The following is a 53755-nucleotide window of genomic DNA, read 5'->3' as shown; positions in this document are numbered from 1 at the left end:
TCGGCAGCCCGGCGAACCCGGGGACGATCGAACCGGGCGAGACCGTCGAGATCACCTACGAGGGCGTCGGGACGCTGCGGAATGGTATTAAAATATGACATAAGGGATGTGATATAACTTTGGCCACAAATGGAGAGCTGACTAGCAGAGCTCAAATAGATCCAGTTATTATAGTACTGAATCACATGCTTCTTCTGGAGAATAGACCTCAACCTGAAGATTGTCTTCTATCCAATTCTTATATTCTTCATCTAAGAGGGACTCAGAGTCAGTTGAGACGATAGCTCCAGATTCTGTATTTGGGGCAGTCCTCACGAAGATGAGATCATTCTCATGAAACCCTTTCTGAGAAAGTTCTTCAATTTTGCCCTCATGAATGGGAATTCGGACACGAAATATCTCTGATTCCGTTCTCCCATATGCCTGTTTTTTGATTAGTTCTTCAAATAATTCAGTATGATTGCTCCGTTTATCTGATAGGTTTTTCTTATACTCCTCCAATATCTTATACTCCGCATCAATAGCAAACTTATAATTATCTTCTTGTAAAACAGTAAAGAAAATTCGCGCACAAGCAGGTGTCCTTACAGAGTCATGCCCTTCTGTTGCAAATAAAATGACGTTAGTGTCAATTGTGATATCGACCGTCATTGTAGGTCGTTGAGATCAGTCGACTCTTTTAACATCTCAATAGCATCAGTCAGATCGTCCTGGAAAAACCCTTCTGGCCATTCATCGAATCTTCCCCTTTCATCCATTTCTATATGTTCTACAGTAGATCCGGCTTCATCTTTTGAAACAAAATATACTGAAACACGATCTTTGTCATCTATGGTCCCGTCTGCAATCCTACGTTGGATTCGATTTAGCAGATGTTCTGAATGTGTCTCAAGCATTAATCCTGTTTTTTCTTCATTTATATTAATGAAGAAGTCAGCCATTGCTGATTCAATCTTAGGATTAAGATGGATTTCTGGTTCCTCTATAATAGTCAAATACTGATTTTCAACAGCCTGAGGATCGAAAACAGCTCTCGGTGAATTTGTGGGGCTTTCCTCACGTAGACCCATATATATACACTCAACCAGAATCGGCAGGGCTTGAGAGAGTCCAAAACCCGAGTCAGCTAAATTAACGGATAGACCATCCTCAATTACTTTTAACTGATAGATATCCCCGATTTCTACACTCTCAATATCTAATTTGCAGTCAAATCCTGTCTGTTTCAACCATTGGTTTGTCTTTTCTAAGATCGGTGAGTTCCCCATCTCAGCTTTTCTGAGGATTTTTTCTTCAATATTTACACCTTGCGAGTGCGAATCCCTGGAATCTGCTCCACTTCCGAAATAAATTCTTTGCGGACTCCTTCTTAACGGCCCTACATGGGAAATATTTTCCCCAACATTATCTATATATCGAAGCATTTTGCTTGATATTTCCACAGAAGAAGCGATCCTGTTTATTAGTCCTCTTGCAAGGTTCTCCAGTTCCTCGTTGATATTTAAATCACTCCTGTTATCTGGGTCTTCACCCTTGTTATATAATTGGAATATTTTTGAGAGCTCCTTTGAGTGCAATTCAGCGCTTGGGATTTTTTGATCTGGAATATATGGTTGGTTCTTAGAATATCTCAGATACTGCCGACCCCGATCTCCTTTCGCGAAATTTGAGATAGTTTCACGTAGTACATATTCAATAGCTATCAGTCCCTGTGGATTTGATATATAGTGATCCTCATTTTCGAGCTCAACATCTAATATTTGATTATCATTTACATCAATAACAGATACAGACACACTGCTCCGCTTGAATTGTGCAGAGATATATGACAAATATAAAGATCCGATTTCTTCTGGATAGCCCATTTCCACACGCTTCAGACGATTTCTCTCAACCTCTTCATCATATCCAAACGCAAGCTCGAGATAAGGATTGTCGGGAGGGAAATCTTCATATATCTCAATAGATTCTTCCGCATAATTCCAGAATTTTGGATGCTCTGTTCTAATGTGACGCCTATACCAGCCTTCTTCAATATAATTCTTACTACATATAGGACACTCTAAGGGCCGATCATCATCCTTTGGCTCATTCGAATAGTCATATTTGAAACTATATACAATGTCATTCTCGATCTCGTGATCTTTCACCACTTCCGAATACGTTCCAGCTTTGATGCTTTTGCCATTTAGTGTCAAATTGAGGCCTTCTGTATCTGTGGATTGTTTAAGTAGGAGAAGCGGTTCTATCAAATTGGTTTTTCCAGAGCTGTTCGGGCCCAAAATCACAGAAATGCCATCAATATCAATATCGCCTGAGTTGATAATAGACTTATAATTTTTGATCGAATATGATTTAACTCCATCGAGATTCATGGTGTAGAAACCCAATTCAGGCTACTTAATAGTTAATCAAAGTAATTGTTCTCAGAATCAAAAAGTCGAGGATAAAATAATTCGGTAGATAGACACAAGAATTCCACCCTAACCCCTGATTTAAAACCGAGAAATAGCGTAAATGAGCTTCGTTAATTAGGAAGCATCGGAACCGTCGAAATAAAGGCCGGCGACGGAATACAGCGATTTAGTGAACAGCAACGACAGGGCGATCACGGCGCTCGCGTCGCTGGCCCACGGCGCGGTCCACACCTACGAGATGACGGTCCCGCTGTTCGTCGTCGTCTGGCTGACCGAGTTCGACGCGATCCCGCTCGGCGTCACGAGCGTCGACGTGACGACGGCGACGGTCGGCGTGGTCGTCACGCTGGGCTACGGCCTGTTCGGCCTCGGCGCGCTCCCCGGCGGGGTCCTCGTCGACCGCGTGGGCTCGCGGCGGCTCATCAGCGCCTGCCTGCTCGGGATGGGCCTCTCGTACGTCCTGCTCGGCCTCGCGCCGAACATGCTCGTCGTCGCCGCGGCGCTGGTCCTGTGGGGGATCGCCGCCAGCGTCTACCACCCCGCGGGTCTCTCGCTCATCAGCAAGGGCGTCGAGCAGCGCGGCACCGGCCTCGCCTACCACGGCGTGGCCGGCAACCTCGGCATCGGCCTCGGACCGCTGGCCGCGACGGTCATGCTCCTGTTCTTCGAGTGGCGGACCGTCGCGCTCGTCCTCGGCGCGCCCGCCGTCCTCGCCGCCGTCTACGCCGCCCGCGCCGACTTCGACGAGACCGCCGCCGTCGCGGACAGCGAGACGGCCGCCGACGGTGAGACGGCCGCCGACGGTGGCTCGAAGGCCACCAGCGGCGTCGACGACCTCGGCGAGTTCCTCGCGGAGTCGCGGCTGCTGTTCGCGGGCGGGTTCGCGCTGGTGTTCGTCGTCGTGATGTGTTCGGGGCTGTACTACCGCGGCGTCCTGACCTTCCTCCCGGAACTGCTCCGGGACCTCCCCGGGTTCGAACCCGTCCCGGCGGACGCGCTCCTCCCCGAGTCCGTCAGGGCTACCTTCGGCGTCGAGTCGGGCGCGGGCCGGCGGATCGAGCCCCAGCGGTACTTCTACTCCGGGTTGCTTCTCGTCGGCGTCGTCGGCCAGTACGTCGGCGGGAAGCTCACCGACCGCGTCCCCCTCGGCTACGGTCTCGCGGGCGCGTTCGGCACGCTCGCGGTCCTCGCTGTCCTGTTCGTCCCCGTCTCCGAGGCGGGACTCGGCCCGCTAGTGGCCCTCGGCGCGCTGCTGGGCGCCTTCCTGTTCGTCGTCCAGCCGATGTACCAGGCGACCGTCGCCGAGCACACGCCGTCGGGCACGCGCGGGCTCTCCTACGGGTTCACCTACCTCGGCGTGTTCGGCGTCGGCGCCCTCGGCGGTACAATCGCCGGCGGGATCCTCGCCGTCGCGACCACGACCGCGCTCTTCCTCGTACTGGCCGGCATCGCCGCCGCCGGCGCGGTCACCGGGCTGGTGCTGACTCGCCGGGCCGACTGAACCGAGCGGGCGTTCGGGTCGTCAGCCGCCGGGTCATCGGCCCCTCGCGCCGACGGCCACTCGCGTCGACGGCCACTCGCCCCTCAACAGAAGTTCTGCGTGGCGACCACCTGCGTCTTGCCGTTCTCGGGGTCGAGGACGACCCCGACGCCCTCGCGGTTCCAGTAGGGCCGCAGGAGGTTCTCGCGGTGTCCGGGGGAGTGCATCCACCCCTCGACGATGCCGCGGGCGATCCGCGTCTCGTTGCCGTCGTAGCTCACGACGCCGCCCTCGGTCTCCACCGGGGTGTCGGCGTAGGTGTACGCGAGGTTCTCGCCGCCGGTCACGTACCGCTGTCCCCCGGTGTCGACCCGGCAGTCGTAGCCGAAGCGCTCGTAGCGGTCGAGCAGGGTCTGCCCGTCGGGGCCGGTGTGGGCGAAAAACTCCTCGGTCGCCATCCGGCGGCTGTAGTAGGTGGCGATCTCCGCCAGGTCCTCGTCGTAAGCCAGCGCCGAGAGACCGCGATCGCTGCGGATCTCGTTGACCCGGTCGTGGATCGCCCGCTCGATCAGCGTCGTGTTGATGCCGTCGGTCGCGGCCGAGTCGGAGCTGTCGGCGGGGGACGACCCCGCGTCGTCGGTCAGCGCGACGGGGGCAGTACCGCCGACGACCGTCCCGTTCGACCCGGTCGCGGGCGCGTCCCCGGGCCGGTCGTCGGTCGGCGGCGCGGTGGCGTTCGGCGCGTCGACCGCGGCGCCCGGTCCCCCGCCGAGCGCGACCACTCCCAGGCCGACCGCGGCGGTCACTGCCAGGAGGACGACGACCGCGACGGCGACCGTCCGGCCCGCGAGCGCGGTGGTGCCCGGGCGGCGGACGGGGCCGCTCCGCTCGAAGTGGTCCATCGAGCGGGGGTAGCCGATCCGAGCGGAAAGGGCCGTCGCCGACACTCGCCGGGCCGGGACCGGGACGCCTGGCGGGCCCCGCCGACAGCTCGGCGGGATCCCACCGGCTCCTGCCGGTCGGGCCCAGGCGGTCAGTCCACGCCGTGCTCCAGATTCTCCAGCAGCTTGCCGACGAACAGCCCCATCCGCGGGGACAGCTCGTCGTTCTCGGGGGTCTCGACCGGGTGGGCGGCCATCGTCTCCACGAAGCGCTCGCTGAACGTCATCGTGTGCATCATGTCGACCACGTCGACGGTCAGTCCCGCGTCGGAGGTGTCCATCTCGGGGTGGCGTTCCCGTTCGGCGGCGGTGTAGCTGATCGTCCAGGAGGGGCCGCCCACCGCGTCCAGCACCGCGTCGAGTGGACCGATCTCCAGCGGCCCGTCGGGCGCACCGACGTACACCGTCCCGTCCTCGACGTGGGTCTCGTAGCGCGTCACTGTCCCGTCCACTCCATCGGTCGCGACCACTCTACCCCCGATTGGGGCTCCGATGGTAAATGTATTGACCATCGAACCGGAGTCGTGTATCGGTAACGCGAAGGGCGAAACAACGGAATTTCTGCGGGGTCACGTTCGTAATTCACAACTTCACCGGACAGGGCGACCGGATCGAAGACCGTGTGGGGCGTGAGCGAACACCCGGTCGGCCGATGCAGTTCGGTACTCGCTGGCTCCGGCGGGCCTTCCGCGTTCGAATGTCTAACCGCGGGTACCGACCCCGCCACGACCGGAGCCCCGAACGCGAGCCGGAAAATTCTCGATCCCGGACCCCACCGCCTCTTGATGGCTAGAGTGAAAAATCACACACATTTCGGAGAACGTGTCGGTGTAACTAATTCATAAAGCGACAGAACTATTTACAGTAGACGCATTTATGTCAGATATGGCATACACAGGGACCGATAAGGACGGCGGTATCGGATACGTGACGAAGTCCGAGGATGTCAGACTCCGGGATCTCGCGGTCAGATATCTGAAACGCGTTCTAACGCTCCCGGTACGGATACTGAAGCGGTGAACGGCTCGACACGGTTCCGAGGACCGTCCTCGATGTGGGATCGACGTTTCGACTCGGGGTCGACGACGCGGATCCGGTGACCTGTCATCGAGCGAGTCTCTGGAGGCGAGCTGTGAGTCGGACGACCACGAACGCCGCGTACAGGGTGACTCTGTCGGCCGATGACAGGTCCTCCCAATTTCGACAGGTCCGTTTGAACCCGGACAGCGGCGGTACGATCCTCTCCTCGGGTCGGAGGTGATCACCGTCCGGCCCGTATCGGTCGGGGTAACGCTCACAGAGCGTCGATGTCCCCGCAGCCCGACGACGGTACTTTCTCGTGAGGGCCGTGAACGACGATCGGGAGGGGTGGTAGGCGGATCTCTCGTCGAAGTACGCGAACGAGTATCCGCCGGCGTAGGCCCTGTTCCCGAACTCGAGGTCTTCGCTCTGGTTCAGACGGGGATCGAATTCTCCGATATCTTCGACGACTGCCCGCGCGACGAGGAGACAACAACTCGGCGCGAATTTGAGTTGTTCTATCGTCCGGCGAGTTGGAAAACCGGTCTGCTGGTCCAGACGCCCGAAGACCGTATCCCTGTGCGAGGAGTAGACAGTGACCGCACAGCCTACGATGTCGGTCTCCGCTCCGATCGTATCGACGAGGGTCGACAGCCATCGGGGGCCGAAATCGACGTTCGCGTCGACGAACAGGAGATAATCGCCGGCGGCCTCCCGTATCCCGATGTTTCGCGCGGCCGCAGCAGTACCGTGTTCGTCTTCGATATAGTAGTAAATTCTGTCCTCCCGGGCTGCGATCGACTCGGCTAGCTCCTCACACTCGCTCGATTCGTCGTCGATGACGACGAGCAGTTCGAATGCGTCGTACGTCTGTGCTAAGACGGCGTTGACTGTCGTCCGAAGACCCTCCGGATCCTCAGCGACTGGGACGACGATCGAAACGTCGATATCGGCCATTACAGGGGGTAGTGTCCAATAACATATATTTATTAATATACAGTATCGATTAGTACTCGGTACGGATCCGGTCGAGTAGCGTTCGGGAGACCCGCTGCCAGTTCAGTTGCTGGGTGACGAGTCGTTTCCCTCGACGGGCGAGCGCCGAGAGGTCCAGTTCGCCCCGGGAGGCCGCATTGATGGTCGCGGGGAATTGGGAGAGGTCACGTACGAGCGCTTCCCTCCCGTCTTCGACCGGGAAGCCGCGGACACCGAACGGTGTCGAAAGGACGGGAACGCCGTGAGCCAGGTACTCGGGGACCTTTACGTTCGATCCGGCGCCCGTCGTGACGGGATTCATGCCGAGGTCCGTGTACGCATAGAGACTATCGAGATCTTCGACGAAGCCCGGCAGATGGACGTTCGGCGGCGTGCTGTCCCCCTCGAACGCGTGACCCACAGTGCCGGCAACGACGACCTGAACGTCCGCGGAGATGCGGTCAACGACTTCGAGGAGGGCATCGACCGCATCCACGTTGGGTCGATGGTCGCTTCCGACGAACGTTGCGACAAAATCCGTTTCGGAGACGCCACCCGGGAGGGAATCGGACGACGGTTCGGCCGTCGATTCGGGGATACGTGTGGCATTCGGCGCGACGTGGATGGGCGTTTCGACCCCGTATTGGGAGCGATAGTGCTGGCCGTCCCGTTCCGACGTGACCACGACCAGGTCCGCTTTCTTTGCCGCCCGGGTTTCGAGTGACTCGATATAGCGGAGTAACGGTTCCGCGAAGACGCGCTCGGTCAGGGTATCGTAGTACTCGCGTTCGACGTTGTGGCTGGAGTAGACGACCGTCGTGTTTCGGTCGGCGTGCGTGGCAACCAGGTCGAACTGCCAGGGATGTTCGACCACGACGAGGTCCGCCCCTTTCAGCGTCCGCTGAAGTTCTTCGTTGGCGTAGAGCCGGGTTCGATACCCGGAGAAGACAGTCTGGACAGCGGGCGAGACGACTCTGCGCGAGATTGTTCCGGGGAGAATACAGACCCGCCGCTCGACGTAACCCTCTCTGTCGATCCGTTCGACGTCGCCGAGTCGGTCCAGTTCGTACCGCTGGAGGCACCGTCCGTCGGAGAACCGGATCAGTTCATCGTCACCCTGTCGCCCGCTGACCAGTCCGTGAATACGCCTCGCACCACCGGTTCCGGGGGGCGAGGCCAAATAGGGGGTCACCTGCACGATATCCATCAGACCGTTCACCCTCCCGCGGACACTCTCCCGTACGCGAGAAAACTTTTACCAATTGACCGGACAGTACAAGCCCGACCCGACGCCCCAGGTGAAGGTCCGACGGGGTTGCCAACGGTATATCCCGGTCGCAAGTCACCGACCAGGGAAAGTGACAAATAAGGACTTCCTCAACACACATACGAAACATGATGCCCATATATGCAAGCGAAGTGGGAGATGATGGGACCACGAGCGTCTGGAACGGTGGCGAGGGGCCACACAAGTACGGGAACTATCGGGACGAGAGCGGACAGTTGCCCGTATCGCTTCGGATCAACTGAACGTTTCTCGGCGATGGCGCGTCGCCGGTCAGCCGCCGGCGCGGTCGGCGGCCGCTCCGTCGCTCCCCGTCACCTCGCCGCCGTCGGACTCGTCCGACGAGGTCCCGCTCGCGTCGCTCGCGCGACCGCCGTCGGTCGCGAGCGCGGTCTCCTGCTGGCGTTCGAACCAGGCCCACTCGCGGCCGTGCTGGTCGGTCTCCTTGAGGTCCCACGGGTCGCCGTCGGTGACCTTCGGGCCCTCCAGCCAGGACTGGACGAGGTTCCAGACAAAGATGATCTGGCCGAACGCGAGCAGGAGCGCGCCGAGCGTCGCCGAGCGGTGCAGGGCGGTGAACAGCAGTTCCGGCCCGGCTTCGACGGCGTAGGTGGCGTACCGGCGGGGCATCCCCGCGTATCCGAGGATGATCATCGGGAAGAAGGTGAGGTTGGTCCCGACCATCGTCAGCCAGAAGTGCCACTTCGCCAGCGTCTGCTGGTACATCCGGCCGGTGTAGATGGGGAACCAGTAGTAGATGCCCGCGAAGACGGCGAAGGCGATGGCGCCCATGATGACGTAGTGAAAGTGCGCGACGACGTGGTAGGTGTCGTGCAACAGCATATCGACCGGGATCGACGCCTCGAAGACGCCCGTCACCCCGCCGATGATGAAGTTCGCGATGAACCCGACGCAGAACAGGAAGGGGGCGGTGAGCCGCAGACGGCCGTTCCACATCGTCGCGATCCAGTTGAACGTCTTGACCGCCGACGGGACCGCGACGGCCAGCGACACGGCCATAAAGGAGGCGCGCAGGCGCGGGTCGATGCCGGTCGCGAACATGTGGTGGGCCCAGACGCCGAACGAGAGCACCCCCAGCGCCAGCGTCGAGTAGACGACGAACTTGAAGCCGAACAGCTTCCGGCCGGTGAACTTCGGGAGAATGTAACTGATGAGGCCCATCGGCGGGAGCACGAGGATGTACACCTCGGGGTGGCCGAAGAACCAGAAGAGGTGTTGCCAGAGGATCGGCCCGCCGCCCTCCCCCGTCATGAAGAACGTCGTCCCGAGGTTGCGGTCGAGTAGCAACATGATCAGGGCGCTCCCGAGCAGGGGGAACGCGAAGATGATCTGCCCGGACTGGGTGAGGACGGTCCACGAGAAGATGTCGAGGTTCGCCCAGCTGACCGACTCGTCGCGCTCGGTGACGATGGTCGCGATGAAGTTGATCGCGCCCATCGTCGCCGAGACTCCGGTGAGGTGCAGCCCGAGCAGCATCAGGTCGACGGCGGGGTTGGGCTGCTCGATCGAGAGCGGGGTGTACATCGTCCAGGCCGTCTGGGCGGGCGCGAGGCTCGGCAGGAAGAACCCGGCCCAGATGAGGAGCGCCCCCGGCGGGAGCAACCAGAAGGCGATGGCGTTGATCCGCGGGAACGCCATGTCGTCGGCGCCGATCAGGAGCGGGACGAAGTAGTTCGAGAACGCCGCGAGCATCGGCGTCCCGAACAAGAATAGCATCGTGATCCCGTGGCTCGTCAGCAGCCCGTTGTAGAGGCTGCTCTCGATGAAGTTCGAGGTCGGCGTGACCAGTTCGAGCCGCATCAGCATGACGGCGATCCCGCCCCAGGCGAACGCGAGGACGGCGAAGGTGCCGTACATCAGCCCGATGTCCTTGTGGTCGACGGTCGTCAGCCAGCGGACGATGCCGCTCGGCTTGTGCGCCTGCTCCTCGCCGGTGCCGTACCCGCCGGCGCCGGTTCCGCCGCCGACGGTCGGCGTGTACGACCGCCAGTCCTCCAGCCGTACGACCCAGACGAACACGCCCAGCAGAAACGCTGCCGTCAGCCCCGACAGCGTCAGTGTCGCGATATCGGCCATGTGCGGGGGGATTCACCCCCAACCCTCGTGGGTCTTCTCGGGAACGTGTTCGGGCCGCTTTTTCCGGGGTGCAGTGGACGGGCAGTCGACGGATCAGTCCCGCGCCCGCTGGACGAACACGCCGAGGACGAGGTAGGCGTACGCGACCGCACCGGCGAGCGCGAGCGTCCGGCCCGCCGTCGGGAGGAGCGCGACCGGGACCACCGCGGCGAGGAGTTCGAGGACGAGCCCGACGGCGATTAGTCCCATCGCGGCTCGCGCGAGTGCGTCGCCCGCGCCGGGGAACCGTCCGACCGTCGGCGGGTAGAACTGGAACGTGACCCCGGCGACCGACAGCCCGAGGAAGCCGAGCAGGTTCAGCCGGTAGTGGGCTGTGACCAGCGCCGGGTCAACGGCGCCGAATGCGAACGACAGGCCGAGCGCGACGGCGAGGGCGCCGAACCCGACCCCCAGCAGCGGGCCGAGAAAGCCCACCCGGTCGCGGTCGCTGGCGCGGTAGAGCCGGACGTACGCCGCGGCGAACCCGGCCACGGCGACGGCTTCGAGGACTGCCCCGGCGCGGAAGACGGGACCGGCGGGCAACCCCGCGGCCAGCAGCGCGGGGCCGACGGCCCCCGGCGGCAGGACGGCCCACGGCACCCACGACGGGAGGTCGGCGACGAGAAAACGGGGCAGGAGGCGGAAGCCGACGGCGAACAGCAACAGCGCGGCGCCGCCGGCGGCCAGCAGGTGCGTCGCCCGCGGCGGGTAGCCGTCGAGGACTGCGGGCGCGACGGCGACCCGGGCGGCCAGCGTCTCCCACGACCCGACGGCGAGGTACGCGAGGACGACCGGGACGAACCGGTTCGCGGCGCGGTCGACGGGCCGCCGGTCGGCGTTGTGGTCGCCCGTCCCGGTCTCCGCGCCGGTCGGGTTGTCGCGGACGGTCCAGGCGAGCGTCGCGACGAAGACCGCGACGCCGGCCGCCCACGCCGCCGCCCCGAGTGGTCCCACCACGGCCGGCACTCCCGCCAGCGGCGCCAGGGCGAGCCCGGCGGTCCCGCCGACCGCCAGCGGCAGGTGGACCGCGGGCGCCCGCGGCCACGCCAGCGACCGGTCGAAGTAGGAGGGCACCAGCGAGTACGCCTTCCCGAAGACGACGCTCAGGACGAACCCGTAGAGGCCGAGCGCGACCGTCGTCCGCCGCGGGAGCCCCGCGAGCGCGGCCGCCTGCCAGGCGACCAGCCAGCAGACGCCGGCCGCGACCAGCGCCCGCGACCACCGCGAGAGCGTCGCCGACATATCCCCGACCTCGTCCGCTCGCCCCCTCAATCTGGTGGCGAACGCGCTCGGCCGAAACGCTGTCGGCACGGACGAACATATTCGGGCAAAGGGAGAGGCGTGCGGGCGGCCAACCGTCGGACGTATGCCAGCGACAACGCTCGACATCCGGGACGTGCCGCCGCCGGAGCGCCACCCGATGATCCACGAGGCCTTCCAGGATCTGGACAGCGGCGAGACGCTACGGATCGTCAACGACCACGAACCGAAGCCGCTGTTCTACGAGTTCCAGGCCGAGGTAGAGGAGTTCGACGCCGAGAACTACTCGGTCGAGCGCCGCGATACCGACGAGTTCGTCGCGGACCTCCCGAAGGAATGAGCGAGGTCGTCCACCTCCCCGATCTGGACGGCGACGGGCGTGGCGTCCTCTTCGAGGGCGCGCCGAAGACCGTTCGACTCGCGCTGGACGCCGGCGACCGCGTCCCGCCCCACCAGCACCCCGACAGGGAGATCGTCTGCTACGTCGTCGACGGCGAGATCGAGATGACCCTCGGCGACGAGACGGTCGAACTGGCCGCCGGCGACGCCGCCCGGTTCTCCGGCGACCAGGACATCTCCCCGCGGGCCCGCGAGGACAGCGTCGCCCTGCTCGTCCTCGCCGAGGGCTGAGCGGGGCTCTCCGACTCGGTTTCTCGCCGTATCGCGAGAACAGCGACAGCGGCGAAAGCGCCCTACTCGCCGAACAGCGACAGCGCCGTCGCGACGGTCTCGGGGTCGTGGTCGTCGCCCTCGGCAGCCGCCCGGAGGCTCCGCTCGGGGGCGGCCAGCAGGCGGGCGACCAGCCGGTCGGCGAGTCGTTCGACCGCCTCGCGGTCCCGATCCGGGAGGTCGCCCCGGGCGTCGAGCCTCGCGAGCGCCGTCTCGACCTCCCGCTCGCGGACCTCGCTTGCCCGCTCGCGGATCCGGGCGCGAGCCGCGTCGGGATCGGGCGTCTCGCCGTCCGGTTCGGTCGTCTCGCCGTCCGGTTCGGTCGTCTCGCCGTCCGGTTCGGTCGTCTCGCCGTCCGGTTCGGTCGTCTCGCCGTCCGGTTCGGTCGTCTCGCCGTCCGGTTCGGTCGTCTCACCGTCCGATTCGGTCGTCTCGCCGTCCGATTCGGTCGTCTTGACAGCCGGGTCGGCGGGAGGCTCCGCGGCGCCGGCGGCGTCGGAGTCGGCGCCCTCGGTCCCGCCGGTCGACGACGCGCCGGTCATGCCCGCCAGATCGTCGTGACGGTGACGCCGTCGCGCTCGACGGTCGCGTACTCGTAGCCGCGGTCGTCGAGCTTGGGGTAGAGGTGCTGGGGCGCGCGGTCGTTGAACTGGACCAGCACCGTCTCGTCGTCCAGTTCGACCAGCCGTTCGAGGGTATTCGCCAGCGGCTTCGGCGGTCCCAGGTCGCGAACGTCCAGCGTCTCCCGCGGCGCGTCGCGGGGGGCGCCGGTCTCGGCGACGACCGCCTCGGGGTTCAGTCCGGTGGACATGCACGGACCTACGGCGCCGACGCTTCCAGGGGTTGTGCCGAACGTATTCGGGTACTGGAAAACCGGGAAAAACCATCGAGACCGCGACTACTCGTCGGCCGGGCGCAGCGTCACCACGTCGCCCTCGTACTCCTCGATGAACGAGCCGGGGCCGCCGACGCTGACCTCGCCGCCGTCGGTCTCCAGATAGAGGCTGGTCTCCAGCGTGTAGTCGTTGGTCGACGGCTCGACGAACGCCTGGCGGACCTGGCTGACCCGACCGGCGACCTCGGGGCCCTCGTCGGTCCGGACGACGGCCTCCAGTTCCGTGCCCTCGCGGCGGTGGAGGACGGCCTCCAGCACGGAGTGGCGGAACCACTCGAAGGTCCGCGGGAGCTCGCCGGGTTCGCGGACGTGGACCTCGGTCGCCGCCGGCCAGTAGGCGCCGAAGTACAGCCCGACGATCGCCCCGGCGAGGTTGTCCTGCGTGACGGTGACCGCCTCCTTGTCGACGTGGGTGCCCGAGAGGATCCCCGAGTGGCCGATCATCGCCGCCTCGTCGTCGGCGGCGTACATGAACGGCAGGCTCTCGGACCACGAGCGGACGACCGCGGCCGTCTCGTCGAGCCCCAGCTCGTCGGCGTCGATGTCGGCCATGCCGCCGACGAGCAGGAAGACGAGCACGCCCCGGTCGACCGCGTCCCGCAGCTCCGGCTCGATGTCCTCGTAGGAGTGGCCGGGGACCGCCACGAGCACCTCGTGGTCGGCCTCGGAGATCCCCCTCCGGAGGCGCTTGACCGCCGTCTCGCGGGCCTTGATGATCTGGATCTCCGGCGTCTGGGGCTCAGTCCGGTTGAACCGCTCCTCCAGCGTCGGGGTGATGGATTCGAGGCGGTTCGACAGCGCGTCGATGGCCTCCTCGGGCGGCCGCGCCCGGATCGTCGTCGGCGAGGCGTGGTCGTTGACGACGACGAGGTTGCGGTCCTCCAGGCGCTCGGCGATGTTGTACACCGCCCGCTGGGTCACGTCCGCCGCCTCCGCGACGGTCCGCACCGTCGTCTCGCCCTGTTCGAGGATCGCCAGGTAGGTGTCGATCTCCGTGTCCGAGAAGCCGAACACGTTCAGCTCGTCCCTGAGTGTCCCGTCATCGATCCCTTCGTCGGTCATGATATCGGTCCGTTGATCGGTCTCACGTATGGTTGTTCCTCTTGCATATTCGATCGGCGGCTTCGCCGCTCCCGTCGTCCGCCGCGGCCGCTCACCACAGCTCCTCGAAGGGGTCCCAGTCGAGGCGGATGAACACCGCCGAGGCGACGAACACCACGGCGAGCATCGCGAAGCTCACCACCGAGATCACGAAGGTCCCGGTCCCCCGCTCGACGAACGGGACCGCCAGGACCAGGAACCCCAGCAACACGGCGCTCGCCGTCAGGAACGCGCGCCAGACTGTCGTCACACCCACGTCCTCCGTACGCGGTGATCGACGGCCGGGCACTTCATGGTCCCGCCACCGCCCGACCCCGCGCCGGGCCGCCGCATGTCAGAGCGGCCCGCGGCCGGGCGGGCGGGACCGCCATCGTCAGTCCCCGGCGTTCGGCGACTCCGCGGCGTCGACGCCCTCCAGAGGTTCGCTGTCCCAGTAGGGGTGGTTCGGGTCCGCCCGGTGGCACGCGACCGCGCGCTCGCCGGACCCCGACTCGTCCAGGTCCGGCGCCTCGCTCACGCAGGCCTCGCGGGCCTCCGGACAGCGGGTGTGGAACCGACAGCCCGTCGGCGGGTCGACGGGGTCCGGAATGTCGATCGACCGGACCGGCGGCTCGGTCATCTCCTGGTCGCTGGGGTCTAAGTTCGCCGTCGCCCACCGCAGCACCTTCGTGTAGGGGTGCTGGGGGTCGTTGAGCACCTCGTCGGGCGGGCCGACCTCGACGAGTTCACCGAGGTACATGATCCCGATGCGGCCGTCGGCCTTCTCCGCGAGGTAGCGGGCGTTCGACAGCGTGTGCGAGATGAAGACGAAGGAGGTGTTGAACTGCTCCTGCAGTTCGAGCAGCAGGTCCATCGTCTCCACCCGCAGGGACACGTCCAGCGCCGAGACGGCCTCGTCGGCGAGGATCACGTCCGGGTTCATCAGCAGGGCGCGGACGAGCGCCACCCGCTGTTGCTCCCCGCCCGAGAGCTGGTGGGGGAAGCGGTTGGCGTAGTCCTCGGGCGGGGTCATTCCGACCCGGTCGAGCAGCGCGTAGATGCGCGCCCGGCGGTCCTCGGTCGACAGCTCGGGGTTCCAGCGCTTCAGCGGCGCCTCCAGCGAGGTGACGACCTTCTGGTTGGGATTCAGTGACGCGCCCGGGTCCTGGTGGATAATCTGCAGCGCCCGGCGGATGTCGCCGTATTCGATCTCGGGGCCGCCGACGCCGTCCTTGGCGTCCCAGACGTCCTGACCGCGGTAGGAGACGGTCCCCTCCGTCGGCCGCTGGACGCCGATGATCGCCTTGCCGAGCGTCGTTTTCCCGCAGCCCGACTCGCCGACCAGCGCCAGCACGTCGTTCTCCGGGATGTCGATGGACACGTCGTCGACCGCGTGGACCGTCTCGGGGTCGCCGGTCAGCGACCCGAGCAGCCCCTGCTCCTCCTCGAAGTGGATGGACACGTCGTCCAGCGAGACGACGGTCTCGTCGTCCGGTGCGGCGAGCGCGCCGCGCCCGCCGCTCCCACCGCTCGCGCCGGCTCCGAACGCGCCGGCGTCGTCGGTATCGGCCTCGTCGGCGGTCGCCTCGACGGCCTCGGCGACGCCCTCCACGTCGAACGGCACGGCCTCGTCGGCCCGCTCGTGGTAGAAGCAGGCCGAGCGCTGGTCCGGGCCGGCGTCGTACCACTCCGGTTTCTCCTCGTGGCAGCGCTCGTCGGCCAGCGGACACCGCGGCGCGTAGTGGCAACCGTCCGGGACGTGCGCCGGGTTCGGCGCGGTCCCCTCGATCGGCTGCATCGTCTCCAGGGGTGCGTCGAGGTTCGGTACCGCCTTCAGCAGTGCTCTGGTGTAGGGGTGCGAGGAGTCGCGGACGAGCCGCTCGCTCGGCCCGACCTCCGCCAGCTCGAACGCGTAGAGGATGGCCAGCCGGTCGGCCAGCCCCGCGACCAGCGGCAGGTCGTGCGTGATGAAGAGGATCGACAGCTCGTACTTCTCCTTGATGTCGTCGAGCAAGGAGAGGATCGACCGCTGCATCAGCAGGTCCAGCGCGGCGGTCGGCTCGTCCATCAGGAGCACGTCCGGTTCGAGGATGAGCGACAGGGCGATCAGCGCCCGCTGGCTCATCCCGCCCGACAGCTCGTGGGCGTAGGAGTTCAGGACGCGCTCGGGGTCCAGATACAGGTCCGACAGCAGCTGGTGGGCCCGCTCCATGCCCTCGTCGACGTCGTAGTCGTGGGCCTCCAGCGTCTCCTCGAAGTGCCCGCCGATGGTCATCGTGGGGTTGAACGAGGAGAGGGCGCCCTGGAAGACCATCGAGATCTCCTCCCAGCGGAACTGCTTGAGATCGTCGCCCGAAAGATCGAGGACGTGGACCGGGTCGGCGTTCTCCGAGGGGTAGTAGCGCACGTCGCCGGTGGTGATCCCGGGCTCCTCGACGGCGTCCATCATCGCGTTGGCGAGCATGGACTTGCCCGACCCGGACTCCCCGACACAGCCGAGGATCTCCCCGCGGCGCAGGTCGAGGCTCACGTCGTCGAGCACCATCGCGTCGCGGGCCTGCAGGTCGTAGGTGACGCTGACGTTGCGCACCTCGACGATGGGGTCGTCGGTCGCGCGGGCCGTCTCGTCGCGGCCCCGCGAGGACCCGTCGGTGCCGCTCGTGTCGTCGCGCGTGCTCGCCATGTCAGATACCTCCCGTGGCCGCGCTGGTGGCGCCGCCGGGGCCGCCGGCGTCGCCCTCCTCGTCGCCGTCGTCCTCGACGGTCTTCGCGTGGCGGGCGCGGACCCGCGGGTTGAACACGCGGTCGGCGCCCTGCGCGAGCAGGGTCAGCCCGAGCGCGAGGACGATGATCGTCACCATCGGGACGAGCAGCCAGTGGAACGCCGCCGCGGAGGAGGTCGCCCCCGCGCGGTTGACCGCGGCGTTCATCATGACGCCCCAGTTGTTGCTGTTGTACGGCAGGACGCCGAGGAAGTAGAGCCCGACGGCCCCGAAGATGACCGCGCGGGCCTGCCGGACGAAGTTCATCGAGATGTACGGCATCAGGTTCGGGACGATGTCGCTGCCGATGATCCGCGGGGTCGGGATCCCCATGATGCGCGAGGCCTCGACGTACTCGGCGTCCCGCAGCGTCAGCACCTGCGAGCGGATCGCGCGTGCGAGCCCCGCCCAGGCGTTGACCGTGATGAGGACGCCGATGACCACCGGGTGGCCCTCGATCTGCAGCACCGCCGCGAGGACGATGGTCAGCGGCAGGCCCGGGATGGTCATCATCACGTCGGTGATCGTCATCAGGACGCTGTCGACGCGCCCGCCCTTGTAGCCGGCGAGCGTGCCGACGGCCGTCCCGAGGACGACCGTGAACACCGCGCCGGCCGTGATCATCAACAGCATCGCGGGCGTCGCGTAGACGAGCTGCGAGAGGATGTCCACGCCGGAGGCGGTCGTCCCGAACGGGTGCTCCAGCGTCCGGAACGCCCCGATCAGCCGCCGGCCCTGATTGGGCGACGGCTCCGCGACGACGTGGGGGCCGACGAGCCCCATGAACAGGTACAGCGTGACGACGGCGACGCCGAAGCGGGCCCGCCAGTCGTCCCAGACGATCCGGGCCGGCGCGAGCACCTTCTCCTCGAACCACTGCCGGCGGCGCTCGCTCTCGCTGAGCGTCACGTCGGCCATCTGCTCGAACTCCGAGACCGACCCGCCGGCACCGTCGGAGCGGAGGTCGTCGGTGCGCTCGCCGCCGTCCGCGCGGAGGTCGTCATCGCGCTCTCCGTCGGCCGCTGGGAGCCGCCCCTTCCAGGCGTGCCCGGAGATGGCCGGCCGCGACGGGCCGGCGTCGTCGTCGGTCCCGGTGACCGCCGCCGGGTCGATGGCGTCGTCGTTGCCCGCGATCGCGTCGAAGGCGGGGTCGGAGTCGGCCTCCTCACCCGGTTGCGGGTCGTCGCCCCGTTCGTCGTCAGTAGGACTCACGCGAGGCACCTCCCCTGGCGCGCGGGTCGAGTATCCCGTAGGTCAGGTCGGCGATGGTGATGCCGATGACCATCGCGATGGTGATCAGGATGAACCCGCCCATCATCAGCGGGTAGTCCCGGGCGCCGATGGCCTTGATCAGGTAGAACCCGACGCCCGGGTACGCGAAGATGTTCTCGATGATCACCGCCCCGCCGAAGACGGTCCCGATGGCGATCATCAGGCCCGTGTACATCGGCAGGATGGCGTTGCGCGCGACGTACCGCAGGGCGATCCGGCGGGTCGAGAGCCCGCGCAGGCGCGCCACGCGGAGGTAGTCCTCCCCGAGGACGCGGATGGCGTTGCCGCGCATCGACAGCGCCCAGCCGCCGAAGCCGACGACCGCCATCGACGCGATCGGCATCGCCCCGTGGTAGAGGACGCTCAGCAGGAACTCGGGGTTGGTGAGCGCGGGGTCGAGCGCGGAGTTGTACCGCCCGCCGGTCGGGAAGATCTGGTAGCGGTAACCCAGGTACGCGACGAGCAGTAGCGCGACGACGTAGCCCGGCGTCGAGTTGAGCACCAGGCCGACGCCGGTGGACCCGACGTCGAACGTCGAGCCCTCCTTGTAGGCCATGACCGCGCCCAGCGAGACGCCGACGGTGAAGGCGATGAACAGCGCCGAGGCGGTCAGGAACACGGTCCAGGGGATCGCCGGGCCGATGATGCTCGCGACGGGGTCGCCGTACCAGACCGACTGGCCGAAATCGCCCTGCGCGAGGCCGAGCATGTAGTCGACGTACTGGACGTACACCGGCTCGTCCGGGTTGATCCCCGACTGGGCCTCGATGCGCCGGTTTATCGCCTCCGGCGACAGGTTGCTGCCCCCCTGCTCCATGATCTGCGCGCGGAGGTAGTCCATCGGTCCCCCCGGCAGGAGCCGGATGAGGCCGAAGCTGAACGACACCACCGCGAAGACGGTGAACACCGACTGTCCGATGCGTTTGACGAAGTATTTCATGTGTGAAACGGTGTGAGACGGCGCCTGTTAGCTCCACCGCCGCGTTGACGGGGCCGTCCCCGTTCGTGCGAGGGTCATTCCTGGGGCGTGGCCAGGTCGGAGATGTACCCGTCGGGGGCGATGGTCTCCGAGTCGCGCAGGTCCTCGTGCAGGATCGGTGCCTCGTACTCGGTCGGGACGTTCCAGTAGTCCGTGGCGTCCCCGCTCCGGTAGATCCAGTCGAAGTGGAAGTACGGGTGGGTGTGGTTGTACGACGCCCACCCCTGGAGCGCGAGCTTGAAGTCGCCCTCGACGTAGTCGCCGCCCCAGTAGGTCGCCGAGTCCTGCATGATCGGCTCGGACTCGATGCCGAAGTCCTGGAGGTGCGAGACGATGGTCTGGACGCCGGAGACCCAGTCGGAGAAGCCCGCGGGCCCCTTGATCGGCAGCGAGAGCGGCTCGCCGTCCTTCTGCCAGGTACCGCCGCTCTTCTCGTAGCCGGCCTCGCGGAGCAGCTCGGCGGCACGCTCGGTGCGTTGCTCGGCGCGACCGTAGGTGTCGAACTCGTCGGCGACGCCCTCGAGCCAGTGGCCCTCGATCTGTCCGTTGAACTCGCCGGTCAGGCCGCTCGGGTACGTGACGGCGACCTTCGACCCGGTGCCCGCCGCGGAGTTGCCCGCCGCGGCCTCGCGGTCGATGACGTTGGCGATCGCCTTCCGGACGCGCACGTCGTCCACCGGCTCGCGGTCGTGGTTGAAGACGATCCCCATCCCCCAGTGACGGGAGACCAGCGCGGTCTGCATGTGGTCGGGCAGCCGTCGAGTCTGGTTCTGCGGCATGAACAGCGTCGCAGACCCGTCGGTCTCGCCGTTGATGAGCGAGCTCCACCGGCCGGAGTTCTGGGGCTTGTACAGGTACTCGACCTCGGAGAAGTTGATGTTGTCCGCGTCGGGGTGGCCCTCGTACTTCGAGACGAGCGTCCGCTGGCTGTCGGCGTCCTCCCACTGGAAGGGGCCGTTGCCGACCGGCTCGGCGTCGGTGAACTCCGTCAGCTCGCCCAGCGCCGACGACCGCTCCTCCTCGCTCTCGGCCTCGTCGAGGGCGGTCACGTACTCGCCGTAGACCTCGTCGTAGGCGCGCAGCCGCGTCGGCGCGAGCAGCGACAGGAGGATCTCCTCGTTGACGGCCTGTTCGAGCGTGACCTCGACGGTCTTCTCGCCGGTCGCCTGCACGCGGTCGGGCACCGCGTTCATGTCGCCCTCCGGCAGGACGTACGGGCCGATCCCGCCGCCGCCGGCGCTGTTGTAGAGGTCGAGCTTGAGGTGGTTGGCCACGTCCGTCCCGGTGACGGGCTCGCCGTCGTGCCAGGTCTGCCCCTCGCGGACCGAGAGGGTCAGCGCCGACTCGCTGACCTCCCAGTCGCTGATCACGTAGGGGTGGTACTCCCGCGTGGCGACGTTGTACCGCATGAAGCGGTCGAAGAGCATCCGCCGGGCCTCCCCGTCGTTCGTGCCGTTCCAGACGTTGTACTGGGAGTCGGCGGGGACGGCCCACTGGGCGAGGGTCAGCCGCTCGTCGTCGGCGCCCTCCTTCAGCGTCCAGTCGCCGGTCCGGGGCAGCCAGCTGGTCGGCCAGTACACCTGCATCTTCTCGCTGTCGGCCGAGGGAACCGACCAGTCGTCGGTCGCCTGGAACGACTGGGCCAGCTTCTCCATGACCGGCAACACCGGCAGCGTCTGGTTGGTGACGTAGGCCAGCTCCTGGATGGTCCCCATCGAGGTGCTCTCGAATCCCTCCGGCGTGGCGGTCGACTCCGGCGTCTCGGAGCCGCCGTCTCCACCGTCGCCGCCGTCGGCGCCGCCGTCACCGCCGTCGCCTTCTGTCTCGGTTTCCACTGCCGACTGTCCACCACAGCCCGCGAGGCCCGTCGCGACGCCGGTCGCACCGAGCAACCGCATCATCCGCCGGCGCGACATGGGCGTCCCGTTCGACCCGTGGTTCTGGTTGTCAGACATCGCTCGTTCAAGACCATGATAGACTTACCCATAAAACTTTGGTTGAATCTGTTCTTCAATATCCTCGTCAGAATTAAGTGAGTCGTTCCAGTCAGTATTTGTCGAGCGGAGTCCGCGTCGGACTTCCGGACGCCACCCATGAAACGCATCCAAGCGATACGACGTGATAAGCGAATCGTCGGACGCGAGCGGGACGGTACCGTGGCTCACCTGCGGTCCGTGGAACCGTCTGCGAGGGTCCGACGGAACGGTGACCGGCGATGAGCGGCGACGACGACGAGCGAGTCTGGTGGAAGGAAGCGGTCGTCTACCAGGTCTACCCGAAGAGCTTCAACGATAGCGACGGCGACGGCGTCGGGGACCTGCCGGGGCTGATCGACCGCGTCGACTACCTCGACGAACTGGGGGTCGACGCCGTCTGGCTCAACCCCGTCTACGCCTCGCCGCAGGCCGACAACGGCTACGACATCGCCGACTACCGGGCCATCGACGACGCCTACGGCGACATGGGAGACTGGGAGCGCCTGCGCGACGAACTCCACGAACGCGGGATCCGTCTGATCATGGACCTCGTCGTCAACCACACCTCCGACGAGCACGAGTGGTTCCAGCGCTCGCGCCGCGGGGACGGCGAGTACGCCGACTACTACCACTGGGTCGAGGGCGAGCCCGACGAGCCACCGAACGACTGGCAGTCGGTGTTCGGCGGCCCCGCGTGGTCCTACGACGACGAGCGCGAGGCGTGGTACCTCCACCTCTTCGACGAGAAACAGCCCGACCTCGACTGGGCCAATCCCGCGGTGCGCGAGGCGCTCTACGACATGATGGAGTGGTGGCTCGACAGGGGAATCGACGGCTTCCGCATGGACGTGATCAACATGATCTCCAAGGCAGCGGGCTACCCCGACGGCGGCGACTCGGGCAACGCACAGCACTTCATGAACGGCCCGCGCGTCCACGAGTACGTCGGCGAGATGGTCGAGGAGGTCCTCGACGACGAGGAGATCCTGGCGGTGGGCGAGACGCCGGGCGTCTCCGTCGACGACGCCCGCGAGTACGTCGGCGCGGACGGCGACGGCCTCTCGATGCTCTTCCAGTTCGAGCACGTCACCTTCGACCACGGCGACTCGAAGTGGGACGCCGACGGCCCCGATCTCGTCGAGTTCAAGGAGATCCTCGCGAAGTGGCAGGAGGGCCTGGCCGACGAGGGCTGGAACTCGCTGTATCTCAACAACCACGACCAGCCCCGCATGGTCTCGCGGTTCGGCGACGACGGCGAGTACCGCCGGAAGTCCGCGAAGCTCCTCGGGACGCTCACCCACACCCTCGGCGGCACGCCGTTCGTCTACCAGGGCGAGGAGATCGGCATGACGAACGCGCCGTTCGAGTCCCGCGAGGCCCTCCGGGACGTGGAGGCGCGCAACTACGTCGCGTCGGCCGTCGACGACCCCGACGGCCACGCCGACGCCTACGAGGACGTGCGCGAGGCCGTCGAGGCGATGAGCCGCGACAACGCCCGCACCCCGATGCAGTGGAGCGACGAGGCGGCGGCCGGCTTCACCGACGGCGAGCCGTGGATCGGCGTCAACCCCAACTACACCGAAGTCAACGTCTCCCGCGCCCGCGCCGACCCCGACTCGGTGTTTCACTACTACCGCGACCTGGTCGCGCTCCGGGACCGCGACCTGCTCGTCTACGGCGACTTCGAACTGCTCGCCCCCGAACACCCGGACATCTTCGCGTACACCCGCACGCTCGCGGACGACGGTGACGGACCCGCCGAGCGCGCGCTGATCGTCCTCAACTTCGACGACGAGCCGACGACGTTCGACGTGCCCGACGGCGTGACCGTCGACGGCCTCGAACTCGCGCTCGCCAACGACGACGCCCCGGCGGTCCCCGGACGGAGGCTCGACCTCGGCCCGTGGGAGGCGTGGGTCTACCTGACGCCCGACCCCGACGGACCGGCCCTCGACAGCCCGACCGACACAGAACGATGACACAGCAGCACCAGTCCACGGACAGTCGCATCGACCGCGAGTGGTGGAAGGAGGCAGTGGTCTACCAGATCTACCCGCGGAGCTTCTCGGACAGCGACGGCGACGGCGTCGGGGACGTCCCCGGCGTCACCGAGCGCGTCGACTACCTCGACGAACTCGGGGTCGACGTGGTGTGGCTCTCGCCGGTCTACGACTCGCCGAACCACGACAACGGCTACGACATCCGCGACTACCGCGCCATCAACGAGGAGTTCGGCGACATGAGCGACTGGGAGGCGCTCCGCGACGAACTCCACGACCGGGACATGAAGCTCATCATGGACCTGGTCGTCAACCACACCTCCAGCGAACACGAGTGGTTCCGCAAGTCCCAGCGCGGAGAGGGCGAGTACGCAGACTACTACCACTGGGTCGAGGGCGAACCCGACGAACCGCCGAACAACTGGGAGTCGCTGTTCGGCGGGTCGGCGTGGTCGTGGGACGACGAACGGGAGGCGTGGTACCTCCACGTCTTCAACGAGAACCAGCCCGACCTGAACTGGCGCAACCCAGACGTGCGCGAGGCGGTCAAAGACATCGTCACCTGGTGGGTCGAGAAGGACATCGACGGGTTCCGCATGGACGCCATCAGCCACCTCTCGAAGGCGGAGGGGTACCCCGACGGCGACCCCGACGAGCCCGGCCCGCTCGGCTCGGAACACTACACCTTCGGGCCGCAGCTCGGCGAGTACCTCGACGAGCTCGGCGCGGTCGTGCCCGAGGAGGCGATGTCCGCAGGGGAGATGGGCGGCGCCGACGCTGACGACGCCAGGGAGTTCGTCCAGCGGGGCGAGTGCCTGGACATGGTGTTCCACTTCGACCACCTCGACGTCGACCAGGCCGACGACTGGACCGACGACAACTGGGGCGAGTGGAGCCTCCGGGAGTTCAAGGAGCTGATGACCCGCAACCAGCGGGCGGTCGCCGAGCCCGCGTGGGAGGCGCTGTTCCTCGGCAACCACGACCACCCGCGGATCGTCTCGCGGTTCGGCGACGACTCGTACCGCCGCCGCTCCGCGAAGCTCGTCGCCACCTTCCTGCTGACGATGCGGGGCACGCCCTATCTCTACCAGGGCCAGGAGCTCGGGATGACCAACACCGAGTTCGAGAGCCTCGACGATATCGACGACGCGATGACCGTCGGCCTCGTCGAGGACATGCTCGACGCCGGCACTGCCGACTCGTTCGACGACGTGCGCGAGGCGGTCAACTACCGCAGCCGCGACCACGCCCGCACGCCGATGCACTGGTCCGACGACGAGGCCGCCGGCTTCACCGACGGCGACCCGTGGCTGCCCGTCAACGACAACTACACCGAGGTCAACGCCGCCGCCGCACGCGCCGACGACGAGTCCGTCTTCCACCACTACCGCCGGCTGATCGACCTCCGGGACGACGACCCGGTCTTCGTCTACGGCGACTACGACCCGCTCGTCCCCGACGACGACCAGTTCTACGCGTTCACCCGGACGCTCGACGGCGAGCGCCGGCTCGTCGTCTGCAACTGGTCCGACGAACCGGCGACGTTCGAACCCGAGGGGTTCGCCGCGAGCGACGCCGAGATTCTCCTCGCCAACTGCGACGACCCCCCGGCCGATCCCGTCGGCGCGACCTTCCGCCCGTTCGAGGCGGTCGTCTACACCTACTAGTACCCCGTGCCGAGGTAGGTGTGGACCGCCTCGCCCGATTCGAGCACGTCCGCCAGCGCGACCGCGAAGTCCTCCATCGAGATGTAGCTGTCGCCCTCGTCGTCCGCGACGAGTTCGCCCTCGGCGGTGCGGTACTCCCCGGTCCGCTCGCCGGGTTCGATCAGCGCGGCCGGCGCGAGGTACGTCCACGCCAGGTCGTCGGCCTCCGCCAGGACCTCGTAGGCGTCGATGGCCGCGCGGGCGAGGGGCTCCCACTCGTCGGGGAAGTCGTCGGTCTCGACGAGGCGGGTGTCCGGCCCGACCGACAGGCCGCCGGCGCCGCCCGTCCAGACGAGGCGGTCGACCGACGCCCGCCGCAGCCCCTCGACGGTCGCCTCCATCATCTCCACGAGTACGGCCGGGTCCTCGTCGTCGCCCGGGCCGAGCGCGCTGGCGACGGCGTCGTGGCCGGTCGCCAGCCGGGCCACGGCGTCCGGGTCGCTCGCGTCGCCCGACACGGCGACGAACGACGGGTCGTCGACCCCGTCGACCGTCCCGTTGCGCGAGACGCCCGTGACCTCGTGGCCGCGGTCGAGCAGTTCCGACGCGACGCGCCGTCCGATCCGTCCGCTCGCTCCGAGCAGTAGTACGCGCATGGGGATCGGTTCGGACGTGGGAACCATATAGCCGCCCCACTCTGCCGTGGCGAACTCACCGTTCGGTAGCCCGGTCGAGCCCCGTCGGGGCCGCCGCGTCAGAACCCCCAGCGCAGACCGGACATGGTCGCGACGATGGCGACCATGAGCAGCAGTTCGACCATGCTCAGCATGCCGTACTTCTTGTTGAGTTCGGCGAGTCGCTCGTGGTCGGTGTCCTCGGCGGCGATCTCGTCGAACATCCCTGCGGTGAACTTGTGCAGCGGCCCGAACCCGAGGACGAGCAGCGCGACGGCGAGCCCCAGTGCCGCCCACAGCGACGGGGTCGGTGAGTCCCACAGGCCCATCATCCCGGCGAGGCCGATCCCGGAGCCGACGACGCCGACCGAAACCGGTTCCATGAGCAGGTTCATCCTCGGGACGAACCCCTCGGCGAACTCGACGTTCGCTTGCTCGGAGAGGCTGCCCATGACTGGGCCGAGGACGACCGCACCGAGGACCGCGGTCCCGAACCAGAAGGCGCCCAGGAACAGGTGGACGGTGAACATGACCCGGACGTCGCCCGAGAGATATCCCACCACGGGCAGCAACAGCGGGACGAGGACCGCCCCGACCGCGAACGGTTTCGACGCGGCCAGGGCCATGAAGCGGTACCGTTCGCGCCGACTCGTCGGTCGCCGTATCTCGGCTAGTGACATCGCATCCAACACTCCATGGGGAGGTAATTCCAGCTATCGTACAAAAATGCCGCGGGTCGACGGCTCCGGACTGGCCGCTCGACTGTGGAGGACTGCGCGTTCGTCGCCGCAGGGCTGTGTAGACTGTTGCACTCGGTCGAACCGGCCGCGCCGGTGCCGGTCGAGGCGCTGCCGTCCGGCAGGGGCCCACAAAGGATTCAATCCAGCCGGGAATTGCCCCGGGCGACATGGTTTCCCGCCGGGCCCGTGTGGCCGTCGCTGTCGTTGTCCTCGTCCTCGGAGCCCTGGCCGCGGTATCGCTCGCCCAGCAGCGCGCGCTCGCTGCCGAACGGGCCCACGTCACCGACCGCCTCGGCGACGCCTCGTGTCTCTCCGACTGGGGGGTCGACGAGGGGACGGCGACGAGGGAGGCGTCGGTCACGGGACTGAGTATCACCGGGCTGGAGGTCTCCGTTCGTGTCCCGTATGCCTACACACAGCCCCTCGGCGACGAGACGCTGCACGCCGACGCGGCCGCGACGGCGACGTACCGCGTGTCGGTCACGGGTGCGCATCGCGTGGCCGGCGACAGTATCGACCCGTGTTGAGGTCACGGCACGCGATGCAGACGACCGCCACGCGGAAAGCCGACCGGGGACGCTCGCGGCACGAAGGCACCCTGGAACTTCACCACCGACGTTCGATATAGCGACATACAATGTATCGTCGGCTCGCGAACCGTTGTGGGTGGGAGAACCGACGAGCGGATCTGTGGTTCGGTCAGGTGTCGTGACGTCTCGCCATTCGATAGCGAGGTCACGAACTACCGACGAGCGGCGACGAGCGCCTGTCGCGAGAGGAAGGGGACGGTCGCAGGTCCGGGAGTCGGGGGGCCGAGGGCCCTACTCCGAGTACAGCGAGTAGACGATGACGGCGAAGCCGGTCGCGGTCAGGGCGCTCTCGATGGCGAGGGCGAAGTCGGCGACGGTCTGGTTGTCGACGTTCCCGCCGAAGAAGGGGACGTTGACGCCGAACAGCGAGAAGCGTATCGCCTGGTCGATAGCGCCCGCAAGCAAGGTTCCGGCCGTGACGATCCCGAACCCGACCGCGAGATACCACAGCGGCCGGGCGCCGCTCCGGCGGTAGGCCTTGTAGGAGAAGTAGGTGATCATCCCGCCGAGGATGAGCGTGATGGTCTTCAACGCGACGAGCACGACGGTTCCGGGTGTAGCGTGTGGGCTCATGTTTCCTTGCGCACCTCCGACCAGAGCGATTCGAGGCGCTGGTCCGGCGTCCGTGGCCGACGGGCGATCTCGGTTTCGAACTCGCGCTCCTCGGTCAAAGCGATGACGACTTCCTCGAAGTCGACCTCGTAGATGCTGGCGTGCTGGCCGTCGGGGCGGATCTCGGTGCCCTCGAACAGCAGCTGGGCCTCCTCCAGGCGGTCGAGCTTCCGGTAGGTCGTCGAGAGGGGGATGTCGCTGGCCTCGGAGATCTCGCTGGCGGTCATCGGTTCCTCCAGGGCGGTGACGATGGCCCGGCAGTCGGGGTCGTCGAGCGCGTCGAGCACCTCCTGGAGGTCCGGCGCCTCGTCGTCCGCGAACGGGTCACGGACCATTGCTAGCGGCCACTTACCCGACGACCGTTATAATCGCACCGACACACGGCCGCCGCGAACGGGCGCGACCCGCCGAGAGCGTCCGCTCCGGACGCCTCGGACACGTCACACGATCCGGACATATCCGAGCGGTCGTCCGACGAGCCGGCGGGTGCTCCGGCCACTCAGGGTCGGCCCTCCGCCCGGACCGCCTCGCTCGCGTCCTCCCAGGGGAGCGGGCCGTCGTAGCCCGGCGGGACGTACCCGCAGAGCGGGTCGCTCGCCAGCGGGTCGCCGGTGTGGGCGTACGCCCGCGACCGGCTCCCGCCGCAGACCTCCCTGAAGGGACAGGCGCCGCACTTCCCGCGCAGTTCGTCGCGGTCCCGCAGGGCCGTGAACAGGTCCGACTCGCGGTACACCTCGGCGACGTGGTCCTCGGGGACCGTGCCCGCCGACTTCGGCAGGAACCCCGAGGGGTACACCTCGCCGGTGTGGCTCACGAACGCGAAGCCGTCGCCCGCGAGGACGCTCGCCCGCCGGTTCTCGTCGGCGGTCGGGGCGTCGTCGCCGCCTGCCCCCGCCGAGGCCCCCTCCGACTCGGCGGCCGCCTGCCGGCGGACCCGCCGGTAGTGGGGCGCCTCCGTCGTCTTCAGGCCGAACGGCGCCTCGTCGGCCACCTCGGCCAGCCACTCCATGACCCGCTCGGCCCGGTCGGGTGCGATGGGGTCTAACACCTGCCCGCGACCGACGGGCACGAGGAAGAACACGCTCCACAGCACCGCGCCGAGGTCGGCCACCACGTCGCGGATCGCCGGCAGATCCTCGACGGTGTCGGCGCAGACCGAGGTGTTGATCTGCAGCGGGATCCCCGCCTGCTGGGCCTGTCTCGCGGCCCGCATCGTCGCCTCGAAGCTCCCCGGTTCGCCGCGGAAGGCGTCGTGGCGCTCGGGCGTCGCGCCGTCCACGCTCAGTGCCATCCGCTTGAGCCCGGCGTCGGCCAGGTCGCCGATCGAGCCGGCGTCGAGTTCGTCGGTCCCGCTGGGCGTCAGCGAGACCGTGAGTCCCTGGTCGGTCCCGTAGTCGACCAGTTCCACCAGGTCCGGCCGTTTCATCGGGTCGCCGCCCGAGAGGACGACCAGCTGGCGGTCACCGAAGTCGGCGGTCTGGTCGAGCAGGCGCTTGCCCTCGGCCGTCGAGAGCTCGTCGGGGTGGCGGGCGGGCCGGGCGTCGGCCCGGCAGTGGTCGCAGGTCAGTTCGCAGGCCCGGGTGACCTCCCAGATGAGCACGAGCGGGCGCTCGGCGGTGTCGACCGGCGGCCGCATCAGCGCCACCTCCGGGGCGCCCGCTCGGGGCCCCCTCGGCGTCGGTCCAGCACCCTGTCGTCCGCCAGCGGTCCCGTTCGGATCGCGGTCATCGCCGTGGAGTTCGGACTGCACTACCTAAGCGGGCGGCCGCGTTCCCAGTGACTGAAAATCCGGTGCAGTGGGTATGAATAGCGAGTCCGTCCCGTCCGATATGTCCGACCCCGATGTCGATCCCGACCCCGACCGCGAGGGAGGTGACGGCGCCCTCGACGCGACGGTCGACGCGCCGCGCGGCGACGTGACCCGGGAGTGGGAGCTGTTCGTCCGCGAGGAGTCCGGCGATCCGCTGACCCACGCCGGCAGCGTCAGCGCCCCCTCGGCCGAGATCGCCCGCGAACAGGCCGCACGGCTGTTCGGCTGGTCCGCCGAGACGCTGTGGCTCTGCCCCGCCGACGAGACCCGTCGGTTCGCCGCCGACGGCGTCGCGCTCTCCGACCGGGCGAGCGACGACGCGACCGGCGACCCGACCGAGGAAACCGAGGCGGCCGGATCGACCGCCGCCGGGGGTGAGGACGCGTGATCTCGGTCAGCAAGCTCCTCTGTGACCTCGACGCGGAGGGGGACGGGCTCCGATACGACGCCGCCGACGAGTCCGAGAAAGAACAGATCCGCGAGCGCAAACAGCGCCGGCCGGTCGTCGTCTGGAACTGCACGAAGCAGTGCAACCTCTACTGCGACCACTGCTACGCCGCCGCCGAGACGGAACCCGCTCCCGGCGAGATGACCACTGCGGAGGGCAAGCAGTTCCTCGACGAGCTCGCCGAGTTCGGCGCGCCCGTCGTCCTCTTCTCGGGGGGCGAGCCGCTGGCTCGCGAGGACCTCGTCGAACTGGTCGGTCACGCCAGCGATGCGGGCCTCCGCCCCGTCCTCTCGACCAACGGGACGCTGCTGACCGAGGATCGGGCGGCGGCGCTCCGCGACGCGGGACTCAAGTACGTCGGCGTCTCCGTCGACGGGATGCCCGAGCGCAACGACGCCTTCCGCGGCCGGGAGGGCGCGTTCGACCGCGCGCTGGAGGGCATCGCGGCCTCCCAGTCGGCGGGGCTGAAGACCGGACTCCGCTACACGATCACCCGCCACAACGCCGACGACCTCGAAGACGTGGTGGATCTGCTGGCCGACCGCGGCGTCGACCGCTTCTGCTTCTATCACCTCGACTACGGCGGCCGGGGGGCCGAGATTCAGGACGTGGACCTGACCCCCGACGAGCGCCGGGCGGCGGTCCGGCGGGTCTGCGAGCTGACCCGCGAGTACCACGACAGGGGCCACGAGATCGAGACGCTACTGGTCGGCAACTACGCCGACGCGGGCTACCTCGTCGAGTACGCCCGCCGGGAACTGGACGAGGCGACGGCCGACCGGATCCACGGATACCTCCTGGAGAACGGCGGCGACCCGACGGGCGAGCGGATCGCCGACGTGGACTACCAGGGCAACGTCCACCTCACGCAGTTCTGGCAGGGCTACTCGCTGGGCAACGTCCGCGACCGCCCGTTCGGGGACATCTGGACCGACGACTCGAACCCGCTGCTGGGCGCACTTCGCGAGCGGGAGGAGCACCTCACCGGCCGCTGCGCCGACTGCCAGTACCAGGACATCTGTCGCGGCGCTTCCCGCCTGCGGGCGCTGTCCGACGGCGACGGCCCCTTCGGTCCGGACCCGCAGTGTTACCTCACGCCCGAGGAGCGCGGTGTCGACGCCGAGACCCGTTCCCCCGGCACCGCCGACTGAGGCGCGAACCAGGTTCGTATATCGCTATCCGCGATATCGAATCCGGGCACTCCCTGGAACACCGGCGACCACGCGAACGGTTACTACCGGCCGCCAACGGACAGCCAATTTTGGCCGCTACCGAAACCCGGTCCGCCGGCGGAACAGGAGAACTACGAGATAACGGGCGAATCGGGCCGTTTGGATGGGCATCGTGATCATTGACCGCCAACTGATTTTAAGTACCTGGGAAGTAATATCAGGATTGAGACATGGCATCCGAGACAAACGACGGGCTGCTGTACGGCGTGTATCGGGACCGAGTCGGGGAGCCGACGACACGCGACGAGGTTCGGGGGTACTGGGTGTTCCTGACGGGGCTGGTGCTGGGGACGCTGGGGGTCGTCCTGTTCCTGCCGAGTTCGTCGGCGGTCGGGACTTCGGGGCTCACCCTCCGGGAACTGAGCATCTTCGTCGCGGCCGTCGGGCTCGCGATGCTGGTCGCGGGGCCCGTGATCAGGCTGCCGCTCCAGCCGTGGGCCAACTACGCGGCGTATCTCGGACAGGCCGTCTGTTTCGTCGCGGCGGCCTGGTTCGTGGTCGTGTTCCCGGCGGACTGGAGCGTCCAGACCGGGAGCCAGCCGGTCATCGTCCTGTACGCGGTCGGCCTGGGGATCATCACCCTGGTCGGCGTCATCGCCCCGCTGATCGCCGGAGTGACGCGGGAGGACCTGGCGGCGAGCGAGAGCCGGAACGCGGAACTGGAGGCTGAACTCGCAGAGGTCGAGGGGGAGCGCGACCGGCTGGCCGCGGAACTGGAGGAGGCCCGGGACGAGACGGCCGCGAGCGAGAGCGAGTCGGCGGACCTCCAGACGACACTCGACGCGCTCCACGAGAGCCGTGCCCGGTTCGAACTGTACGAGGACGCCGGCGGGAAGTGGCGCTGGCGGCTCCGCCACCGCAACGGCAACGTCGTCGCCGACGGCGGTCAGGGCTACACCCGCAAACACAACGCCCAGAAGGGGATGGCGAGCGTCCGCCGCAACGCCCTCGGCGCGACGACGCTGCTGTTCGAGCGAGAGGCGGAGATCCCCGACGAGGACGCCGAGTTCGAACCCGTCGAGGAACTGGAGAGCCAGGGGACGATCGAGGTCTACGAGGACAGCGCCGGCGAGTACCGCTGGCGGCTCCGCCACGACAACGGGAACGTTCTCGGCGACGGCGGCGAGGGCTACGCCTCGCGGAGCAACGCCCGGCGGGCCGTCGACCGCGTCCAGTCGTACGTCGGGCCGGCCGACTACCTCTGGTTCGACCCCGCCGGGTTCGAGGTCTACCGCGACGAGGCCGACGAGTGGCGCTGGCGGCTCGTCCACCGCAACGGCGAGATCCTCGCGGACGGCGGCGAGGGCTACACCCGTCGCAACGACGCCAACAGGGCGGTCGACCGGGTCCGCGAGCGCGTCGACGACCTGGAGTTCGAGGTCTACGAGGACAACGCCGGCGAGTACCGCTGGCGGCTCCTGAGCGGCAACGGGGAGATCCTCGCCGACAGCGGCGAGGGTTACAGCGCCCGCGACGAGGCGGAAGCGGCGGTCGACCGCGTCCGCGAATACGCGCCCGAGGCGGACGCCCTCGACATCGGGCGGGCGGCCTTCGAGATCTACGAGGACGCCGGCGGCGAGCACCGCTGGCGACTCCGGCACCGCAACGGCAACATCCTGATGGACAGCGGCGAGGGCTACAGCGACCGTAGCGGCGCCCGCGACGGTATCGAGAGCGTCAAACGCAACGCGCCCGCCGCCGAGATCGAGGACTGAAGCGGGCCCACCCACGTTTTCGCGCCGTTGGCGTCTCCACAGGCCGTCGCGCGGAGCGGCCACGGCGCCCGACCCGGTCGGTCCCGCTCGCCCGAGCGAGGGACCGGTCTTCAAATGAGCGGTGGGCGACAACCGCTCATGGTCACGTCCCTCGTCCCGTCGGCCGCCGCGGTGGTCGCTCTCGTCGCGCTGAGTGCTTTCTTCTCCAGCAGCGAGTCGGCGATCTTCTCGCTGCCCGAGGAGTGGATCCGCGAGACGGCGGCGGACGGGTCACCGGACAGCGTCGCGCTCGGGGACCTCCGCGCGGACCCCCACCGGCTGCTGGTCACGATCCTCGTCGGGAACAACGTCGTCAACATGGCGATCTCCAGCATCGTCACGCTGCTGGTCGCCGACGTGTTCTCCCCCGGGCTGGCGGTCGTCCTCGCAACCGTCGGAGCGAGCACGCTCATCCTCGTCTTCGGGGAGATCGTGCCGAAGTCCTACGGACTGGGCCACGCCCGGACGTGGAGCCTGCGGGTCGCGCGGCCGCTGACGCTGGTCGAACTGGCGCTCGGCCCGGTGGTCTCCCTCTTCGACGCGAGCACGCGGCGACTGACGGCGCTCGTCGGCGGGAACCAGGGGATCGAAGAGAACCTGCTCGACGAGTGAGCGCCGCCGGTGGGGCGCTCGCGGATCGACGACGGGCTGGCGGCCGTCCCCTCAGAACGCCTCTCGCGGCCCGACCTCGACGCCGTCCCGTCTGAACTGGAGGACGTGGGTGAAGTCCTCGGGGGTGACGAGGCCGACGACCTCGCCGTCGGCCTCGACCAGGGCGTACCCCGACGCGTGCTCGCTCAGCCGAACGAACGCCTCGAAGGCGTCGGACTCGACGGGGATCCGCGGCAGATCCGTGGTCGCGATCTCGCGGATCCGCGTGGTGTCGTGGGCGTCGGGGTCCGTCCGGCGCACGGCGTCCAGCGTGACCACGCCGACCGTCTCGCCGGCGTCGACGACGGGGTAGACGGTCCGGCGGTCGCGGATCATCCGGTCGGTGAAGGCGGCGACCGACTCGTCGGCGTCGACGGCCTCGCCGTCCAGCCGCGCCACGTCCCGCAGCGTCAGTCCGGTGAGCAGGCCCTGGAGCATGACCGACCGCGACTCCGTCGAGGCCGCCCCGTAGATGAACAGGGCGAGCAGGATCAGCATCGGCGCGAAGCTGAGCACCCCGAGGATGCCGAACAACACGGCGAAGCCGGTACCGAATCGGGCGGCCGCCGTCGTCGCCGACTCGTAGGGCCGCGAGCGGGCAAGCAGCGCCCGGAGGATCCGCCCGCCGTCCATCGGGAACGCAGGGAGGAGGTTGAACACGGCCAGCAGGATATTGGTGACGACCAGCCAGCCGAGGACGAACCCGACGACCGGGGCCGAGGCGGGGACGGCGAGCAGGACCGCGTAGCAGGCCACGCCGGTGAGGACGCTCGTGATCGGCCCGGCGATGGCGATCCAGAACTCGCGGTTCCACTCGCGGGGCATCTCCTCCAGGGCGGCGATGCCGCCGAGCAGCCAGAGGGTGATCGACTGCGTGCCGATGCCGTAGCGCCGGGCCGCCCACGCGTGGCCGAGTTCGTGGACGCCGACGCTGACGAACAGCCCGACCGCGGCGCCGGCGCCGATTGCCCACGGCGTCGATCCCGCTGTGAGCGTCGCGACGTCGAACTGGTTCGGAGCGAACGTGTTGACGAGTCCGGCGTAGGTCTCGATCTGCGCACCGCTCCCGATGATCCACGCGAGGATCGGGAGGAAGACGAGCAGCGAGACGTTGATCCTGATCGGGATCCCCCAGACGGAGCCGACCGTGAAGTTTCGCATCGGTCCCAAGAGGGCGTGGTCCCTCAAAAGGACGGGGGAGTGTGCTCCGTGGGGCACCCCGGCGACCGTCCGGCGGCCCGGGGACCGCCCGACGGCCCCGGGCGGTCAGGCGGCCCGGTAGTTTTTCGTGGCTGCTCGGGAGACAGTACGGCCATGGCGACAGCGTACCTCACGGTCGACGACGCCCCCTCCGCGACGCTCCCGGAGAAGCTCGCCGCCCTCGACGACTACGGCGTGCGGGCCCTGTTCTTCTGCGAGGGCCGGCGCCTGGCCGACCACGCCGACCAGGCCCGGGCGGCCGTCGAGGCGGGGCATCTGCTGGGCAACCACGCCCGCGACCACAACCACGCCTCCGACATCGCGGTCGAGGACTTCGCAGAGGAGGTCGACCGGACCGAGGCGGCCATCGACGAGGTGTACGCCGACGCGGGGGTCGAGCGGCCGGCGAAGCTGTTCCGGTTCCCCTTCGGCGACAAGGGCGGCGACCGCGCGGCGGAGTTTCAAACCGTGCTCGCCGAGCGGGGCTTCCGCCCGCCCGAGGCCGATCTGATCGACTACGACTTCTGGAGCGACCACGCGGGCGACCGCGACTGGTTTTGGACGGTCGACGTGGCGGACTACAACGTCGACACGAAGGAGGGGCTGGCCGAGAACGTCGCCGACGCCGCAGACCGTCTCGGATCGGACTCGCGGGACATCCTCCTGTTCCACGACGGCGGCAACTCCCCCGAGCAGTTCGAACACTACCTGCACCTGCTCGACGACCGGGGCGTCGACTTCGGCGACCCGCTGGAACTGGTCGACGGCGCCGACGCGAGTGAGCGACGGATGGCGGAGGACTACTGACTGATGGCGGGGAGCGACCGGGCGATGACCGAACCGCTCCCAAACACGGTTGCGGACGCGCTCGCTGGGGAACGGTCGACCGCGGCCCGCGCGCTCGCGACCGCCGCGGGCCTGTTCGGCCTCGCTCTGGGGCTCCAGGCGCTCGCGGCGAACGGGGTCGTCCCGGGCGCCGCGTCCGCACTCGTGGCGGCGGTGCTGGCCGCGGCGACGGTCGCCGGTCCGGTCCTGTCGGCGGTCGCCGCCTCCCGACGGGGCGGGCTCGCGGGTAGCCTGTCGCTGGCCGCCGCGCCCGTCGCGGGCCGGATCGCGTACTTCTCGCTGTTCACGCCGAACGCGGTGGTCGCGCTCCCGGGGTCGTTCGAGGGGTCGGGCGCGGCGGTCTTCTGGGCGCCGGTCGTCCTGGCGCTCGGTGTCTTCGGGTTCGGCGTCGGAACCGCCGTTCGGTGGGCCCTCGACCGCTGAACGCCGAAACCGGGGCGAGCGGCCGGCCGGGGGCGTGGCCGGGACCGAGTCGCTTTTGCCGGGGCCCGCGCAACGGTCGGCCGTGCTCTCGGTCGAACTCCACGCCCACTCGGCGGCCTCCTACGACGGCCGCGACTCCGTCGAGATGCTGCTGGAGCGGGCGGCCGCGGTCGGGCTCGACGCGCTCGCGGTCACCGACCACGACGAGGTCGGCGCCAACGCGGAACTGCTCGAACGGGCCCCGGAGTACGGCCTCGTCGGCATCCCCGGGATCGAGGTCTCCAGCGCCGCCGGCCACGTCCTCGGGCTGAACGTCGACGGAGCGGTCGAGCCGGGCCTGTCGTTCGCCGAGACGCTCGCCCGGATCCGCGACCGGGGCGGGATCGCCGTCGTCCCCCACCCCTTCCAGGAGATGCGCAGCGGCGTCCTCGCGAACATCGAGAAGTCCGAACTCCGCGAGGCCGACGCGGTCGAGGTGTACAACTCCCGGCTGGTGACCGGCTACTCCAACCGGCAGGCCCGCCGGTTCGCCGAGCGCTACGACCTCCCGATCACCGCCGGCAGCGACGCCCACGTCAGCGACATGGTCGGCCGCGCGGTGACGCTGGTCGACGCCGAGGAGCCGACGGCCGACGCCATCTGCGAGGCGGTCGTCGACGGCCGGACGACGCTGCAGACGCGGCGGACCCCCTGGCTGGTCAGCGCGCGCCAGGCCGTCGGGAACACCCGCCGGCGCGTCCGCCTCGCGCTCGACCGACTGCTCCCATGAGCGACCGGGCCGACGCCGAGGCGCCGGGAAGCGCCCGCACGAACGCTCGCCGCGACATCGACGAGGTCCACCTCCGCGGCGCCTCGCCGGCGACGGTTCGGGGAGCGCTGGCCGACGGCGACCCGCTCCCTGGGACCGCCGGGTTCGCCGGCGCCGTGGACGGCAGGCTCGTCCGGGACGCCCTCGGTCGCCAGCCCGTCTTCACCGAGGCCGACGACCACGACACGTGGAGTTTCGACCCCGCGGCGCTGTCCGACCCCGACCCGGTCCCGGCCGGCCACGCCCGCGACAGTGAGGGCGACGAGCGGGTCTGGAGGCTGCCGGACCCAGACCCGGCGACCGACGAGCGGGCGGCCGTGCGGGCGGTCCGCGAGGCCGTTCGGGGGGCGATCGACGAGGTCCCGACTGAGGGGCTGGCGGTCGCCTTCTCCGGCGGCGTCGACTCGGCGGCGCTCGCAGCACGGCTCGACGCCCCGCTGTACGTCGCCGGCTTCCCCGACAGCCACGACGTGGACGCGGCCCGGACCGCCGCCGCGAAGCTCGACCGCGAGCTCCGGGTCGTCGAGTTGACCCACGGCGACATCGAACGGGCGGTCCCCGAAGTCGCGGCGGCGACCGGGCGGACCGACGCGATGGCCGTGAGCATCGCGCTCCCGCTGTATCTGGTTGCCAAGCGGGCCGCCGCGGACGGGTTCGATCGGCTCGCGGTCGGACAGGGGGCCGACGAGCTGTTCGGCGGGTACGCGAAGGTGGCCCGCGCACCGGAGGACGAACGGGTCGCGGCCGACACCGTCCGCGGGGCGCGCCGCGAGGTCGTCGGGACGCTCCCCGACCAGCTAGAGCGGGACGTGCTGGCGCTCCGTGCGGCGGGGGTCGAGCCCGTCGCGCCGTTGCTCTCCGACCGGGTGGTCGCCGCGGCACTGGATCTGCCCGGGGAACTGCTCGTGACCGCCCGCGGCGAGCGCAAGTGGGCGCTGCGGCTCGCCGTCCGCGAGTGGGTCCCCGACCCGGTGGCCTTCCGGGAGAAGAAGGCCGTCCAGTACGGCAGCCTCGTCTCGCGGGAGCTCGACCGGCTGGCCCGCCAGGCCGGGTTCAAGCGGCGGATGGACGACCACGTGGAGCGGTACGTCGACTCGCTGCGCTGAACCGTTCCCGGGCTCGCCGGCGGTCGAAGCTGTAATCTGAGTAACGACAGGAGCTAAGACGGTCGCCGCGGTAGCGACGGGACGAACCGGCGATGAGGGGACCATTCGGGGCCGCCGACCGCGCCATCTCCCAGGAGGGGATGGCCGCGCTCGGGTTCGGCCTCACGGTGTTGATGATCGGCGTCGCGGGGGGACTGCTGATGCAGTCCGGCGACTCGCTGCAGGACGGGGGGCCGATCCTCTCGACGACCTCCGAGTCGGTCCACGCGACAGGACCCAATAGCGGGTGGGTCCGGATCGAACACGAGAGCGGCGACACCGTCGACGTGGCCGACGTGGACGTGGTCGTGCGCCTGCCGGCAAACGACAAACGGGCAACGTTGCACGGGCTCCCGACCCGGCGGCTCACCCAGGACGACTACACCGGCAACCACATCTTCACCAGGGGTCGCTCCGGGGTCGACGGCGCCGTCGCCGTCCCGAACGGGAGCGACGCGACCCTCGAAGCGGGTGACGAGATCGCCTTCCGGATCGAGCAGCGGCGCGTCGACCTCGAACCCGGCGGGACCGTCGTTGTCACGCTCCGCCACACCGAGTCGGAGACCCGACTCGCCCGGGAGCGGATCGACATCGTCGAGTGACGGCCTCGGGGGACCGCACAGCGGGGCGGGCCGGCCAACCGCGAGCGGGGCGCGCTCAGTCGGCGACCGTCTCGATCGCGCGCCGACCGATCTCGGCCACGTCCGGGTCGAGGGCGTCGGTTTCTGCGAGGTCGTCAGCGGTGAACCAGCGCCACGCGTCGGCGGGCTGCTCGCCGTCGGCGGGGTCGATCGCCCGGGTATCGGCGCGGGCGTAGTAGACCAGGTCGACGTGCTGGTGGCCGACGAACTCGCCGTGGACGTTCACGTCGGCCAGCTGGAAGTGCCGCGGTTTGGGGAGCGCCTCGACGGTCGGCGAGCCGATGTCGTCGCGCTCGGCGACGAGGTCGGCGTCGATGCCGGTCTCCTCGCGGACCTCCCGGAGGCCCGCCTCGTGGGGGAGTTCGTCGCGGTCGACGTGGCCGCCTGGCGGGAGCCACTTGCCGAGCCCGTCGTGTTCGTGCAGCGCGACGGCGCCGTCGCTGACGACGTAGGCGGTCGCCGTGTAGTGTCGGGTCGTCTCCATGGCGGCCCCAGGGCTACGCGGGGCTTCGGCTTTGGGAAAACTGCCGGCGCGAGAAACCGTCCTCAGGGGGCGGTGAACTCCTCTTCGGCTTCGAGGAGTTCGTGGTAGCGGTTGCGGATGGTGACCTCGGAGATGTTGGCGACCTCGCTGACCTCCGACTGGGTGACCTTCTCGTTGGCGAGCAGCGAAGCGGCGTAGACGGCCGCGGCGGCCAGGCCGACCGGGGACTTCCCGGAGTGGACGCCCTGCTCTTTGGCCGTGTTCAGTAGCTGACGCGCGCGTCGCTCGACCTCGTCGGGGAGGTCGAGGTCGGAGACGAACCGGGGCACGTAGCTCTCGGGGTCGGCGGGCTGGATCTCCAGCGAGAGCTCGCGGACGACGTAGCGGTAGGTGCGGGCGATCTCGTCCTTGTCGACCCGGGAGACCGCGGCGATCTCGTCGAGGCTGCGCGGCGTGCCGGCCTGCCGGGCGGCGGCGTACAGCGCCGACGTGGCGACGCCCTCGATGGAGCGACCCGGGAGCAGGTCCTCGTCGAGCGCGCGGCGGTAGATGACGCTGGCCGTCTCGCGGACGTTCTCGGGCAGGCCCAGCGCCGAAGCCATGCGGTCGATCTCGCCGAGCGCCTGCTTGAGGTTGCGCTCCTTGGAGTCGCGGGTGCGGAACCGCTCGTTCCAGGTGCGCAGCCGCTGCATCTTCTCGCGCTGGCGCGAGGACAGGGAGTTGCCGTAGGCGTCCTTGTCCTGCCAGCCGATGTTCGTCGAGAGGCCCTTGTCGTGCATCATGTTCGTCGTCGGCGCGCCGACCCGGGACTTCTCGTCCTTCTCGGCGGCGTCGAACGCGCGCCACTCCGGACCGGGGTCGATCTCGTCCTCCTCGACGACCAGGCCGCAGTCCTCGCAGACCGTCTCGCCGTGCTCGGCGTCCGACGCGAGGTTCCCCCCACACTCCGGACAGACGAGGTCCTCCGACTCCTCCTCGTCTCGCTCGCGGGCCTCTTCGCGCTCGCTCGTGTGGCGTCTGATAGTGGTGTCGGTCATTGGTTGCAAACTCTGCGGGGCGAGCCCCGCCAAAACCGTCTCACCGGATTATGTGTTGGGGGGCAGGCGACTTAAATCTTTCCCGAAATCGGGCCAAGATCACGCGTCCGAACTCGACCATACTTAATCTGTCGATCCGAGCGTCGCTGTGTGCCGAATACGGTCGGATGAGGTCCCCGTTTTCGGGCCGTACACGGCCTGAAAGGAGTGGATAGCGGCTGGATCGGGGGCAGCGGTCGGCGACCGGGGACGGGCGCCGAAAACGGGTATTCGACGGTCAGCGGGGCGCCGAACGGGGATCGGCGCCGGATTCCGGCGCCGGCGCGCGCGACGGTTCGGCCGGCTGGATCGGTGCGGACGGCGGTCGCGGGGCGGCCGGGTTCCGCTCGCGCGCGGCCGGCCGGGGCGGGCATCGAAACCCTTACCGCCGGGCCACGCCTCGCGTCGGCCATGAGCGACACGGAGAACGTGGTCGAGCCGGAGGAGGTGCGCCACGTCGCGGATCTCGCGCGCATCGACCTCGACGACGAGGAGGTCGACCGCTTCACCGAGAAGTTCGCCGACATCCTCGAGTACTTCGAGACGCTGGACGAGGTGCCCGAGGTCGACGAGGAGGAGGAACTGGCGAACGTCATGCGGCCCGACGAGGTGCGCGACTCCCTCTCCCAGGAGGAGGCGCTGGACAACGCGCCCGAGTCCGAGGACGGCTACTTCAAGGGCCCGAACGTCTCGTGAGGACCGACCGCCAGCGATAGTTACACATGAGCACGGAGTACAACGGTTACATCACGACGGAGCGGATCGACGGCGCATCGGACGGCCCCCTCGCCGGCAAGACGATCGCCGTCAAGGACAACATCTCCACCGAGGGCGTCCGCACGACCTGCGGGTCGGCGATGCTCGACGACTACGTCCCCCCGTTCGACGCGACGGTCGTCGAGCGCCTGAAGGAGGCCGGCGCGACCATCCCCGGCAAGACCAACATGGACGAGTTCGGAATGGGCACGACCACCGAGACCTCGGCGTTCGGCCCCACCGAGAACCCGGTCGCCGAGGGGCACGTCCCCGGCGGCTCCTCCGGCGGGTCGGCCGCGGTCGTCGCCGCCGGCGACGCCGACATGGCCCTCGGGACGGACACCGGCGGGTCGGTCCGCGCGCCCGCCGCCTTCTGCGGCGTCGTCGGCATCAAGCCCACCTACGGCCTGGTTTCGCGGTACGGGGTCGTCGCCTACGCCAACTCCCTGGAGCAAGTGGGGCCGATCGCGCCCACGGTCGAGGAGGCCGCGGAACTGCTGGAAGTGATCGCCGGCCCCGACGAGCGCGACGCGACGACCCGGGACGCGACGGAAGAGGCCGGCGAGGGCGCCTACGACTACGCGGCCGCCGCCGACGGCGACGTGGACGGCCTCGACATCGGCATCCCGATGGAACTGCTCGACGGCGCCGACGAGCGCGTCACCGACGTGTTCTGGGGCGCCATCGAGGAGTTGGAGTCGCAGGGCGCCAGCTACCACGAGGTCGACCTGGAGTGTCTCCGCTACGCGGTCGAGGCCTACTACGTGACCGCCATGAGCGAGGCCTCGTCCAATCTCGCCCGCTTCGACGGCGTCCGCTACGGCCAGTCGGGCGGCTACGACGGCAACTGGAACGAGACGTTCGCCCGCGCCCGGGAGGAGGGCTTCGGCGAGGAGGTCAAATCGCGGATCCTGCTGGGTACGTACGCCCTCTCGGCGGGCTACCACGACAAGTACTACAAGAAGGCCCAGGACGCACGCGCCTGGATCAAGCGGGACATCAACGACGCGCTGGATGGCGCCGACGTGCTCGCCTCGCCGACGATGCCGGTCCCGCCGATGGAGCTGGGCGAGAGCCTGGAGGACCCGCTGACGATGTACCTGGCCGACGCCAACACGACGCCGGTGAACCTGGCGAACCTGCCGGCCATCTCGGTGCCGGCCGGCGAGACCGACGGCGGCCTGCCCGTCGGGCTCCAGCTCGTGGGACCGGCGTTCGGCGAGCGGGAGATCGTCCGGGCCGGCAGCGCGCTGGCCTGAGTAGTGCTGTTCGCAGCCGAACGGAGTGAGGCGCGCGAGACACGAATTTTCAAGCCGCTGTGGTGACGACACCACTCGCATGAGCGACGGCGACGACCGGGCGACAGACCCGAGCGAGGTGTTCGAACTGGTCGCCCACGAGACCAGGTTCGACATCCTCCAGTCGGTCTGGGAGCTGACGAAGTCCACGGACGAGGCCGCGTCGTTCGCGGCGATCCGCTCGGAGGCCGGCGTCCGCGACTCCGGCCAGTTCAACTACCACCTCGACAAGCTCACCCCGCAGTTCGTCAGGAAGGCCGAGGGCGGATACGTCGTCACCCACGCGGGGGCGAGGCTCGTCGGCGCGGTCGTCTCCGGCATCTACACCGACGACGGGACGAGCGTCGACCCGCGACCGGTCGGCGAGTGCCCGAACTGCGAGGACCTCATCGAGGCGAGGTACGACGCCGAGCAGCTCGACATCGAGTGCACGGACTGCGGGGTGACGATAACCAACATCGCGGCGCCGCCGGTCATCGCCGCCGGGCACGACCCCGAGGACCTCCCGTCGGTCTACAGCAAGTACCTCCTCACCGAGACCGAGCGGATCAACCGCGGGTTCTGTCCCTCCTGCAGCGGTCGCGTCGACACGAGCGTCCGGGAGTCCGAGGACGACCCGGGAGATGCGTTCGCGGACCACCTCGGAGTGGTCCACGAGTGTCGCGAGTGCGGCGCCGACTCGCGCTCGGTGGTCGGGGCGTCGGTCCTCGGTCACCCTGCCGTCGTCTCCCTGTACCACGACGCCGGGATCGACGTACGGGAGACGCCGATCTGGGAGCTGACCGCGCTGCTCGACGCGCCGGGGGAGATCGTCGCTGAGGCCCCCCTCAGGGTCGAGACGACGGTCGAGGTCGCGGGCGAGGCGGTCGACCTCCTGCTGGACGAGGACCTGAACGTGATCGACTACGAGCGGCGACCCGTGCGGACCGACCCGGAGTGACGCGGGCCCCAGACCCGTCTCAGACCGTCGCGAGGTAGTCCTCGACTGGGACCGCGCGGTCCCAGAAGTGGGCGTGTACGTCGCGGCCGAGTTCGACCGCGCCCTCGCCGGAGCCGACGAGGACCGCGTCCAGGTCGGAGACGCCGTCCCGCGTCGGCAGGGAGAGCGCGACGAGGTCGGCGGTGACGGTGAACGAAAAGGGGAGGTCGGCGACGCGCTCGTCGATGCAGGCGGGCGCGCCGTCGGTGTAGCGCTCGATGGCCTCGTCGACGAGGCGGTCGTCGACGACGACCTGGGCGTCGAGGACGCCCCGGTCGGCGAGTTCGTCGACCATCCGGGCGAAGCGGGGGTAGTACACCTGCGCGCCGACGCGCAGCCAGTCCGCCTCCCGGAACAGCTCGACCGCCCAGCGTTCGAGGTACTGGGGGTTGCGCGCGGGGTTGCGGTACAGCTCCCACTCGCCCGCGCCGGCGAGCCGTTGCCTGAACCGGCGGGGCAGCGCCGACACGTCGTGGTCGTCCCAGAACTCGTCGTCGAGCAGGTCCTCGACCGCGTCCTGGCGGGCCAGTTCGTCCGCGACCAGCCGACCGCGAGCGGTCAGCTCCCACCGGCCGGACTCCCGGACGAGCCCGCGGTCGGCGAGTTCGTCGAGCGTCTTGTAGACGCCCGACTGGCTCACGTCGAGGTCGGCGTGGAGGGCCGCCGTCGTGCGGGGGTCGCGCTCGACGGCCCGCAGTAGCGCCGAGCGCAGCTCCGACCGCGCCACGTAGGTGACCAGGGAATCACCGTTCATACCCGCAAAACTGCGGGTGGCCCACTTTTAATGGATCTGGTTCGTTCACGGACACGTCGGTCGGAAGGGTCCGATTTCTCGACTCTCCGGCCTTCACGCGCCGTAGTACGTTACACGATCCGTGGAACGGTCCAGCGACCGTCCGCGATTCCACACGAAATTTAAAATAACTTATACTTCTGCCCGCGCCACGCGGAGACATGGACGAGGACAAGTATCCGGCGCCGTCGAGTCGCCGTCGGTTCGTGAAGGGGATGGTCGGCAGCGCGGCGCTGGGGTCGCTCGGCGTCGCCGGGTCCGGGTTGACGACGGTGCCGACCAACCGGACCGGCGTCGGCGGCGGGAACGTCGAGGCGAAGGTCATCAGGAACACGGACGGGCCGGCGCCCCGCGGGATGTCCCAGATCCCGGTGACCGTCGAGGACGGCTATCTCAAGGGCGTGTGGCCCGCGGCGACCGAGAACGGCGAGGTGGCGGACGGGGCAGCGAAGACGACGCTGGGCGGGGTGGAATACTCCAGCAAGTGGTTCCAGTACTGCGGCATCCAGACCCACCCGAAGGTCGAACCCGACAGCGAGGCGGACAACTTCCTGCGGGCCGACCCCGGCGGCCGCTACGAGTGGGAGGCCGACATCGAACCGGGGACGAGGCTCGCCGTCGAGATGTTCGACGACTACGAGGAGTGGGGCAACGGCGTCGGCGACGCCGGCCTCGGCAAGCCCGCGGCGGCGACCTGGCGCTCTGTCGAGACGGATTCGACGCTCCCGGTCCAGGTCATCCGCAGCCCCGAGATCGAGCGCCTCGCCGAGGACGACGAGTGGCTCGCCGCCAGCACGGAACAGGGCTTTATCGCCTGGCTCAACAAGTGCACGCACCTCTGCTGTGTCCCCTCCGGGTTCAAGCAGTCGGCCACCGTCGACGGGGCCGCGAACGCCGTCTACTGTCAGTGCCACCAGTCGATCTACGACCCCTTCGACGTGGTCTCGAAGGTCGTCACCGCCTTCCCCCGACCCGAGAACTGACCGCAACGGCTTCTCATCCGGGTCATCACCGGACCACCGCCGTCTCGCGAAAACGTTTACTCGCTCGCGACTCACAGGAGGTTTTTCAGTATCTACCGTGTAGGATGGGGTGATGCCCCAGATCGAGGTTTCCGAAGACCTGTACCGTCAGATCGAGACGGAGTCGGCGGACGGCGACATCGACACCGCCCTCTGGAAGATGGTCGGCGCCTACCGCCGCGCGAACAACCCCGAAGCCGACACGACCTGATCGGTCGCCGAGCCGATACGGCCGCCGTTCTCCCGTCCGCTCACCGTTCCGGCAGCGACAGTTATCTCGGGGGCGGTCCACGTTCCCCCATGGCAAACGAGACCGACGGCGGCGACACCGGCAGGCGCGACGCCGGCGATAGCGGTAGCGACGGAACCGACGGCGACCGTGCCGACAGCGAGGACGACGGTTCGGGGATGGCACTCGGGATCGCGCTCGGCGCGGCGGCGGGCGTGGCGCTGGGGACGGCGATGGACGACCTCGCGCTCGGCATCGCCATCGGGCTGAGCCTCGGCGTCGCCTTCGGCGTCGCGTTCGACCAGTCCGAGCTCGGCGAGGACGAGGAGTGATACGGATTATTGCAAGCGTTTACCGGGTCAACCGCACGCAGTCATGCGGTCGATCCCGGAATGTCTTGCAATAATCCGTATGAGTCAGCCCAGCTGGTCGTAGACGCCGGCGAGGCGGTCGACGGAGTGTTCGACGCTGACGGCGTCGCGGCGGGCGAGACACTCCTCGCTCAGGCGGTCACGCTCGGCGAGCGTCCGGGCGATCACGTCGCGGAACGCCGCCACGTCGTCGGGCGGCGCCTTGTAGCCGGTCTCGCCCTGGTCGATGGTGTCCGCGAGGGCGGCGCTGGCGACGCCCGCGACCGGCGTCCCGCAGGCGTTGGCCTCCAGCGCCGCGATCCCCTGAGTCTCGACCGGGCTCGGGAACGCGAACACGTCCAGCGCCGTGTAGAAGGAGGGCAGTTCCTCCCGGTCGAGCCACCCCAGGAAGTGAGCGTCCAGGTCCGCCGCCGCCGCGGCCCGCTCCAGGTCCTTGCGGGCCGGCCCGTCCCCGCCGAAGACGAGGGTCACGTCCAGCCCGTCGGCCGCCTCGACGATCGCTTCGAGGTTCTTCTCGTAGCCGTGGCGGCCGGTGTAGCCGACCAGCGGCCCCTCGGGGAGGCCGTGGCGCTCGCGGAACCGCCCGGTCTCGACGGGCCGGAAAAACTCCACGTCGACGCCGTTGGAGACGACTTCGACCGGCGTCGTCGTCCCCACGGTGTCGCGGACGTGGTCGGCGGTCCGTTCGCTGGGCGCGACGACCACGTCGACCCGGTCGAGGAAGCGGCGCTCGTACTCCTCGGCGCTACGCTCGACTGCGCGCTCGATCGGCCGGGTGAACGCGAGGTACTCCGCGTACTCGCTGGTGGGCGTGTGATAGGAGGCCACCATCGGCAGGTCGTGCTTCCGGGCGAGGCGCAGTCCGGCGAGCCCGAGGCTAAAGGGGGAGTGGGCGTGGACGATTTCGGCGCTGTCGACCGCCTCGGGGACGCCGGGGACGCCGACGCGAAAGCCCTCGTAGAAGGGAAAGGGGAGGCTGCTGACGGGGTATTCCCCCTCGCCCGCCTCGTAGTCGCCGTCGGGGTAGACCACGTCCATCCGGCCGCCCCGGCGGTGCCAGCGGTCCCGCCAGGTCTGGATGGTGTAGGTGACGCCGTTGTGGGTCGGCAGGTAGGAGTCCGTGAACGCGGCCACCCTCGGCAGGTCCATGCGTCCACGGTTTGCGAACCGGGACTTAATGCGTTGCCATCTCGGCTCGTCCCGCCGATATCCGGTGACGACGAGCGGATCGGCCCGGCGACAGCCGAACGCAAAGTATACCTGCCGCTCGGCGGCATCTCGGAACGTGGACACCGAGGCCATCGCCCGCGAGCGCATCGACCGCCTGCGCGAGCTCGCCAGGGCGGCGACCGTCGACGGCGACGACGAGCGCGCCCGCCGGTACGTCCGCCGCGCCCGCCGCATCGCCGAGCGCAACCGCCTCGCGCTCCCCCGAGAGTTCACCCGCTTCACCTGCGACCGCTGTGACGCCTACCTCCGGCCCGGTGCCAACGCCCGCGTCCGCCTGCAAGACGGCCACGTCGTCGTCACCTGCGACTGCGGCGCCCAGGCCCGGTACCCCTACGACTGACCGCTCGCGAGCGGTTTCGACCGTCGATTTCCGGCCCGTCACCACCCGTAACCTTTGAGCGGCTCCACTCCCTCGGGTAGGTACATGAGCGATTCCACGCGGGCACAGCGGATCCACGAACTCGACGTGACGGTCTGGGTCGGCAAGAAGGGCTTAGACCCCGTCGAGGACGAGCTGTCGGACCAGCTGGCAGACCGGGAGTTCGTCAAGGTGAAGTTCCACCGATCGGCCCGGGGCGGCACCACGGCCGAGGAACTGGCCGAGGACCTGGCCGAGCGGGTCAACGCCGAGGTGGTCCGGACCCGCGGCCACACGGCGGTGTTCGAGCGATGACAGGGGCCGCGGTCGTCCCGCTCCAGAACGGTGCCTCGGGCGTCGTCGCCGACTTCCTCGTCGACAACGTCGGCCTGGACGCGCCGCTGGCGGGTGCCATCGGCTCTGCGGTCACCTTCGTCGTCGCCTTCGTCGCGCTGTACTTCCTCGGACGGGTCGTCATCAGCCCCGTCGTCGGTCGCTTCCTCTCCGCGCGCGACCTCGACGAACACGCGCGCAAGCCGCTCCGGAAGCTCACCAACTTCCTCATCGCGTTCGGCGCGCTCGGGGTCGCCTTCGCCTTCGCCGGCTTCGGCAACATCCTCACCTCCATCGCCACCGTCGCTGCCGCGGCCACGCTGGCCATCGGCTTCGCCATGCAGGACGTGCTCTCGAACTTCGTCGCCGGCATCTTCATCTACACCGACAAGCCGTTCCGCATCGGCGACTGGATCGAGTGGGACGAGTACGCCGGCGTCGTCGAGGACATCAGCCTCCGCGTCACTCGCGTGCGCACCTTCGACAACGAACTGCTCACCGTCCCCAACTCCCAGCTCACCGACGGCGTCATCAAGAACCCCGTCGCCAAGGAGCAACTGCGCATGAAGTTCGTCTTCGGCATCGGCTACGAGGACGACATCGACGAGGCCACCGAGATCATCCTCGAAGAGGCACGCGACCACCCGGGCATCCTCGACGACCCCGAGCCCTCCGTCCGGCTGACCGAACTCGCCGACTCCTACGTCGGCCTCCAGTCGCGGTTCTGGATCTCCAATCCCAGCCGCGCCGACTTCGTGAAGGTCCAGGGCGAGTACGTCACCAGCGTCAAACAGCGCTTCGACGACGCCGGCATCAACATCCCCTACCCCCAGCGGGACATCCACGGCGGCATCGAACTCGACAACGTCGAGGGGCTCGTGGAACCGACGACGGGCGACGACTAGAGACCACTTTTTCCGGCGGAGACGCACCCACTTTTTGCGGCGGAGACGCACCCACTTTTTGCGGCGGAGACGCACCCACTTTTTCCGGCGGAGAGCTCCTCGCTCGCTTCGCTCGCTGCGGGGATCCTCCGCCGCAAAAACGTGGGGAAAAAGAGCCGGACGACTCGGTCGCTTCGCTCCCTCGCGTCCGGGGAACCGGCACTCCGCGCCGGATGCTCAGAGCGGGCCAGCCTGTCCCCGGGTCGGCCGACGGGACGGCCTCCCGGCTACCGCAACGGCACCGCTCCGCACAGCACCGCAACCGCGCTCCGCTCCGCTTTCCCCGATTACCTCGCTGTTTCCGCCGTCTCGGCCGGATACACCTCCGCCAAGAGTTCGCGGACGGCGTCGGTGAAGAACTCGGGATTGTCGAGATTCGAGGCGTGGCCGCCGCCGGGGACGGCCCGGAGCGTCGCGCCGCCGATCTCGGTCGCCAAGTGGCGGGCCTGGTGGCGCATGAACGGTGCCTCGTGCTCGCCGTAGAGGACGAGCGTCGGGGCCGTGATGGCGGGGAACCGGACCTCGGTCCGGTGGAAGCCCGCCACGGCGCCGATGACCTTCGCGAACTCGTCGGTGGCCATCTTCGGCCCAGTCTCCCGGATGCGCTCGATCCGCTCGTAGTCGCCGCTGACGCCCTCGCCGGAGAGACGTTCCTGCAACCAGACCATCGCCCGCTCGACGCGCTGGTAGCCGAGGAGTCGGACCGGCGGGACGGTCGCGCGGAGGAGGAGCGAGCGCTGGAGGCGCTCTCCGAGCGAGCGGAACTCGGGCGCGAAGGTGTCGGCGAGCACCAGCCCGGCCACCCGGTCGGGGTGGCGCGCGGCGTACACCTGGGCGATACAGCCGCCGGTCGAGAGCCCGCAGAGGACGACCTCGTCGACGTCCAGCGCGTCGAGCAGGGCGCCGAGGTCGTCGGCGAACAGGTCGACGGAGTAGCGGCCCCGCTGGGACCCGCCGGTGCGGCCGTGGCCGCGCACGTCGTAGGCGACGGTGGTGTACTCGTCGCTCAGCGCGTCGAGTTGCGGGTCCCACTGGGAGTGGTCGACGACGGCGCCGTGGACGAACACGACCGGCGGCCCCTCGCCGCGGCGCTCGTAGTACGTCTCGATGTCGTTCGTGCGGACAGTGGGCATACCACGGAGTACGCGCTCGGCGGGGATACGGTCGTCGTCGGTCGCGGTGCTGGGCGGAGCGGTGCCGTGCAGAGCGGTTGCGGTGGATTCGGAGCGGTCGCGGTGGCCGGGAGGCCGTCCCGTCGGCCGACCCGGGGACAGGCTGGTTTGCACGAACGTCCGCGCCGCAGGCGCGGTTCACCGGACGCGAGCGACCGCAGGGAGCGAGTCGTCCGGCTTTTTTCACCCATGTTTTTGGGCGAGGGGTACCCGCAGCGCTCGCAGAGCGCGAGGATACCCCTCGTCGAAAAAGATGGTGGCGTGATGAATGGACGGACTCCCGGGGTTGCCCGGTCGTTCGAGCGCGGGGAATCCCGCTTGCCTCCTCCACCCCGCGACCCTGCGAGCGACGGGTGTCCGAGGGTCCGCTGCTCGCTTCCGCGCCTGACGGAGTGCCCTCGATCAACCGCGGCCGCGCGTCCCTGCAGACGCGAAGCCGCGGACCGCCGTCCCCGCAGGACGAGGCTTCCACGTTGGCTCGCGGGGCCCACGCCCGTCGGACCGGACGCCCCCGGTGTTCGGCCCCTGCTAAAGGCCATACCGCAGGTGACGAGCAGGGCCTAGCTGCCCGGCCTAGTCCATCCCGACCTACCGCCGTCCATCATAAGGACCTTTCGGGTCGCTCCGAGGTCGCGGCCCCGAGACCCCGCGACCGCGACGGGACTCAGACCAGCCCGAGCGTCCGCGACCACCAGAGACTGGCGACCGGGACCACGGCGGCGGCCGCCAGCGTCGCCCACCGGTGAGAGGCCATCACCGTCGGCGCGTCCATCCCGACGACGACCTCCAGGGGGACGGTCACCGCCCAGACGGCGACGACGACGACGACGAAGAACCCGAGCGCGATGCCGATGCCGGCCGCCAGCGGCGGGTCGGTGCGCTCGTCCCGTCCCGCCGCGAGCACGATCGCCGCCACGAGCGCGAAGATCCCGCCGACGAGCGGGTTCAGCGCGCCGGCGCCGTAGTAGGTCCCCACCGCCGACCCGACGGCGGACCTGACCAGCACGTAGGGCAGGCCCAGCGACACGAGCACGAGCAGGCACCCGACGACGCCGACCAGCGGCGCGAGCCGCGTCTGCTTCATGCCCCCGACTGCGGACGCTCCGGTTTTAACGACCCCGGTCTCCGTTCGAAAGGCTCGCTGGGCCGGCCGAGAGGCCCGCCGCGTCGGTCGCCGAGCCGAAACACCGACAACGGGGGCGCCCGAACCGCGGGGTATGGGATTCGGCGACACCGCGAAGAAGATCCAGCGCGTCACCGACATCGCGGAGAAGCTCTACGAGCGGCTCAACCAGGTGATCGAGCAGGTCCAGGACCTCAAAGAGCGGGTCCAGTCCACCAGCGAACAGCTCGACGCGATGGACCGGGAACTGGCCGAACAGCGCGCCATCGTCGAGGCGCTCGCCGAACAGCAGGGGATCGACGCGGAGGCCGTCGTCGACGAGCTTCCCGACCCCGACGCGGAGGGCGAGACTGAAGCCGAACCGGGCGAAACCGGGGCCAGCGGGAGCGACACCGACGGGTCCGGGGCCGACGCGACGGACGCCACCGCCGACTCGACCGACCCGGACACCGCCACGACGAACGACTGACGGGGTCAGCCCGCGGTGTCGTTCTCGCTTCGCTACTCGAACAGCCGCTGGTGTTCGACCTTGAGACAGCGGTCCTGCACGAAGTTCCGGCCGGCCCCCTCGACGCGCTCGCCGGCCTCGTCGTGAGTGATGCCCAGCTGGAGCCAGACGGTGCCGGCGTCGTCGCGGCCGAGCGCCTCGTCGACGATCCCCGGCACCTCGTCGGTCGGTCGAAACACGTCGACGATGTCAACCGCCTCCTCGACGTCGGCGAGCGAGTCGTACGGGTCGCGGCCGAAGATCTCCTCGGCGTAGGGGTTGACCGGGATCACCTCGTATCCCTGTTCGCGCATATACACCGGCACGTCGTGGGCGGCCTTCCCGGGCGTGCTCGACAGCCCGACGACGGCGATCGTCTCCTCTTCGAGTATCTCGCGGAGTCGCTCGTCGGAGTCGACTGGCATACCCGAACGGTGGGTCGAGACGCGCAAAAGAGTGCCGGCCGTCGGCGCTTCCGCGGGGCCCAGCGGGTCGTCAGCGCTCCAGCGGGTCCGGCGCCGCGTCGGGGACCGTCGTCGACACCGAGCCGTCTTCCTCGACGGTGACGGCGTGGTCGAACAGCTGCCGGAGCGTGTTCAGCGTCTCCTCGTCGTGTGCGGTCGACTCGATGGTGTGGATCCCCATCGCGTCGGCGTTCTCGATGCGACTCGTGAACACGTGCATGAACCGGAACACCGTCTGCACCTCCGAGTACATCAGCAGCGTCGACAGCGAGTCGACCAGCACGCGGACGTTCTCGATCCCCCGCTCCTGGCGGAACTCCTCGACGAACTCCGAGAACTTGATCCCGATCCCCGTCATGTCCTCCGGCGAGGAGGCGTACTTGACGATGTCCGTGTCCCGGGCGCTACGCCCCTGGTGTTTCGTCACGCAGTCGACGATGCCGATGTCCACGGACCCGGGATCCGTGACGAGCGCCTCGTAGTCGTTCAGCACGCGGTTCGCGCTGTCGCGGGTGGTGACGACGATGACGCCCTCACCGCGTTCGGAACCGTGGGCCAGGATATCGAGCGCCATGCGACGCTTGCCCGACAGCGGCGGCCCGGAGACCAGCAGGTTCGTACCCGGGGCCACCGTCGCGTTCCCGAACGTCGTTCCGAGGTCGTACATTCCTTCCGGAGACACCACCGTTCGTCGCGAACCGCCGCCGGTCCGTTCGATACGTGTCGATTAGTCACGGCGGTCGTTAAAATCTTTATTATGGGACGGCGCGGGTGACGGGTCGCAGGACTGGATCGTTGCGCTGTCGTTCCCCCCTGGTTCCGACGCCCTCGACTCGCGGGCCCTCCCGTCACGGATCGGGACGTTTAAACATCGATGCTCGTGTAGGAATCTACGAGGGCGCTTAGCTCAGTTTGGACAGAGTGCTTGGCTTCGGACCAAGCTGTCGCGGGTTCAAATCCTGCAGCGCCCATTCGTTTTCCGAACGGTTCGCATTCGCACGACAGCGCGGCGTCCCGTTTAAAGAAGACGCCGACGCGGATTTGATTTCATTCGACTTTCGAACGGGGGTCGCCGCCATCACGCGATTCGCTAAGATTTAGATGGCAGCACACGGACATAAGAGTTGGGAGTTCAGCGACCGAGCGTACAAACTGGTCTATTGTCCAACACCATTGCCGACCTACTCATCGATACTCCCTCTGTTGCAGAGAGTTACCCACCACCATCAGTATTCGGTAGTTGTCAGTGAAAATTAGGTACCAATCGAATTGCTCTCACAAAAATCTGGAAATCGAATGAAAGCGGGGAGCTAACCTGACTCTTGGTCAGGATGTATACACGGTTAGTCGCTTGTGCGGTTCATCGAGTGAATTCGGGGACGGCAGTGGAATTGGGCGGAACTTCGTCCCTGACCGAGAAATCCAAATTGTACATCGGCCTTCTCCATATTTTTCGCTTCATGCGAAATCTCTATCCACTGTTGAAGAACCGATCTCCCAAACCAGCTAATTCAGGTAATGAAACCGCCGAATTGAGGACTCAACCCAACATCGTCTACGATTCAAAACTCAGAATGTGATAGCTTTGCTTTCTGGCGATTTCCATTGTTTTCTCGTGGCACCAACCCCGACTGATTCGGGCGCCCTCCTGCGGTTTCTCGTATTCAATGATCGTATAACCTCAACTGTACTCGAACAGGATCCATATTCCGCTCGTTGCTCCTACCACCCAGCGGTAAGCGAAATCGAAGGACGGCATAGGGCTAGTACATAGAGCGGGGCTTACCCTTAAACCAGTGTTGTCGATACACAATTTCGGGTCTTCCGACCCACCAATAATGAACAGCAAGCGATCACCAAACGAGAGCAGTCGAATAGACCTGTTGAGAAGCATCGCAAACTCCGTCGTGGACGACGAAGTGTACGTCCCGACCGATGATGAGCTCCGTAAACTCGGTCTGGACACGCGACCCAGAGGAAAAACAGCGAAGTACATCGTGAGCGGAAATCACGCAGCGGCTTCCGTCAGTTGGCACGTGTACGAGATTGAAGGGGCTGACTTCGCCCCGAAGGACACCATCAAGTTGCGATACAGAACGGAGGCCGCACTTGACGGACCGGGGCGTGCAATCACGGGAATTGGCCGTCTCGAACTAGACGGCGTCGGCGTGAACCAGTCGCTGTTGCGAAAGAAGCTGAAGGAGATCTGGACCCCCCATAACGAGGACGCAATCAGTGAGGACGAACTCTCCAACGAGGCCCGCAGTCA

The 53755-nt window shown here is 67.8% G+C and carries 58 protein-coding genes, 1 tRNA gene and 1 other RNA gene (1 of these 60 cut by a window edge); 29 read left to right on the top strand and 31 right to left on the bottom strand.

Annotation, left to right across the window (positions count from 1 at the left end; genetic code table 11):
* Positions 1–98, top strand: partial view of a fumarylacetoacetate hydrolase family protein gene (locus ACMGFI_RS18805; protein WP_436911623.1) — the 3' portion only. Its footprint begins 616 nt before the window's first position; only the last 98 of its 714 coding nucleotides appear in the window; its start codon lies beyond the left edge, outside the window; the stop codon is at positions 96–98.
* 70 nt (positions 99–168) lie between these two features.
* Here the strand turns inward: ACMGFI_RS18805 and ACMGFI_RS18800 are convergent, their stop codons facing one another.
* On the bottom strand, positions 169–651 hold the full coding sequence (locus ACMGFI_RS18800; RefSeq protein WP_436911621.1) for a hypothetical protein: 483 nt from the start codon (positions 649–651) through the stop codon (positions 169–171).
* Entirely contained in the window at positions 648–2375 is a 1728-nt protein-coding gene (locus tag ACMGFI_RS18795; RefSeq protein ID WP_436911620.1) for an AAA family ATPase, read from the bottom strand. Before ACMGFI_RS18795 ends, ACMGFI_RS18800 begins: the two co-directional genes overlap by 4 nt.
* 211 nt (positions 2376–2586) lie before the next feature.
* Here ACMGFI_RS18795 and ACMGFI_RS18790 point away from each other — a divergent pair, with 211 nt between their 5' ends.
* Positions 2587–3918: an MFS transporter gene (locus tag ACMGFI_RS18790; RefSeq protein WP_436911618.1), complete on the top strand. Its 1332-nt coding sequence runs from the start codon at positions 2587–2589 to the stop codon at positions 3916–3918.
* A gap of 83 nt (positions 3919–4001) precedes the next feature.
* Here the strand turns inward: ACMGFI_RS18790 and ACMGFI_RS18785 are convergent, their stop codons facing one another.
* Positions 4002–4799, bottom strand: a complete 798-nt coding sequence (locus tag ACMGFI_RS18785; protein WP_436911617.1) for a CAP domain-containing protein — start codon at positions 4797–4799, stop codon at positions 4002–4004.
* A gap of 131 nt (positions 4800–4930) precedes the next feature.
* On the bottom strand, positions 4931–5278 hold the full coding sequence (locus ACMGFI_RS18780; RefSeq protein WP_436911962.1) for a hypothetical protein: 348 nt from the start codon (positions 5276–5278) through the stop codon (positions 4931–4933).
* A gap of 445 nt (positions 5279–5723) precedes the next feature.
* Here ACMGFI_RS18780 and ACMGFI_RS18775 point away from each other — a divergent pair, with 445 nt between their 5' ends.
* Positions 5724–5858, top strand: coding sequence for a hypothetical protein (locus ACMGFI_RS18775; protein WP_436911616.1), 135 nt, complete (start codon positions 5724–5726; stop codon positions 5856–5858).
* Between the two features lie 84 nt (positions 5859–5942).
* On the opposite strand, the gene ACMGFI_RS18770 is transcribed toward ACMGFI_RS18775, so the two are convergent.
* From ACMGFI_RS18770 to ACMGFI_RS18755, 4 genes are all read right to left on the bottom strand, one after another.
* Positions 5943–6815 (bottom strand): glycosyltransferase family 2 protein, encoded by an 873-nt coding sequence (locus tag ACMGFI_RS18770; protein ID WP_436911614.1) that lies wholly within the window; start codon positions 6813–6815, stop codon positions 5943–5945.
* 49 nt (positions 6816–6864) lie between these two features.
* Positions 6865–8040, bottom strand: a complete 1176-nt coding sequence (locus ACMGFI_RS18765; protein WP_436911612.1) for a glycosyltransferase family 4 protein — start codon at positions 8038–8040, stop codon at positions 6865–6867.
* Between the two features lie 351 nt (positions 8041–8391).
* Positions 8392–10215 (bottom strand): cytochrome c oxidase subunit I, encoded by a 1824-nt coding sequence (gene ctaD / locus ACMGFI_RS18760; protein WP_436911610.1) that lies wholly within the window; start codon positions 10213–10215, stop codon positions 8392–8394.
* Between the two features lie 93 nt (positions 10216–10308).
* Complete coding sequence (locus ACMGFI_RS18755; protein ID WP_436911608.1) at positions 10309–11496, bottom strand: hypothetical protein; 1188 nt, start codon at positions 11494–11496, stop codon at positions 10309–10311.
* 124 nt (positions 11497–11620) lie between these two features.
* On the opposite strand from ACMGFI_RS18755, the gene ACMGFI_RS18750 reads away from it, so the two are divergent.
* Positions 11621–11854 (top strand): DUF2249 domain-containing protein, encoded by a 234-nt coding sequence (locus ACMGFI_RS18750; RefSeq protein ID WP_436911607.1) that lies wholly within the window; start codon positions 11621–11623, stop codon positions 11852–11854.
* Positions 11851–12144: a cupin domain-containing protein gene (locus ACMGFI_RS18745; RefSeq protein ID WP_436911605.1), complete on the top strand. Its 294-nt coding sequence runs from the start codon at positions 11851–11853 to the stop codon at positions 12142–12144. Before ACMGFI_RS18750 ends, ACMGFI_RS18745 begins: the two co-directional genes overlap by 4 nt.
* Positions 12145–12206: 62 nt before the next feature.
* Here the strand turns inward: ACMGFI_RS18745 and ACMGFI_RS18740 are convergent, their stop codons facing one another.
* The 8 genes from ACMGFI_RS18740 to ACMGFI_RS18705 all read right to left on the bottom strand — a co-directional run bounded on the left by ACMGFI_RS18740 (position 12207) and on the right by ACMGFI_RS18705 (position 21126).
* Positions 12207–12725, bottom strand: a complete 519-nt coding sequence (locus ACMGFI_RS18740) for a hypothetical protein (protein ID WP_436911604.1) — start codon at positions 12723–12725, stop codon at positions 12207–12209.
* Positions 12722–12994 carry a DUF2249 domain-containing protein gene (locus ACMGFI_RS18735; protein ID WP_436911602.1) on the bottom strand — a complete coding sequence of 91 codons (273 nt, stop codon included), beginning with the start codon at positions 12992–12994 and terminating at the stop codon, positions 12722–12724. The genes ACMGFI_RS18740 and ACMGFI_RS18735 overlap by 4 nt, the downstream gene beginning before the upstream one ends.
* An 87-nt stretch (positions 12995–13081) precedes the next feature.
* Entirely contained in the window at positions 13082–14140 is a 1059-nt protein-coding gene (locus ACMGFI_RS18730) for a TrmB family transcriptional regulator (RefSeq protein WP_436911601.1), read from the bottom strand.
* A gap of 91 nt (positions 14141–14231) precedes the next feature.
* A complete protein-coding gene (locus ACMGFI_RS18725; RefSeq protein WP_436911599.1) occupies positions 14232–14429 on the bottom strand; it encodes a hypothetical protein in 198 nt (65 codons plus the stop codon).
* 123 nt (positions 14430–14552) lie between these two features.
* On the bottom strand, positions 14553–16841 hold the full coding sequence (locus ACMGFI_RS18720) for an ABC transporter ATP-binding protein (protein ID WP_436911597.1): 2289 nt from the start codon (positions 16839–16841) through the stop codon (positions 14553–14555).
* Position 16842: 1 nt separating this feature from the next.
* Positions 16843–18132: an ABC transporter permease gene (locus ACMGFI_RS18715; protein ID WP_436911594.1), complete on the bottom strand. Its 1290-nt coding sequence runs from the start codon at positions 18130–18132 to the stop codon at positions 16843–16845.
* Positions 18119–19132 carry an ABC transporter permease gene (locus tag ACMGFI_RS18710; protein ID WP_436911591.1) on the bottom strand — a complete coding sequence of 338 codons (1014 nt, stop codon included), beginning with the start codon at positions 19130–19132 and terminating at the stop codon, positions 18119–18121. The genes ACMGFI_RS18715 and ACMGFI_RS18710 overlap by 14 nt, the downstream gene beginning before the upstream one ends.
* A gap of 74 nt (positions 19133–19206) precedes the next feature.
* A complete protein-coding gene (locus ACMGFI_RS18705) occupies positions 19207–21126 on the bottom strand; it encodes an ABC transporter substrate-binding protein (protein WP_436911588.1) in 1920 nt (639 codons plus the stop codon).
* 260 nt (positions 21127–21386) lie between these two features.
* Between ACMGFI_RS18705 and ACMGFI_RS18700 the strand changes: the two genes are divergently transcribed.
* Complete coding sequence (locus ACMGFI_RS18700; RefSeq protein ID WP_436911587.1) at positions 21387–23126, top strand: glycoside hydrolase family 13 protein; 1740 nt, start codon at positions 21387–21389, stop codon at positions 23124–23126.
* Positions 23123–24814 (top strand): glycoside hydrolase family 13 protein, encoded by a 1692-nt coding sequence (locus ACMGFI_RS18695; RefSeq protein ID WP_436911585.1) that lies wholly within the window; start codon positions 23123–23125, stop codon positions 24812–24814. The genes ACMGFI_RS18700 and ACMGFI_RS18695 overlap by 4 nt, the downstream gene beginning before the upstream one ends.
* On the opposite strand, the gene ACMGFI_RS18690 is transcribed toward ACMGFI_RS18695, so the two are convergent.
* Both ACMGFI_RS18690 and ACMGFI_RS18685 read right to left on the bottom strand, forming a co-directional pair.
* Positions 24811–25449, bottom strand: coding sequence for an NAD(P)-dependent oxidoreductase (locus ACMGFI_RS18690; RefSeq protein ID WP_436911583.1), 639 nt, complete (start codon positions 25447–25449; stop codon positions 24811–24813). The genes ACMGFI_RS18695 and ACMGFI_RS18690 overlap by 4 nt on opposite strands.
* A 98-nt stretch (positions 25450–25547) precedes the next feature.
* Positions 25548–26147, bottom strand: a complete 600-nt coding sequence (locus tag ACMGFI_RS18685; RefSeq protein WP_436911581.1) for a hypothetical protein — start codon at positions 26145–26147, stop codon at positions 25548–25550.
* A gap of 227 nt (positions 26148–26374) precedes the next feature.
* On the opposite strand from ACMGFI_RS18685, the gene ACMGFI_RS18680 reads away from it, so the two are divergent.
* Complete coding sequence (locus ACMGFI_RS18680) at positions 26375–26734, top strand: hypothetical protein (protein ID WP_436911580.1); 360 nt, start codon at positions 26375–26377, stop codon at positions 26732–26734.
* Between the two features lie 294 nt (positions 26735–27028).
* On the opposite strand, the gene ACMGFI_RS18675 is transcribed toward ACMGFI_RS18680, so the two are convergent.
* The 3 genes from ACMGFI_RS18675 to ACMGFI_RS18665 all read right to left on the bottom strand — a co-directional run bounded on the left by ACMGFI_RS18675 (position 27029) and on the right by ACMGFI_RS18665 (position 29045).
* The gene (locus ACMGFI_RS18675; RefSeq protein ID WP_436911579.1) at positions 27029–27370 is read right to left on the bottom strand and encodes a DUF7521 family protein; all 342 of its coding nucleotides are present in this window, start codon (positions 27368–27370) and stop codon (positions 27029–27031) included.
* Positions 27367–27744 (bottom strand): helix-turn-helix domain-containing protein, encoded by a 378-nt coding sequence (locus ACMGFI_RS18670; protein WP_436911578.1) that lies wholly within the window; start codon positions 27742–27744, stop codon positions 27367–27369. Before ACMGFI_RS18670 ends, ACMGFI_RS18675 begins: the two co-directional genes overlap by 4 nt.
* A 164-nt stretch (positions 27745–27908) precedes the next feature.
* Positions 27909–29045, bottom strand: coding sequence for a TIGR04053 family radical SAM/SPASM domain-containing protein (locus ACMGFI_RS18665; RefSeq protein ID WP_436911577.1), 1137 nt, complete (start codon positions 29043–29045; stop codon positions 27909–27911).
* 193 nt (positions 29046–29238) lie between these two features.
* Here ACMGFI_RS18665 and ACMGFI_RS18660 point away from each other — a divergent pair, with 193 nt between their 5' ends.
* From ACMGFI_RS18660 to ACMGFI_RS18645, 4 genes are all read left to right on the top strand, one after another.
* Positions 29239–29607 (top strand): Htur_1727 family rSAM-partnered candidate RiPP, encoded by a 369-nt coding sequence (locus ACMGFI_RS18660; RefSeq protein ID WP_436911576.1) that lies wholly within the window; start codon positions 29239–29241, stop codon positions 29605–29607.
* On the top strand, positions 29604–30818 hold the full coding sequence (locus tag ACMGFI_RS18655) for a TIGR04347 family pseudo-SAM/SPASM protein (RefSeq protein ID WP_436911575.1): 1215 nt from the start codon (positions 29604–29606) through the stop codon (positions 30816–30818). Before ACMGFI_RS18660 ends, ACMGFI_RS18655 begins: the two co-directional genes overlap by 4 nt.
* A 251-nt stretch (positions 30819–31069) precedes the next feature.
* The gene (locus tag ACMGFI_RS18650; RefSeq protein ID WP_436911573.1) at positions 31070–32614 is read left to right on the top strand and encodes a YegP family protein; all 1545 of its coding nucleotides are present in this window, start codon (positions 31070–31072) and stop codon (positions 32612–32614) included.
* Between the two features lie 138 nt (positions 32615–32752).
* The gene (locus tag ACMGFI_RS18645) at positions 32753–33265 is read left to right on the top strand and encodes a CNNM domain-containing protein (protein WP_436911572.1); all 513 of its coding nucleotides are present in this window, start codon (positions 32753–32755) and stop codon (positions 33263–33265) included.
* A 51-nt stretch (positions 33266–33316) separates the two neighbouring features.
* Here the strand turns inward: ACMGFI_RS18645 and ACMGFI_RS18640 are convergent, their stop codons facing one another.
* Positions 33317–34465: a site-2 protease family protein gene (locus ACMGFI_RS18640; RefSeq protein WP_436911570.1), complete on the bottom strand. Its 1149-nt coding sequence runs from the start codon at positions 34463–34465 to the stop codon at positions 33317–33319.
* A 153-nt stretch (positions 34466–34618) separates the two neighbouring features.
* Between ACMGFI_RS18640 and ACMGFI_RS18635 the strand changes: the two genes are divergently transcribed.
* From ACMGFI_RS18635 to ACMGFI_RS18615, 5 genes are all read left to right on the top strand, one after another.
* Complete coding sequence (locus tag ACMGFI_RS18635) at positions 34619–35311, top strand: polysaccharide deacetylase family protein (RefSeq protein ID WP_436911569.1); 693 nt, start codon at positions 34619–34621, stop codon at positions 35309–35311.
* 3 nt (positions 35312–35314) lie between these two features.
* A complete protein-coding gene (locus tag ACMGFI_RS18630; RefSeq protein ID WP_436911567.1) occupies positions 35315–35773 on the top strand; it encodes a hypothetical protein in 459 nt (152 codons plus the stop codon).
* 82 nt (positions 35774–35855) lie between these two features.
* The gene (locus ACMGFI_RS18625) at positions 35856–36542 is read left to right on the top strand and encodes a CehA/McbA family metallohydrolase (RefSeq protein WP_436911566.1); all 687 of its coding nucleotides are present in this window, start codon (positions 35856–35858) and stop codon (positions 36540–36542) included.
* On the top strand, positions 36539–37687 hold the full coding sequence (locus ACMGFI_RS18620; protein WP_436911564.1) for an asparagine synthase C-terminal domain-containing protein: 1149 nt from the start codon (positions 36539–36541) through the stop codon (positions 37685–37687). The genes ACMGFI_RS18625 and ACMGFI_RS18620 overlap by 4 nt, the downstream gene beginning before the upstream one ends.
* Before the next feature lie 92 nt (positions 37688–37779).
* Positions 37780–38328: a hypothetical protein gene (locus ACMGFI_RS18615; RefSeq protein ID WP_436911562.1), complete on the top strand. Its 549-nt coding sequence runs from the start codon at positions 37780–37782 to the stop codon at positions 38326–38328.
* Positions 38329–38383: 55 nt separating this feature from the next.
* Here ACMGFI_RS18615 and ACMGFI_RS18610 read toward each other — a convergent pair whose 3' ends face one another.
* Both ACMGFI_RS18610 and ACMGFI_RS18605 read right to left on the bottom strand, forming a co-directional pair.
* A complete protein-coding gene (locus tag ACMGFI_RS18610) occupies positions 38384–38851 on the bottom strand; it encodes an NUDIX hydrolase (protein ID WP_436911560.1) in 468 nt (155 codons plus the stop codon).
* Positions 38852–38913: 62 nt separating this feature from the next.
* Positions 38914–39888 (bottom strand): transcription initiation factor IIB, encoded by a 975-nt coding sequence (locus tag ACMGFI_RS18605; protein WP_436911558.1) that lies wholly within the window; start codon positions 39886–39888, stop codon positions 38914–38916.
* Between the two features lie 450 nt (positions 39889–40338).
* Between ACMGFI_RS18605 and gatC the strand changes: the two genes are divergently transcribed.
* From gatC to ACMGFI_RS18590, 3 genes are all read left to right on the top strand, one after another.
* Positions 40339–40623, top strand: coding sequence for an Asp-tRNA(Asn)/Glu-tRNA(Gln) amidotransferase subunit GatC (gene gatC, locus ACMGFI_RS18600; RefSeq protein WP_436911556.1), 285 nt, complete (start codon positions 40339–40341; stop codon positions 40621–40623).
* A 26-nt stretch (positions 40624–40649) separates the two neighbouring features.
* The gene (gatA, locus tag ACMGFI_RS18595) at positions 40650–41942 is read left to right on the top strand and encodes an Asp-tRNA(Asn)/Glu-tRNA(Gln) amidotransferase subunit GatA (protein ID WP_436911554.1); all 1293 of its coding nucleotides are present in this window, start codon (positions 40650–40652) and stop codon (positions 41940–41942) included.
* A 79-nt stretch (positions 41943–42021) separates the two neighbouring features.
* Positions 42022–42921 (top strand): DUF7351 domain-containing protein, encoded by a 900-nt coding sequence (locus tag ACMGFI_RS18590; RefSeq protein ID WP_436911552.1) that lies wholly within the window; start codon positions 42022–42024, stop codon positions 42919–42921.
* A gap of 19 nt (positions 42922–42940) precedes the next feature.
* Here ACMGFI_RS18590 and ACMGFI_RS18585 read toward each other — a convergent pair whose 3' ends face one another.
* Positions 42941–43714: a helix-turn-helix transcriptional regulator gene (locus ACMGFI_RS18585; RefSeq protein ID WP_436911551.1), complete on the bottom strand. Its 774-nt coding sequence runs from the start codon at positions 43712–43714 to the stop codon at positions 42941–42943.
* Between the two features lie 200 nt (positions 43715–43914).
* On the opposite strand from ACMGFI_RS18585, the gene ACMGFI_RS18580 reads away from it, so the two are divergent.
* The 3 genes from ACMGFI_RS18580 (at position 43915) to ACMGFI_RS18570 (ending at position 45336) form a co-directional block, all read left to right on the top strand.
* Entirely contained in the window at positions 43915–44736 is an 822-nt protein-coding gene (locus ACMGFI_RS18580; RefSeq protein ID WP_436911550.1) for a ubiquinol-cytochrome c reductase iron-sulfur subunit, read from the top strand.
* A gap of 112 nt (positions 44737–44848) precedes the next feature.
* The gene (locus tag ACMGFI_RS18575) at positions 44849–44986 is read left to right on the top strand and encodes a DUF8556 family small protein (protein ID WP_436911549.1); all 138 of its coding nucleotides are present in this window, start codon (positions 44849–44851) and stop codon (positions 44984–44986) included.
* Positions 44987–45075: 89 nt separating this feature from the next.
* Complete coding sequence (locus tag ACMGFI_RS18570; RefSeq protein WP_436911547.1) at positions 45076–45336, top strand: glycine zipper domain-containing protein; 261 nt, start codon at positions 45076–45078, stop codon at positions 45334–45336.
* 84 nt (positions 45337–45420) lie between these two features.
* On the opposite strand, the gene ACMGFI_RS18565 is transcribed toward ACMGFI_RS18570, so the two are convergent.
* Complete coding sequence (locus tag ACMGFI_RS18565; RefSeq protein ID WP_436911546.1) at positions 45421–46524, bottom strand: glycosyltransferase; 1104 nt, start codon at positions 46522–46524, stop codon at positions 45421–45423.
* Positions 46525–46660: 136 nt separating this feature from the next.
* On the opposite strand from ACMGFI_RS18565, the gene ACMGFI_RS18560 reads away from it, so the two are divergent.
* The 3 genes from ACMGFI_RS18560 to ACMGFI_RS18550 all read left to right on the top strand — a co-directional run bounded on the left by ACMGFI_RS18560 (position 46661) and on the right by ACMGFI_RS18550 (position 48201).
* Positions 46661–46945 (top strand): ribonuclease P protein component 4, encoded by a 285-nt coding sequence (locus ACMGFI_RS18560; RefSeq protein WP_436911545.1) that lies wholly within the window; start codon positions 46661–46663, stop codon positions 46943–46945.
* 84 nt (positions 46946–47029) lie between these two features.
* A complete protein-coding gene (locus ACMGFI_RS18555) occupies positions 47030–47278 on the top strand; it encodes a YhbY family RNA-binding protein (RefSeq protein ID WP_436911544.1) in 249 nt (82 codons plus the stop codon).
* Positions 47275–48201, top strand: a complete 927-nt coding sequence (locus ACMGFI_RS18550) for a mechanosensitive ion channel family protein (RefSeq protein ID WP_436911542.1) — start codon at positions 47275–47277, stop codon at positions 48199–48201. The genes ACMGFI_RS18555 and ACMGFI_RS18550 overlap by 4 nt, the downstream gene beginning before the upstream one ends.
* 326 nt (positions 48202–48527) lie before the next feature.
* Here the strand turns inward: ACMGFI_RS18550 and ACMGFI_RS18545 are convergent, their stop codons facing one another.
* The 3 genes from ACMGFI_RS18545 to ACMGFI_RS18535 all read right to left on the bottom strand — a co-directional run bounded on the left by ACMGFI_RS18545 (position 48528) and on the right by ACMGFI_RS18535 (position 50496).
* Complete coding sequence (locus tag ACMGFI_RS18545; RefSeq protein ID WP_436911541.1) at positions 48528–49373, bottom strand: alpha/beta fold hydrolase; 846 nt, start codon at positions 49371–49373, stop codon at positions 48528–48530.
* 309 nt (positions 49374–49682) lie between these two features.
* Positions 49683–49996: signal recognition particle sRNA (gene ffs, locus ACMGFI_RS18540), an RNA gene on the bottom strand.
* An 80-nt stretch (positions 49997–50076) separates the two neighbouring features.
* Entirely contained in the window at positions 50077–50496 is a 420-nt protein-coding gene (locus tag ACMGFI_RS18535) for a DUF7548 family protein (protein WP_436911539.1), read from the bottom strand.
* A gap of 133 nt (positions 50497–50629) precedes the next feature.
* On the opposite strand from ACMGFI_RS18535, the gene ACMGFI_RS18530 reads away from it, so the two are divergent.
* Positions 50630–51004, top strand: a complete 375-nt coding sequence (locus ACMGFI_RS18530) for a DUF5798 family protein (protein ID WP_436911538.1) — start codon at positions 50630–50632, stop codon at positions 51002–51004.
* A gap of 32 nt (positions 51005–51036) precedes the next feature.
* On the opposite strand, the gene ACMGFI_RS18525 is transcribed toward ACMGFI_RS18530, so the two are convergent.
* Both ACMGFI_RS18525 and ACMGFI_RS18520 read right to left on the bottom strand, forming a co-directional pair.
* Positions 51037–51447 carry a CoA-binding protein gene (locus ACMGFI_RS18525; protein WP_436911536.1) on the bottom strand — a complete coding sequence of 137 codons (411 nt, stop codon included), beginning with the start codon at positions 51445–51447 and terminating at the stop codon, positions 51037–51039.
* 70 nt (positions 51448–51517) lie between these two features.
* On the bottom strand, positions 51518–52153 hold the full coding sequence (locus ACMGFI_RS18520) for an RAD55 family ATPase (protein WP_436911960.1): 636 nt from the start codon (positions 52151–52153) through the stop codon (positions 51518–51520).
* A 229-nt stretch (positions 52154–52382) separates the two neighbouring features.
* Here ACMGFI_RS18520 and ACMGFI_RS18515 point away from each other — a divergent pair.
* Both ACMGFI_RS18515 and ACMGFI_RS18510 read left to right on the top strand, forming a co-directional pair.
* Positions 52383–52457: transfer RNA gene (locus tag ACMGFI_RS18515), tRNA-Arg, on the top strand.
* Between the two features lie 867 nt (positions 52458–53324).
* Positions 53325–53755 (top strand): hypothetical protein (locus tag ACMGFI_RS18510; RefSeq protein ID WP_436911535.1); only part of this gene is annotated, 431 nt, incomplete at its 3' end.

The sequence above is a fragment of the Halosimplex marinum genome (genome assembly GCF_051414075.1).
Classification (GTDB): Archaea; Halobacteriota; Halobacteria; order Halobacteriales; family Haloarculaceae; genus Halosimplex; species Halosimplex marinum.
The sequence above is the reverse complement of the archived record's forward strand: the minus strand, read 5'-3'. Positions and strand labels throughout refer to the sequence as shown.

Excerpts from the sequence above, each read along its gene's own strand:
- ACMGFI_RS18530 (WP_436911538.1), top strand. The coding sequence starts at position 50,630 with ATGGGATTCGGCGACACCGCGAAGAAGATCCAGCGCGTCACCGACATC.
- ACMGFI_RS18610 (WP_436911560.1), bottom strand. The coding sequence starts at position 38,851 with ATGGAGACGACCCGACACTACACGGCGACCGCCTACGTCGTCAGCGAC.
- ACMGFI_RS18700 (WP_436911587.1), top strand. The coding sequence starts at position 21,387 with ATGAGCGGCGACGACGACGAGCGAGTCTGGTGGAAGGAAGCGGTCGTC.
- ACMGFI_RS18750 (WP_436911607.1), top strand. The coding sequence starts at position 11,621 with ATGCCAGCGACAACGCTCGACATCCGGGACGTGCCGCCGCCGGAGCGC.
- ctaD (WP_436911610.1), bottom strand. The coding sequence starts at position 10,215 with ATGGCCGATATCGCGACACTGACGCTGTCGGGGCTGACGGCAGCGTTT.
- ACMGFI_RS18685 (WP_436911581.1), bottom strand. The coding sequence starts at position 26,147 with ATGTCACTAGCCGAGATACGGCGACCGACGAGTCGGCGCGAACGGTAC.
- ACMGFI_RS18660 (WP_436911576.1), top strand. The coding sequence starts at position 29,239 with ATGTCCGACCCCGATGTCGATCCCGACCCCGACCGCGAGGGAGGTGAC.
- ACMGFI_RS18585 (WP_436911551.1), bottom strand. The coding sequence starts at position 43,714 with ATGAACGGTGATTCCCTGGTCACCTACGTGGCGCGGTCGGAGCTGCGC.
- ACMGFI_RS18675 (WP_436911579.1), bottom strand. The coding sequence starts at position 27,370 with ATGAGCCCACACGCTACACCCGGAACCGTCGTGCTCGTCGCGTTGAAG.
- ACMGFI_RS18795 (WP_436911620.1), bottom strand. The coding sequence starts at position 2,375 with ATGAATCTCGATGGAGTTAAATCATATTCGATCAAAAATTATAAGTCT.
- ACMGFI_RS18575 (WP_436911549.1), top strand. The coding sequence starts at position 44,849 with ATGCCCCAGATCGAGGTTTCCGAAGACCTGTACCGTCAGATCGAGACG.
- ACMGFI_RS18545 (WP_436911541.1), bottom strand. The coding sequence starts at position 49,373 with ATGCCCACTGTCCGCACGAACGACATCGAGACGTACTACGAGCGCCGC.
- ACMGFI_RS18785 (WP_436911617.1), bottom strand. The coding sequence starts at position 4,799 with ATGGACCACTTCGAGCGGAGCGGCCCCGTCCGCCGCCCGGGCACCACC.
- ACMGFI_RS18755 (WP_436911608.1), bottom strand. The coding sequence starts at position 11,496 with ATGTCGGCGACGCTCTCGCGGTGGTCGCGGGCGCTGGTCGCGGCCGGC.
- ACMGFI_RS18765 (WP_436911612.1), bottom strand. The coding sequence starts at position 8,040 with ATGGATATCGTGCAGGTGACCCCCTATTTGGCCTCGCCCCCCGGAACC.
- ACMGFI_RS18730 (WP_436911601.1), bottom strand. The coding sequence starts at position 14,140 with ATGACCGACGAAGGGATCGATGACGGGACACTCAGGGACGAGCTGAAC.
- ACMGFI_RS18775 (WP_436911616.1), top strand. The coding sequence starts at position 5,724 with ATGGCATACACAGGGACCGATAAGGACGGCGGTATCGGATACGTGACG.
- ACMGFI_RS18620 (WP_436911564.1), top strand. The coding sequence starts at position 36,539 with ATGAGCGACCGGGCCGACGCCGAGGCGCCGGGAAGCGCCCGCACGAAC.
- ACMGFI_RS18565 (WP_436911546.1), bottom strand. The coding sequence starts at position 46,524 with ATGGACCTGCCGAGGGTGGCCGCGTTCACGGACTCCTACCTGCCGACC.
- ACMGFI_RS18615 (WP_436911562.1), top strand. The coding sequence starts at position 37,780 with ATGAGGGGACCATTCGGGGCCGCCGACCGCGCCATCTCCCAGGAGGGG.
- ACMGFI_RS18670 (WP_436911578.1), bottom strand. The coding sequence starts at position 27,744 with ATGGTCCGTGACCCGTTCGCGGACGACGAGGCGCCGGACCTCCAGGAG.
- ACMGFI_RS18770 (WP_436911614.1), bottom strand. The coding sequence starts at position 6,815 with ATGGCCGATATCGACGTTTCGATCGTCGTCCCAGTCGCTGAGGATCCG.
- ACMGFI_RS18520 (WP_436911960.1), bottom strand. The coding sequence starts at position 52,153 with ATGTACGACCTCGGAACGACGTTCGGGAACGCGACGGTGGCCCCGGGT.
- ACMGFI_RS18680 (WP_436911580.1), top strand. The coding sequence starts at position 26,375 with ATGGTTTCCCGCCGGGCCCGTGTGGCCGTCGCTGTCGTTGTCCTCGTC.
- ACMGFI_RS18555 (WP_436911544.1), top strand. The coding sequence starts at position 47,030 with ATGAGCGATTCCACGCGGGCACAGCGGATCCACGAACTCGACGTGACG.
- ACMGFI_RS18800 (WP_436911621.1), bottom strand. The coding sequence starts at position 651 with ATGACGGTCGATATCACAATTGACACTAACGTCATTTTATTTGCAACA.
- ACMGFI_RS18735 (WP_436911602.1), bottom strand. The coding sequence starts at position 12,994 with ATGTCCACCGGACTGAACCCCGAGGCGGTCGTCGCCGAGACCGGCGCC.
- ACMGFI_RS18740 (WP_436911604.1), bottom strand. The coding sequence starts at position 12,725 with ATGACCGGCGCGTCGTCGACCGGCGGGACCGAGGGCGCCGACTCCGAC.
- ACMGFI_RS18630 (WP_436911567.1), top strand. The coding sequence starts at position 35,315 with ATGGCGGGGAGCGACCGGGCGATGACCGAACCGCTCCCAAACACGGTT.
- ACMGFI_RS18605 (WP_436911558.1), bottom strand. The coding sequence starts at position 39,888 with ATGACCGACACCACTATCAGACGCCACACGAGCGAGCGCGAAGAGGCC.
- ACMGFI_RS18640 (WP_436911570.1), bottom strand. The coding sequence starts at position 34,465 with ATGCGAAACTTCACGGTCGGCTCCGTCTGGGGGATCCCGATCAGGATC.
- ACMGFI_RS18745 (WP_436911605.1), top strand. The coding sequence starts at position 11,851 with ATGAGCGAGGTCGTCCACCTCCCCGATCTGGACGGCGACGGGCGTGGC.
- ACMGFI_RS18705 (WP_436911588.1), bottom strand. The coding sequence starts at position 21,126 with ATGTCTGACAACCAGAACCACGGGTCGAACGGGACGCCCATGTCGCGC.
- ACMGFI_RS18525 (WP_436911536.1), bottom strand. The coding sequence starts at position 51,447 with ATGCCAGTCGACTCCGACGAGCGACTCCGCGAGATACTCGAAGAGGAG.
- ACMGFI_RS18550 (WP_436911542.1), top strand. The coding sequence starts at position 47,275 with ATGACAGGGGCCGCGGTCGTCCCGCTCCAGAACGGTGCCTCGGGCGTC.
- ACMGFI_RS18710 (WP_436911591.1), bottom strand. The coding sequence starts at position 19,132 with ATGAAATACTTCGTCAAACGCATCGGACAGTCGGTGTTCACCGTCTTC.
- gatA (WP_436911554.1), top strand. The coding sequence starts at position 40,650 with ATGAGCACGGAGTACAACGGTTACATCACGACGGAGCGGATCGACGGC.
- ACMGFI_RS18590 (WP_436911552.1), top strand. The coding sequence starts at position 42,022 with ATGAGCGACGGCGACGACCGGGCGACAGACCCGAGCGAGGTGTTCGAA.
- ACMGFI_RS18720 (WP_436911597.1), bottom strand. The coding sequence starts at position 16,841 with ATGGCGAGCACGCGCGACGACACGAGCGGCACCGACGGGTCCTCGCGG.
- ACMGFI_RS18570 (WP_436911547.1), top strand. The coding sequence starts at position 45,076 with ATGGCAAACGAGACCGACGGCGGCGACACCGGCAGGCGCGACGCCGGC.
- ACMGFI_RS18690 (WP_436911583.1), bottom strand. The coding sequence starts at position 25,449 with ATGCGCGTACTACTGCTCGGAGCGAGCGGACGGATCGGACGGCGCGTC.
- ACMGFI_RS18695 (WP_436911585.1), top strand. The coding sequence starts at position 23,123 with ATGACACAGCAGCACCAGTCCACGGACAGTCGCATCGACCGCGAGTGG.
- ACMGFI_RS18635 (WP_436911569.1), top strand. The coding sequence starts at position 34,619 with ATGGCGACAGCGTACCTCACGGTCGACGACGCCCCCTCCGCGACGCTC.
- ACMGFI_RS18665 (WP_436911577.1), bottom strand. The coding sequence starts at position 29,045 with ATGCGGCCGCCGGTCGACACCGCCGAGCGCCCGCTCGTGCTCATCTGG.
- gatC (WP_436911556.1), top strand. The coding sequence starts at position 40,339 with ATGAGCGACACGGAGAACGTGGTCGAGCCGGAGGAGGTGCGCCACGTC.
- ACMGFI_RS18645 (WP_436911572.1), top strand. The coding sequence starts at position 32,753 with ATGGTCACGTCCCTCGTCCCGTCGGCCGCCGCGGTGGTCGCTCTCGTC.
- ACMGFI_RS18535 (WP_436911539.1), bottom strand. The coding sequence starts at position 50,496 with ATGAAGCAGACGCGGCTCGCGCCGCTGGTCGGCGTCGTCGGGTGCCTG.
- ACMGFI_RS18650 (WP_436911573.1), top strand. The coding sequence starts at position 31,070 with ATGGCATCCGAGACAAACGACGGGCTGCTGTACGGCGTGTATCGGGAC.
- ACMGFI_RS18580 (WP_436911550.1), top strand. The coding sequence starts at position 43,915 with ATGGACGAGGACAAGTATCCGGCGCCGTCGAGTCGCCGTCGGTTCGTG.